Raw genomic sequence first — 56,171 nt, 5'->3', positions numbered from 1 at the left:
CCGTGAACTGCACACGAACGTCGAGTTCTACGCCGGCGTGGTCATGGAACTGTGCGGCCTGCCCCGGGAGATGTTCACGCCCACCTTCGCCGCGGGACGGGTGGTGGGCTGGAGTGCGAACGTCCTGGAACAGGCGGCCGACTCGAAGATCATCCGCCCGGTGGCGCGGTACGTGGGGCCCGAGCCGGTGGCCGCGGTGCCGGCAGCCGGGTAGTCGCCGGGCGAGCGACGACGCCGGCCGCCGGGTGAGGGGACGGACGGCCACCGGGTGAGCGTCCAGGCTGATCGCCGGGTGAGCGACCGGGCCGGCCGCCCGCCCCGGCGGGCCGACGTGCCTTTTCCCCGCGCTGCCCACCCGCTCGTATCCTGGACGCTCGGTCCATGCTCGTCCGTGCGCCGGACCCCGAGCCGGCGCGCGCCGGTGCGTCAGAGAGGTCGCCCGTTGGGGAACAGCTCAGGGAAAAGCCGCGGTGCGCGGCAGATCCCGGTCGTCGTGCTCGCCGGTTTCCTGGGCTCCGGGAAGACCACGCTCCTCAACCACCTGCTGCACCGCAGCGGAGGCACCCGGATCGGGGCGATCGTCAACGACTTCGGGGCCATCCAGATCGACGCGATGGCCGTCGCGGGCGCACTCGGCGACTCGACCGTCTCGCTCGGCAACGGCTGCCTGTGCTGTGCTGTCGACGCCGGTGAGCTCGACCTCTACCTGGACCGGCTCGCCGCGCCCGCCGCCGGTATCGACGTGATCGTCATCGAGGCCAGCGGACTCGCCGAACCGCAGGAACTCGTGCGGATGGTGTTGGCCAGCGAGCACCCGGGCATCGTCTACGGCGGCCTCGTCGAGGTCGTCGACGCCGCCGAGTTCGACGACACGCGCGCGAAGCACCCCGAGATCGACCGGCATCTCGCCCTGGCCGACCTGGTCGTCGTCAACAAGCTCGACCGCGCGGACGACGCCGGCCGGATCCTGGGCCTCGTCCGCTCGCTCACCGACCGCGCCGCCGTCGTCCCCGCCACCTACGGCCGCGTCGACCCGGAGTTCCTCTTCGACCGCAAGCCCGTCGGGGAACGCGTCGGGCAGCTGTCCTTCGACGACCTGCACGAACCCGGCGCGGACGACGAGCACGCCGGCGCCGGCCATCTGCACACCGGCTACGACAGCCTGTCCTTCACCTCCGGCGTGCCCCTGGAGCCCCGCCGGCTCATGGAGTTCCTGGACAGCCGTCCCGAGGGGCTGTACCGGATCAAGGGATACGTCGACTTCGGGCCGTACGACCCGCTCAACCGCTACGCCGTGCACGCCGTCGGCCGGTTCCTGCGCTTCTACCCCGAGCCATGGCCGGCCGGCGGCGACCGTCTCACCCAGCTCGTGCTGATCGGCTCCGGGATCGCCACCGACGCCCTCGACAAGGCGCTGGAGGCGTGCGGGAACGATGCCCCGCACGCCGACGAGCACGGCATGTGGGGCGTCCTGCGGTACGTGCCGGGCTCCGAGGAGGAGCCGGCCGCGGAGACGTACGACGACGCCGGGAGCACCGACCCGGCCACCGGAGCCTGGACGACCGCCCCCGCCCCCGAGGCCTGAACCCACCGGACCCGCCACCGGAGCGAGGGCCATCGGCTCCGGCCCCGGGGCCGGCAGCACCGCCCCCGTCCCCGAAGCCTGGGTCCCCGAGGCCTAGACCACCGGCCCCGCCACCACCGCCACCGTCTTCGGCAGCGACGTGCCCGAGCCGTCCCGGCGCGGGTCGGGTTCCGGCAGCTCCGCCGGGGTGCCGTTCCTCTGCGCCGCGCGCGCGGGAGCCGGGCCCGCCCAGGCCAGCGACAGGCAGTCCTCGCCCTTGAGGAACCGCTGACAGCGCACGCCGCCGGTGGCCCGGCCCTTGCGCGGGTACTGGTCGAACGGGGTCAGCTTGGCGGTCGTCTGCACCGAGTCGTCCAGCGTGCCGCGCGAGCCCGCCACCGTGATCACCACCGCGTCGACGGCCGGGTCGACCGCCGTGAAGGAGATCACCTTGGCGCCCTCGGTGAGCTTGATGCCGGTCATGCCGCCCGCCGGACGGCCCTGCGGGCGCACGATGGAGGCCTGGAAGCGCAGCAACTGGGCGTCGTCCGTGACGAAGACCAGATCCTCGTCACCGGTGCGCAGCTCCGCCCCGCCGACGATCCGGTCGCCGTCCTTCAGGGTGATGACCTCCAACTCGTCCTTGTTGGACGGGTAGTCGGGCACCACACGTTTGACGATGCCCTGCTCGGTGCCGAGCGCCAGCCCCGGGGACGACTCGTCCAGCGTGGTCAGGCAGACCACCGTCTCGTCACCCTCCAGGGAGACGAACTCCGCCAGCGGAGCGCCTCCGGAGAGGTTCGGCGCGGTCGCAGTCTCCGGCAACTGCGGCAGGTCGACGACGTTGATCCGCAGCAGCCGGCCCGCCGACGTCACCGCGCCGATCACCCCGCGCGCGGTCGTCCGCACCGCAGAGACGACCACGTCGTGCTTGACGCGCCTGGCGTCCTCCCCCTCGGGAGACGTGTCGACGCTCGCCGTACGTGCCAGCAGACCCGTCGAGGACAGCAGCACCCGGCACGGGTCGTCCGCCACCTGCAACGGCACGGTGGCCGCCGGGGAACCCGCGGACTCCAGCAGGACCGTGCGCCGGTCGGTACCGAACTTCTTCGACACGGCGGCCAGTTCGGCCGAGACCAGCTTGCGCAGCTCCGCGTCCGACTCCAGGATCCGGGTCAGCTCCGCGATCTCCGCGGTGAGCCTCTCCTGCTCCGACTCCAGCTCGATCCGGTCGTACCTGGTGAGCCGGCGCAGCGGCGTGTCGAGGATGTACTGCGTCTGCACGTCGCTCAGCGAGAACCGCTCCATGAGGCGGCCCTTGGCCTGCGCGGAGTTCTCGCTCGACCGGATGATCCGGATGACCTCGTCGATGTCGACCAGCGCGGTGAGCAGACCCTCGACCAGGTGGAGCCGGTCGCGCCGCTTGGCGCGGCGGAACTCGCTGCGGCGCCGGACCACCTCGAAGCGGTGGTCGAGGTAGACCTCCAGCAGCTCCTTCAGGCCCAGGGTGAGCGGCTGGCCGTCGACCAGGGCGACGTTGTTGATGCCGAAGGACTCCTCCATGGGCGTCAGCTTGTACAGCTGCTCCAGGACCGCCTCGGGCACGAAGCCGTTCTTGATCTCGATGACCAGACGCAGACCGTGCTCGCGGTCGGTGAGGTCCTTGACGTCGGCGATGCCCTGGATCTTCTTCGCGTTGACCAGGTCCTTGATCTTCGCGATGACCTTCTCGGGGCCGACGGTGAACGGCAGCTCGGTGACCACCAGGCCCTTGCGGCGGGCGGTGACGGTCTCGACGGTGACCGTCGCGCGCATCTTGAACGTGCCGCGGCCGGTCGCGTAGGCGTCCCGGACGCCGCCCAGTCCGACGATCCGGCCGCCGGTGGGCAGGTCCGGGCCCGGCACGTGCCGCATCAGCGCGTCGAGGTCGGCGTTCGGGTACCGGATCAGATGGCGGGCGGCGGCGACGACCTCGCGCAGGTTGTGCGGCGGCATGTTCGTCGCCATGCCGACCGCGATGCCCGAGGAGCCGTTGACCAGCAGGTTCGGGAACGCGGCCGGCAGCGCCACCGGCTCCTGCTCCTGGCCGTCGTAGTTCGGCGCGAAGTCGACCGTGTCCTCGTCGATCGACTCGGTCATCAGGCTCGACGCCTCGGCCATCCGGCACTCGGTGTACCGCATGGCGGCCGGCGGGTCGTCGTTGCCCAGCGAGCCGAAGTTGCCGTGGCCGTCGACCAGCGGCACGCGCATGGAGAACGGCTGTGCCATGCGCACCAGGGCGTCGTAGATCGAGGCGTCGCCGTGCGGGTGCAGCTTGCCCATGACCTCGCCGACGACACGGGCGCACTTGACGTAGCCGCGCTCGGGGCGCAGGCCCATCTCGTTCATCTGGTACACGATGCGGCGGTGCACCGGCTTGAGGCCGTCACGGGCGTCCGGCAGGGCACGCGAGTAGATGACCGAGTACGCGTACTCGAGGTAGGAGCCACGCATCTCGTCCACGACGTCGATGTCGAGGATCCGCTCCTCGTACGAATCGTCGGGCGGCGGGGTCTTCGTGCTGCGGCGGGCCATCGCTGCCGGCTCCTTGCTGAAGCGACTGACTGATCTGACGCGGACCATTGTGGACCGCCGCACTGACAGCCCGGGCCACGACCCGGTCTCCGTCGGCCCGGCCGGTGCCGGCAAGCCCTCCGGAGACGGGTCGCACGCAGGCTACGCGATCCGCTGTGGGCGTACGTCCCGCGGGAACTTCGCCAGGGCGCCGCACGCTTTGCATACAGTGGCAGGAACGGCAGGAAAACCGCGGTTTCTACGACCGCCTCCGCTCGCGAAGGGACGTACATGCCCATGGGTCACACGACCACAGCCGAGGCAGGCTCCGGGGGCCTGACAGCGACCGAGCACCGCCTGGCCAACGGTCTGCGCGTGGTGCTCTCCGAGGACCACCTGACCCCCGTGGCGGCGGTCTGCCTCTGGTACGACGTCGGTTCCCGCCACGAAGTCAAGGGGCGAACCGGCCTGGCTCACCTCTTCGAGCACCTGATGTTCCAGGGTTCCGGACAGGTGAAGGGCAACGGCCACTTCGAGCTGGTGCAGGGCGCCGGCGGCTCCCTCAACGGCACCACCAGCTTCGAGCGGACCAATTACTTCGAGACCATGCCCGCCCACCAGCTGGAGCTGGCGCTCTGGCTGGAGGCCGACCGTATGGGCTCCCTGCTGGCCGCCCTGGACGACGAGTCCATGGAGAACCAGCGGGACGTCGTCAAGAACGAGCGCCGCCAGCGGTACGACAACGTGCCCTACGGGACCGCCTTCGAGAAGCTGACCGCCCTGTCCTACCCGGAGGGCCACCCCTACCACCACACGCCGATCGGCTCGATGGCGGACCTGGACGCGGCCACCCTGGAGGACGCGCGCCGGTTCTTCCGCACCTACTACGCGCCGAACAACGCGGTGCTCTCCGTGGTCGGCGACATCGACCCCGAGCAGACCCTCGCCTGGGTCGAGAAGTACTTCGGTTCCATCGCCTCCCACGACGGCAAGCCCGAGCCCCGCGACGGTTCCCTGCCGGACGTCATCGGTGACCAGCTCCGCGAGGTCGTCGTGGAGGAGGTCCCCGCGCGCGCCCTGATGGCCGCCTACCGGCTGCCGCACGACGGCACGCGCGCGTGCGACGCGGCCGACCTCGCCCTGACCGTCCTCGGCGGCGGCGAGTCCTCCCGGCTGTACAACCGGCTGGTGCGCCGCGACCGTACGGCCGTCGCGGCCGGCTTCGGCCTGCTGCGCCTGGCCGGCGCGCCCTCGATGGGCTGGCTGGACGTGAAGACGTCCGGTGACGTCGAGGTGCCGGTCATCGAGGCCGCCATCGACGAGGAGCTGGCCCGGTTCGCCGAGGAGGGCCCCACGCCCGAGGAGATGGAGCGTGCCCAGGCCCAGCTCGAGCGCGAGTGGCTGGACCGGCTCGGCACGGTCGCGGGCCGCGCCGACGAACTGTGCCGGTACGCCGTCCTGTTCGGCGACCCGCAGCTCGCCCTCACCGCGGTGCGGCGCGTCCTGGAGGTGACCCCCGAGGAGGTGCGGGAGGTCGCCGAGGCACGCCTGCGCCCCGACAACCGCGCGGTCCTCGTCTACGAGCCGAAGTCCCCGCAGGCCGTCGAGGACACCGGGGTCCCCGAGGACCCGGAGCAGGAAGCGACCGTAGAGGCGGGCCGCGACGAGACCGAGAACGAGGAGACGGCCAAGTGACCGAGCTCGCCACCATGGAGTTCCACCCCCAGCCGCAGCCCGGTGAGGCCAGGCCCTGGGCCTTCCCGGCCCCCGAGCGCGGCACCCTCGGCAACGGCCTGACGGTGCTGCGCTGCCACCGCCCCGGCCAGCAGGTCGTCGCCGTGGAGGTGCTGCTGGACGCACCGCTGGACGCCGAGCCCGCCGGCCTGGACGGCGTCGCCACGATCATGGCGCGGGCCTTCTCGGAGGGTACCGACAGGCACTCGGCCGAGGAGTTCGCCGCCGAGCTGGAGCGCGCGGGCGCCACGCTCGACGCGCACGCCGACCACCCCGGCGTCCGGCTCGGCCTGGAGGTCCCGGCCTCCCGCCTGGCCAGGGGCCTCGGCCTGCTCGCCGACGCCCTGCGCGCGCCCGCCTTCGCCGAGAGCGAGGTCGAGCGGCTGGTCCGCAACCGCCTGGACGAGATCCCGCACGAGCTGGCCAGTCCGGCGCGCCGGGCCGCCAAGGAACTCTCCAGGGAGCTGTTCCCGGCGACCTCGCGCATGTCCCGCCCGCGCCAGGGCACCGAGGAGACGGTCGGGAAGATCGACGCGGCGGCCGTACGCGCCTTCTACGACCGCCATGTGCGGCCCGCCACGGCCACCGTGGTCGTCGTCGGCGACCTGACCGGCACCGACCTGGACGCGCTGCTCGCCGACACCCTGGGCGCCTGGACCGGCACCCCGGGCGAGCCCCGTCCCGTGCCGCCGGTGACCGCCGACGACGCCGGGCGCGTGATCGTCGTGGACCGGCCCGGTGCCGTCCAGACGCAGCTGCTCATCGGCCGCGTCGGGGCCGACCGGCACGACCGGGTCTGGCCCGCCCAGGTGCTCGGCACGTACTGCCTCGGCGGCACCCTCACCTCCCGCCTGGACCGCGTCCTGCGCGAGGAGAAGGGCTACACCTACGGCGTGCGCGCCTTCGGTCAGGTCCTGCGTTCGGCGCCGGACGGCACGGGCGCGGCGATGCTCGCCATCAGCGGCTCGGTGGACACGCCGAACACCGGCCCCGCGCTGGAGGACCTGTGCGAGGTCCTGCGCACGCTCGCGGCGGAGGGCCTGACCGACGCCGAGCGGGACGTCGCCGTGCAGAACCTCGTCGGCGTGGCGCCGCTGAAGTACGAGACCGCCGCGGCCGTCGCGAGCACGCTGGCCGACCAGGTCGAGCAGCACCTGCCCGACGACTTCCAGGCGACGCTGTATCAGCGGCTGGCCGCCACGGGCACGGTGGAGGCCACCGCGGCCGTCGTGAACGCCTTCCCGGTGGACCGCCTGGTGACGGTCCTCGTCGGTGACGCGTCCCGGATCAAGGCGCCGGTCGAGGCGCTCGGCATCGGCGAAGTCACCGTCGTCGCCGCGGAGTAGAGGCACCGGCGGACACGTCGGCGCTACGCGCGCGTGGGGCCCTGCCGACCTACGGGTCGTCAGGGCCCCTGCTGTTCCACTCGTTCACTCAGATGCCCGTTTTGGGGCGGAGGTTGCCTGTCTGCCGTGTGGGATGCGCTACAAAATCCCGGATCTGTTTGAGGAGTCGAAGGGGGCCGCCGTACCGTCATGCGGGCTGTTCGTCAGGCACTGCGCCGCACCCGCGGCACCGGACAGTCATCGCCGAGTCCCCGTAGGCGCGAGCCAGGGGAGCCGGGGACCCACCGTCCCTGGGGTGAATCGGGCGCCCGCGCGTGAGCGAGGGGGCCCGTAGGAGACCTTCCTGCTCCGAACCCGTCAGCTAACCCGGTAGGCGAGAGGGAAGGAAAGGACCAGCCACTTCATGGCGTTCATGTGCGCCCCCGGGAAGCACCGCAAGCCCGGTCGGGTCAAGCGCACCACCGCTCAGGCGGCCGGCGTCGCGGCCCTCACCACCACCGGTGTCATCGGCACCCTCGCCGCGTCCCCGGCGCTCGCCGCCGACAGCTCCGTGGAGCAGACCGGTCTCACGCCGGTCCTCACCGTGAACGACGACGTCGCCCAGCAGATCGACGCGCAGGCCGCCGCCCAGCAGCAGGCCGCCGAGCGGAAGGCGGCCGAGGCGGCCGCGGAGAAGGCGGCCGCCAAGAGGGCCGAGGAGGTCCGCGAGGCGCGGATCCGCGCCGCCCGCGAGGCCGAGCGCAAGCGGCTGAACGCCTTCGTCATCCCGATCGCGCAGTCGTATGTCTCCACTGGCTACCAGGCCAGCAGTTCCCTGTGGTCCTCCGGTTCGCACACCGGCGTCGACTTCCACGCGGCCAGCGGCACCTCGGTCCACGCGGTGGGTTCCGGCACGGTCGTCTCCACGGGCTGGGGCGGTGCGTACGGCAACCAGATCGTGATCCGGATGGCCGACGGCATGTACACCCAGTACGGCCACCTGTCGTCCATCGGTGTCACGGTGGGCCAGCAGGTCGTCCCGGGGCAGCAGATCGGCCTGTCGGGCGCGACCGGCAACGTCACCGGCCCGCACCTGCACTTCGAGGCCCGTACGACCCCCGACTACGGCTCGGACATCGACCCCGTCGCCTACCTGCGCAAGCACGGCGTGAACGTCTGACCGGACGGCCGCCCGCACGGCATCCGAAGCCCCGGCTCACCGAGCCGGGGCTTTCGCCTTTTTCGGTGGTTCTCTTCCGGTGTCCGCCGGACCCGCTGACCAAAAAATATTCATGGATGACGCCCTGCCGTCGGAAATTCGGGTCCCTTGGAATAGAGTCGCGGGAACACGCGTCCATCGTCGGCGTTTCACGGGAATTAAGGCGGAGGTCGGTCATGCGTATTCCGGCGCACTCGGTGTGCACCGCTGTCCGGGACGACATCGTCGCCGGTGTCCACGAGCGCGGCAGCCGCCTCACCGAGGAAGTTTTGGCCCGCCGCTACGGCGTCTCGCGCGTCCCCGTCCGCGAGGCCCTGCGCACCCTGGAGGCGGAGGGCTTCGTGGTGACGCGCCGGCACGCGGGCGCGTGCGTGGCCGAACCGACCGAGCAGGAGGCCGCCGACCTGCTGGAGATGCGGCTGCTGCTGGAGCCGCTGGGAGCCGCCCGGGCCGCGCAGCGGCGCACCGAGGCCCACCTGAAGGTGTTGCGCGGACTGGTCCGGCTGGGGCAGGAGCGGGCCAGGAGGGGTGGCAGCGAGGATCTGCGCGCGCTGGGCGGCTGGTTCCACGAGACGCTCGCCCAGGCGTCCGGCAGCCCCTCGCTGACCTCGGTGCTCACCCTGCTGCGGCACAAGATCGCCTGGATGTACGCGGTGGCGACGCCGCTCGGCCCGGTGGAGTCGTGGGCGGAGCACGGGGCGATCGTGGACGCGGTGGCGCGGGGGGACGGCGAACGTGCGCGGGCGCTCACCGCGCTGCACACCGAGCGCGCCACCGGTGGCCACCGGCTGCGTTTCTCCGCCGCCGCGGAGCGTGTGAGGTCTTCGCAACGGGCCGTAAACATGACGGGCCCGCGGAATTAACACGTACGCCGTATACAAAGGAGAGGTATTCGCGGACGGGTTTTCCGCTGCCCGAATTCCGTCGTGCGGGAATTCGCGGGAAGTGGGCACGGGCCGGCCGGGATCCGGGGGAATACCGTGCGGAGCGTGCGCGGACACGGCGGAGCCGCGCCGCCCCGAGAGGCGAACGCGGCTCCGGCGCTCTGCGCGGTGGCGCTCAGACGGTCTCGGGCAGTTCCTCCAGGCCCTCGGAGACCAGCTTGGCCAGACGGTCGAGGGCGGCGTCCGCGCCCTCGGCGTCGGTGGCGAGGACGATCTCCTCGCCACCCTGGGCGCCCAGGCCCAGGACGGCCAGCATGGAGGCCGCGTTGACGGGGTCGCCCCCGGCCTTGGCGATCGTCACCGGGACGCCTGTGGCCGTGGCGGCTCGGACGAAGATGGAAGCGGGGCGGGCGTGGAGGCCCTCGGCCCAGCCGACGTTGACGCGGCGCTCAGCCATGTGTTGCTGCCCTTCAGTACTCAGGGTTGTCTAGACCAGTTTCCCATATCGTGAAGCGTGCCCGGAGCGGACCTTCGTCCCCTCCGGTGTGCCGTCGGACCGCGGCCTCGGCCCGGCGTGTCGTCCTCCACAGACTGCCTCGCGCCGTTGTCGTGAGCGAGCCGTACTCTGGGGCCCATGCAGACCCCGGCGGACCGGCAGGACCGGCACGAGTACCCCGCCCACTGGGAGGCGGACGTGGTGCTGCGCGACGGGGGTACCGCGCGCATCCGGCCCATCACCGTCGATGACGCCGACCGGTTGGTCAGCTTCTACGAGCAGGTCTCGGACGAGTCGAAGTACTACCGCTTCTTCGCGCCCTACCCACGGCTCTCCGCCAAGGACGTCCACCGCTTCACGCACCACGACTTTGTGGACCGGGTGGGACTCGCGGCCACCATCGGCGGCGAGTTCATCGCCACCGTACGCTACGACCGCATCGGCACCGACGGCATGCCCGCCTCCGGACCCGCCGACGAGGCCGAGGTCGCCTTTCTCGTCCAGGACGCCCACCAGGGGCGCGGGGTCGCCTCCGCCCTGCTGGAGCACATCGCGGCCGTCGCGCGCGAGCGGGGCATCCGCCGCTTCGCCGCCGAGGTGCTGCCCGCCAACAGCAGGATGATCAAGGTGTTCACGGACGCCGGCTACACCCAGAAGCGCAGCTTCGAGGACGGCGTCGTCCGCCTGGAGTTCGGCCTCGAACCCACCGACCGCTCGCTGGCCGTGCAGCGCGCCCGGGAGCAGCGCGCCGAGGCCCGCTCGGTACGGCGGCTCCTCGCGCCCGGGTCCGTGGCGGTCGTCGGCGTCGGCCGCACCCCGGGCGGGGGTGGGCCGCAGCATCCTCGGCAACATCCGCGACGCCGGTTACCCGGGCCGGCTGCACGCCGTGAACCGGGCCTTCCCCGTCGACCTCGACGAGGTCGACGGGGTGCCCGCGTACCGGTCGGTGCGCGATGTCGGGGGACCCGTGGACCTCGCCGTCGTCGCCGTACCGGCCGAGCAGGTGCCCGCCGTGGTCGCCGAGTGCGGGGAACACGGCGTCCAGGGGCTGGTGGTGCTCTCCGCCGGGTACGCCGAGAGCGGTCCCGCGGGACGGGAGCGGCAGCGGGCCCTGGTCCGGGCGGCGCGCGCGTACGGCATGCGGATCATCGGCCCCAACGCCTTCGGGATCATCAACACCGCCGCCGGCGTCCGGCTGAACGCCTCCCTCGCCCCGGAGATGCCCCGCCCCGGCCGCATCGGGATGTTCGCCCAGTCCGGGGCCATCGGCATCGCCCTGCTGTCCCGGCTGCACCCGGCGTGGGGGAGGGGTCACCGGGGTCACCGGCGTGTCCACCTTCGTCTCCGCCGGCAACCGCGCGGACGTCTCCGGCAACGACGTCCTCCAGTACTGGTACGACGACCCCGAGACCGACGTCGTCCTCATGTACCTGGAGTCCATCGGCAACCCCCGCAAGTTCACCCGCCTCGCCCGGCGGACGGCGGCGGCCAAGCCGCTGGTGGTGGTGCAGGGCACCGGGACGGCCCCGCCGGGGCACGCGGTACGGGCCACGCGGCTGCCGTACGCGACCGTCTCCGCGCTGCTCCGGCAGGCCGGGGTGATCCGGGTCGACACGATCACCGAGCTGGTCGACGCGGGCCTGCTGCTCGCCAGGCAGCCGCTGCCCGCCGGGCCGCGCGTGGCCATCCTCGGCAACTCCGAGTCGCTGGGCGTGCTGACCTACGACCGGTGTCTGGCCGAGGGGCTGCGGCCGGCGCGGCCGGTGGACCTGACGACCGGGGCGACCGCGGAGGACTTCCACCGGGCCCTGTCGGCGGCGCTCGCGGACGACACCTGCGACTGTGTGGTGGTCACCGCCATCCCCGCCATCGGGGAGGCGTCGCCGGGGGACGCCGAGCTGGCGGCGGCACTGCGGTCCGCGTCGGCCGCGGTGCCGGGGAAGCCGGTGCTGGTGGTGCACGTGGAACTCGGAGGGCTGGCCGAAGCGCTGTCGGCCGCGGCGAGCACCGCGCCGGGGGCCGCGGACAGGACGCCCGGCCCCGAGGGCGGTGCGCATCCCGTCCACCGTCCCGCGCAACGACCGCCCACCGCGACCGCCGGCGCGGCGGCCGGCGCGGTGCCGACGGCCGCGGGGACGGGCGGGGCCACCCCGCTAGCCCCGCCGGCCCCGCCCGACCCGCCAGCCCCGGTCGCCCCGCCGGAGGGCACCCGTCTCATCCCCGCCTACCCCGCCGCCGAGCGCGCCGTCCGCGCTCTCGCCGAAGCCGTGAAGTACGCGCAGTGGCGCCGGGAGGCGACCGACCCCGGGAAGGTGCCGGAGCACGAGGACATCGACGAGAAGGGCGCCGCCCGCCTGATCGGCGAGCTGCTCGCGCGCGGGGAGGGACTGACGATCCCGGCCGCCGAGACCTGCGAGCTGCTCGAGAAGTACGGCGTCCACGTCCGCCGGGCGTTCCCCGCGCCCACGCCGGACGACGCCGCCGAAGCCGCCCGCTCACTCGGCTACCCGGTGGCCCTCAAGGCCACCGCCCCGCACCTCAGGCACCGCGCCGACCTGGGCGGCGTACGCCTGGACCTCGCGGACGAGGAGCAACTGCGCCGGGCGTACGCCGAGTTGACCGAACTGTTCGGGCAGCCGGAGGAGCTGCGGCCGGTGGTGCAGGGGATGGCGCCGCGCGGGGTCGACACGGTCGTACGCGCCGTGATCGATCCGGCGGCCGGGGCCGTGCTGTCCTTCGGGCTCGCCGGGGCCGCCTCGCAACTGCTCGGGGACATGGCCCACCGGCTGGTCCCCGTCACGGACCGGGAGGCGTCCTCGCTGGTGCGGGCGATCCGCACGGCACCGCTGCTGTTCGGCTGGCGCGGCTCCACGCCCGTCGACACCCCCGCGCTGGAGGAGCTGCTGCTGCGGGTGTCCCGGCTGGTCGACGACCACCCGGAGGTGGTCGCGGTCACCCTGGAGCCCGCCGTCGTCGCCCCGCACGGCGTGAGCGTCCTCGGCGCGACCGTACGGCTCGCGCCCCCGCCCGCCCGCGACGACCTCGGCCCGCGCACGCTGCCGGCCTACTGAGAGCGAGGGGGCACGTGGAGATCACCGGCCGGCAACTGCCCGAGGGCAGCTCGTGGGACCGGGAGGTCGTCGCCCGGGACGCGGGGCAGTCGCGCCTGGCGGCCGGGTACGACCTCACCTACCGCCACGGCCCGGAGCTCATCTTCGCCGGGCCCGTCTTCCTCCCCTGCCCGCAGAGCTTCCGGGACCCCGGCCTCCGCCCGCCCACTGCCGGAACGGCGCGGCTCGCGCGGGCACTGGGCGAAGAGGTGCCCCTGATCGTCGCGTTCGAGGCGGATGCCGGCGGACCGGAAGCCGTCTCCTGTGTGATCGCCGCCGAGCGGCTGGAGGTCCGGCCGGGGATCGTGCCGAGGCGCCTCGCGTGGGGCGCCGCCCGTCCGCACGACTGGCCCGGACCGCCTCCGCCCACGGATTAGGATGGACGTCATGGCCAAGACCAGTACGACGACCCAGGGGCTGCGCGCGGCGATCGAGCGCAGCGGCTACTACCCGGCCCTCGTGGCCGACGCGGTGGAGGCCGCCGTGGGCGGCGAACCCATCCGGTCGTACCTGGTCCACCAGGAGACGACGTTCGACCAGAACGAGGTGCGCCGGCATGTGACGGTGCTCGTCCTCACCGGCAACCGCTTCATCGTCAGCCACACCGACGAGCAGGCCGCCGACACCACCTCCCCGACGCCGTACGCCACCACCTCCACCGAGTCCGTCAAGCTCGGCCGGATCTCCTCGGTCGTGGTCAGCCGGGTGGTGGCCAACCCCGAGCAGTACACGCCGGGCACGCTGCCCCGCGAGGTCGTGCTGACCATCGGCTGGGGCGCGGTCAGCCGCATCGACCTGGAGCCCGCCGCCTGCGGCGACCCCAACTGCGACGCGGATCACGGCTACACGGGCAACTCCACGGCGGACGACCTCAGCCTGCGCGTCAGCGAGGCCGGGGACGGACCGGAGACGGTGCGCCAGGCGCTCGCCTTCGCGCAGGCCATCTCGGAGGCGACCGCGGACTTCACCCGCTGATGCCCCAGTTCTCCACCTGGGACGAGCCGGAACCCCTCGCCCTGGACACCGCGCCGCTGCCCGAGTACGGCACCGGCTCGCTCGCCGACCTGCTGCCCACCGTGGCCGCCGGCATGGGTGTCCCCGGCCTGACCGCGACGATCACGGAACTGACCGCGGCCGACCGGGTCTGTGTCTTCCTGATCGACGGGCTCGGCTGGGAACAGCTCAGGTCCCACCCGGACGAGGCCCCGTACCTGACCTCCCTGCTCGGCAGCTCGCGCGGTGGCACCGGCCGCCCGCTCACCGCCGGCTACCCCGCCACCACGGCGACCTCCCTCGCCTCGGTCGGCACCGGCCTGCCGCCCGGCGTCCACGGCCTGCCCGGGTACGCCGTACGGAATCCGGCCACCGGCGAGCTGATGAACCAGCTCCGCTGGCACCCGTACACCCCACCGCACCCCTGGCAGCCGTACCCCACCGTCTTCGAGCTGGCCCACCAGGCCGGGGTGCACGCCGCCCAGGTGTCCTCGCCCGCCTTCCAGCACACCCCGCTCACCAAGGTGGCGCTGAGCGGCGGCACTTTCCACGGACGGCTCACCGGCGAGGAGCGCATGGACCTCGCCGCCGCGGAGCTGGCCGCCGGGGACCGCTCCCTGGTGTACACGTACTACGCCGAACTGGACGGCGCCGGACACCGCTACGGCATCGCCTCCGACACCTGGCGCGGTCAGCTCATGTACGTCGACCGGCTCGTCCAGCGCCTCGCCGAGCAACTCCCGCCGCGCAGCGCCCTGTACGTGACCGCCGACCACGGCATGGTCGACATCCCCTTCGACGAGCGGCACCGCATCGACTTCGACGAGGACTGGGAGCTGAGCGCCGGGGTCGCCCTGCTGGGCGGCGAGGGCCGGGCCCGGCACGTGTACGCGGTGCCGGGTGCCGAGAACGACGTGCTGACCTGCTGGCGCGAGGTGCTCGGCGAGCAGTTCTGGGTGGCCTCGCGTGACGAGGCCGTCGCGGCCGGGTGGTTCGGGCCGCAGGTGGACGAGCGCGTGTACCCGCGGATCGGGGACGTGGTCGCCGCCGCGCACGACGACGTCCTGCTGATCGCCTCCGAGCGGGAGCCCAAGGAGTCGGCGCTGGTCGGCAACCACGGTTCGATGACCCCCGCCGAGCAGTTGGTCCCGCTTCTCGAAGTACGCTCCTGACGGCCCCGCCCCCCTCCTCACCGAAAGGTGCTCCACCCCTCATGCCCGAGCTGGTCTTCTTCTCCGGAACGATGGACTGCGGGAAGTCGACGCTTGCTCTCCAGATCGAGCACAACCGTTCCGCGCGCGGCCTCGCCGGGATGATCTTCACCCGGGACGACCGCGCGGGCGAGGGCAAGCTGTCCTCCCGGCTCGGCCTGGTCACCGACGCGGTGGAGGTCGAGGACGGCCAGGACCTGTACGCGTACCTCGTGGACCACCTCTCCCAGGGCGGCCGGGCCGACTATGTGATCGCGGACGAGGCACAGTTCCTCGCGCCCGGGCAGATCGACCAGCTCGCGCGCGTGGTGGACGACCTCGGCCTGGACGTGTTCGCCTTCGGCATCACCACCGACTTCCGCTCCAAGCTCTTCCCCGGCTCGCAGCGGCTCGTGGAGCTGGCCGACCGGATCGAGGTGCTCCAGGTGGAGGCGTTGTGCTGGTGCGGCGCCCGCGCCACGCACAACGCCCGCACGGTCGGGGGCGCGATGGTGGTCGAGGGCGCCCAGGTGGTCGTGGGCGATGTGAACCAGTCCGCGGGCGAGGTCGGCTACGAGGTCCTGTGCCGCCGCCACCACCGGCGCCGGATGACCGCCGCGTCGGCCCACGCGGCGGCCCTGTCCCCGGACGTCCTGCCGGTCGCGTCCGCCTGAGGGATCAGCCCGGGTCGCGGACCACCGAGAACTCGGCGCCCTCCGGGTCCGCGACCGTCGCCACCCGCCCGTGCGGGCCGTCGTGGGCCGCCCTGAGGATCCGGCCGCCCAGACCGGTCACCCGCCGCAGCGTCTCGTCGACGTCGGCGACCTCGAAGTACGTCCGCCAGTGCGGCCCCCGGTCCCGGGGCAGGGCGTGGCCCACCCCGTGCAGCCCGGCCACCGGTCGCTCGCCCAGACGCAGGGTCACGTAGTCGAAGTCGGGGGAGACCACCGGCTCCTCCTCGTAGCCGAACACGCTCGCGTAGAACTTGGCGACACTCTCCGTCTCGAAGGTGAGCAGCTCGTTCCAGACGGGGGTGCCGGGCTCACCGGTGATCGCCGTGCCGAGGTGCGCGGAGCCCTGCCAGATCCCGAACACCGCCCCGGAGGGATCGGAGGCGATCGCCATCCGGCCCGCTTCGGCGGCGTCCAGCGGGCCGACGGCCACCGTCCCGCCGCACAGCCGTACCGTGTCGGCCGTCCGGTCCACGTCGTCCGAGGCGAAGTACGGCGTCCAGGCAACCGGAAGCCGGCGGTCCGGCGGCAGATGGCCCATGCCCGCCACCTCGCGTCCGCCGAGCAGCGCCCGCACGTACGGGCCGAGCTGCTGCGGGCCCGGCAGGAACTCCCAGCCGAACAGCTCACCGTAGAACTCCTCGGTGGCGTCCAGCCCGTGCGCCATCAGGCTCACCCAGCAGGGTGTGCCGGGCGCGCGCCGCGCGTACGGACCGGCCGGTTCCCGTGCCTCGGTCATCGATCACTCTCTCCCCGGCCCCTTCACGGTGGCCGTGTCGCTTCCGCTCCCCGGAAGGGGTGTCCGCGCCGCCGGCGCGCACGCCCGTGCCGGTACCCGCATCCTCCGCGGTGCCGCGGGGCCGTACCGCGCCGCCCGGCGTTTTCTGCGGAAGGATGCCCGATTGTCGTCTTTCGTTGCTTCCTGACGATGGCCGACGGGTGTCCGTCGGCTGTACAGGCAGTGCCCGATCGCATACGCCATGTGATCGAGCCTGTCCGGCGGAGCAGAGTAGCCGGACCTGGACGCCGCGGCCACCCTTGGCGTAAGGATGGACGCCATGACAGCCATCATCACCGCAACCCGACTCGCGGACGAGCTGACCGGGGCGCACCCGCCCGCGCTGCTGGACGTCCGCTGGCAGCCAAGCCTGGCGAAGGCGCCGGGCGCGCCGTCCTTCGACGGCCGGGCCGCGTACGCGGCCCGGCACATCCCTGGCGCGGTCTTCGTCGACCTGGACAGGGAACTGGCCGCCGCGCCCGGCGCGAACGGCCGCCATCCGCTGCCCGACCTCGCGGAGTTCGGTGCCGCGATGCGCCGCGCGGGCGTGTCGTCGGACCGGCCGGTGGTCGTGTACGACGGTGGGCAGGGCTGGGCCGCCGCGCGCGCCTGGTGGCTGCTGCGCTGGACGGGTCACCCGGACGTGCGGGTGCTCGACGGCGGGTTGCCGTCCTGGGAGGGCGAGCTGTCCACCGATTCGCCGGCCCCCGCCGAGGGCGACTACCGGCCCGCGCCCGCCACCGCGGGCCTGCTGGACGCGGACGGGGCCGCGGAGCTGGCCCGCACGGGCGTGCTCCTGGACGCGCGCGCGGGGGAGCGGTACCGCGGCGAGGTGGAGCCGGTCGACCGGGTCGGCGGGCACATCCCGGGCGCGGTGTCGGCGCCCACGACGGAGAACGTGGGTCCCGACGGCCGCTTCCTGCCCGCGGCCGAACTCAAGGACCGTTTCAAGGCCCTGGGCGTGTCGGAGGACACCGAGGTGGGGGTGTACTGCGGTTCGGGCGTCTCGGGCGCCCACGAGGTGCTCGCCCTCGCGGTGGCCGGCGTCCCGGCGGCCCTGTACGTCGGCTCCTGGTCCGAGTGGTCCTCGGACCCGTCCCGCCCGGTGGCGGTGGGTGCGGACCCGCAGTAGGGCAGCCGGGTGAGCGGGCACGCGCGCGTGCCCGCTCACCCGTACGGAAACCTACTCCTGCTTCTTGCGGCGCGTGCCGAACACGATCTCGTCCCAGCTCGGCACGGCGGCGCGACGGCCGGGGCGGACACCGTCGGCCTCGGCCTGCCGGTCGGTCGCGCCGACGAGCCGGTCGCGGTGACTGCCGACGGAGCGCGGCATGAGGACGTCCGCGTAGGCGGAGCCGGCCGACGCGGCGGGCGCCGGGGGTTCCTCGACGGCGGGTTCGTCGTCGTTCTCCTCGACGGCCTCCGCGGGGCCCTCCGGGACCACCAGGTCGCCCCGGAAACTCGGCACGGCCTCCAGCAGGCTGGTCAGCGAGTCGCGTTCACCCACGCTCTCCTCGGCCGGCTCGGACGCCTGCGAGGGCAGGCTGAGCCGCTCCCGGTCGACCCGCTCGAGCGCGCGGTCCATCGACCGCTCGCGCGGCAGCCGGGCGATGCGCGGGACGAACGGGAAGCTCGGCTCGGGTACGGCGAGGTCGTCCGACTCGCCGATCAGCGAGCGCGCCTCGTCGTCCACGGCCTGGACGAGCCGCCGGGGCGGGTCGTACGTCCAGCTAGCCGAGTGCGGTTCGCCCGCGACCAGGTAGACGAGCAGCACCTCCCAGGTGCCGTCGTCGCGGCGCCAGGAGTCCCACTGCACGCTGTCCTTCTCGGCGCCGCGCAGCAGCAGCCGCTCCTGGACGCTCTCGCCGAGCAGCGGGCCGGAGTTCTCGCCGGGGCGGCGGACCGGGGTCTTGCGGGCACGTTCGGCCATGAAGGCGCGCTCGGCCAGCACGGGTCCCTCGAAGCGCCGTACCCGGTCGACGGGGATGCCGGCGAGCTGCGCGACCTCCTCCGCGGTGGCACCGGCACGTATCCGCGCCTGGATGTCACGCGGGCGCAGATGGCTCTCGACCTCGATCTCGATCTGCCCGAGGCGCGGCCGGTCGCCGCGCACGGCGGCACGCAGCCGCTCGTCGATCGGAAGCGTGTATTCCGTGGAATCGGCAGCCTTCAGCACCAGTCGTGTGCCGTCATTCGAGACGGCCACGACACGCAGTTCGGGCATGGGGACCTCCCGGGTGGTGCCTGCCGACGTCACGTGCGTCGCTGCTTCCGCTAGTCGAGTGTGGCCTGCCCGGGTTCAGCCTGCCACAACCTTGCCGAGTTGCCCGGCGTGTCGGGCACGGGCCCGGCGCCGCCGTTATGGCACGGTTACCTGTTCGCAACGCTAAGTGACCAACTGCGTCACCCTGTGCAACCAGCCTCCTCCCGGCGGTCCTGCAAGCCCGCGGGCACCCTGGTGGGAGGCCGGACCCAGGGCTCGCCACAGTACTCCATTCGGGCCATCTGCGTGGATCGGCGCGCCGCCCAACTTCTGGCAAGGGCTGCGACTTGGCGGCGCGCAACCGGTTTTCACGATCTCGTACGTGGCGAACGTCACGCGGCCGCCCCGAAGGCGATCCGGCGGTTTCGCCCGTGGCCCCGGGGGCAGGTAAGTGCCAGGGCCGCCGGGCGAGTTCGGGGCCTACGCGCCGAGAACCCGGCGCACGTAGTCGTTCTGGAAGAGCCGCTCCGGGTCGAGGCGGTCCCGCAGCGCGGTGAACTCGCCGAAACGCGGGTACACCCGGGCGAGGTACTCCGCGTCCCGCGTGTGGACCTTGCCCCAGTGCGGACGTCCCTCGTGCGCGGTGAAGACGCGCTCGGCCGCGGTGAAGTACGCCTGATAGGGCGTGCCCCGGAACATGTGTACGGCGATGTAGGCGCTGTCCCGGCCCGAGGCGGTCGACAGGGTGATGTCGTCGGCCGGCGCGGTGCGCACCTCCACCGGGAAACTCACCCGCAGGCCCGAGCGGTCGACCACGGCCTTGAGTTCGCGCAGCGTCTCCGTCAGCGCCGTGCGCGGCACGGCGTACTCCATCTCCACGAACCGGACCCGGCGCGGCGAGGTGAAGACCTTGTACGGGATGTCCGTGTACGTCCGTGCGGACAGCGCCCTGCTGGAGATGCGGGCGATAGCCGGGACGGTGGCGGGAACGGCGCGGCCGGCCCACTGGGCCACCTGGAAGACGCCGTTGGAGAGGAACTCGTCCTCGAACCAGCCGGCCAGCCGCCCCACCGGCTGCTCGGGGCCCGCGCTGCGGTTGTTGCGCTTGGTGTTGGTGCTGCCGGTGTGCGGGAACCAGTAGAACTCGAAGTGCTCGTTCTCGGCCCACAACTGGTCGAACTCGGCGAGAACGCGGTCGAGGGGCATCGGTTCCTCGCGCGCGGTGAGCAGGAAGAGCGGTTCCACAGCGAAGGTGAGGGCGGTGACGATGCCGAGGGCGCCCAGGCCGACGCGGGCAGCGGCGAAGACGTCCGGGTTCTCCCGCTCGGAGCAGGTGAGGACCGAGCCGTCCGCCGTGACGAGTTCCAGTGCCCTGATCTGCGCGGCGATCGAGCCCGACTCGCGGCCCGTGCCGTGCGTGCCGGTGCTGGTGGCCCCGGAGGCGGTCTGCTCCATGATGTCGCCCATGTTGGTGAGCGACAGGCCCTCGCGCGCGAGGGCGGCGTTGAGCCTCTTGAGCGGGGTGCCCGCCTCCACCGTGACCGTCATGGACGTACGGTCGATGTCGCGTATCCCGGTCAGCAGTTGAGGGCGTATCAGCACACCGTCGGTGGCGGCTATCGACGTGAAGGAGTGGCCGGTTCCCACCGCCTTCACCTTCAGTCCGTCCTCGCGGGCCCGGCGCACCGCCGCGGCCAGCTCCTCCACCGAGGCAGGCGTGACCTGCCGGGCGGGCCGGGCGGAGACGTTGCCGCCCCAGTTACGCCAGGTGCCGTTCTTCCCGCTCGCTGTGCTGCCCAACGGTGCCTCCCCGACCTGAGGCCGGCCTGCGCAGCCGGCGGTACCCCAGGAAACCCACCACGACCGCGACGGCCCCGGAGACCACCGGGACCCCGTACCCGGCCCGCGCCCCGGCTGCGTCGATCACCCAGCCGGCCAGGGAGGAGCCGAGCGCGACACCGACCGCGAGACCGGTGCTCACCCAGGTCATGCCCTCGGTGAGCTTCGCGCGAGGTACGTGCTCTTCGATGAGGGACATCGTCGTGATCATCGTCGGTGCGATGGACAGGCCCGAAACGAACAGCGCCACGGCCAGAAGCGGCAGGTTCCCGACCAGTAGGAGGGGGATCATACTCACGGCCATGGCCGTGACGCCCAGCAGCCAGCGGCGTTCCGGCGCCCCGGTGAAGCGCAGCAGCCCGAAGACGGCGGCCGCCGTACCGGAACCGGCCGCGTACAGCGCGAGGACCATGCTCGCCGCGGCCTTGTGGCCGCGCTCGTCGGCGAAGGCGACGGTGACCACGTCCACCGCTCCGAAGATCGCGCCGGTGGCCACGAAGGTCGCCACGAGCACCCGCAGCCCCGCCGAGCGCAGGGCGCTGCCGTCGGCGTGCCGCTCGCGTGGATGCGGCTCGGGCTCGGTGGCGCGCTGGGCGGTGAGCCAGAAGACGCCGACCGCCAGGAAGCACGCGGCCAGCAGGGGGCCCGCCTCCGGGAACCACGCCGTGCACAGGCCGATGGAGAGGATCGGTCCGAAAACGAAGCAGATCTCGTCCACGACCGACTCGAACGAGTAGGCGGTGTGCAGCTTCGGGGTGCCCCGGTACAGCGCCGCCCACCGGGCCCGGATCATCGCGCCGAGGCTGGGCACCGAGCCGATCCCGGCGGCGCAGGCGAACAGCACCCAGTCCGGCCACCCCAGATGCGCGGCGAGCAGCAGCCCGGCCGCCGTGGCCAGTGCCACCAGGGTCGCCGGGCGCAGTACCCGGCGCTGCCCGTGCCGGTCCACCAGCCGGGAGATCCGCGGCCCGAGCAGGGCGGCGGAGAGCGCGATGGTGGCCGACAGGGCGCCCGCGAGGCCGTACCGCCCGGTGAGCTGGGAGACCATCGTGACCACGCCGATGCCCATCATCGACAGCGGCATCCGGCCGAGGAACCCCGCGGCGGAGAAGGCCTTGGTGCCGGGCTCGGCGAACAGGGCGCTGTAGGGGCTGGGCACGTGGTCTCCGGAGCGGTTCGGTAAGGTGCCAGACGGCTGATACAGCTTACAAGTTAGGTGACCCTAATCGCACCGTGCGGCAGCCCGGGAAAAACGGCTCAAAACACCCGCGACACGACTCTACGTCCTGCCGTTTCCCCGCTGTCGGTGCCGGGTGGCAGGATCGAGACATGCCAGACGCGCTCGATGCCAGCCCCTACGACGCCCTGCTCCTGCTGTCCTTCGGCGGCCCCGAAGGCCCCGACGACGTGGTCCCCTTCCTGGAGAACGTCACGCGCGGACGCGGCATCCCGAAGGAACGCCTCAAGGAAGTCGGACAGCACTACTTCCTCTTCGGCGGGGTCAGCCCCATCAACGACCAGAACCGCGCCCTGCTGGACGCCCTGCGCGAGGACTTCGCCGAACACGGCCTGAACCTGCCGGTGTACTGGGGGAACCGCAACTGGGCGCCGTACCTGACGGACACCCTGCGCGAGATGGCCGCCGACGGCCGCCGCCGCGTCCTGGTCCTCGCCACCAGTGCCTACGCCTCCTACTCGGGCTGCCGCCAGTACCGCGAGAACCTCGCCGACGCGCTGGCCGCCCTGGAGGCGGAGGGCCTTCGGCCGCCGGCGGTCGACAAGCTGCGGCACTACTTCAACCACCCCGGTTTCGTCGAGCCCATGACCGACGGCGTGCTGCGCTCCCTCGCCGACCTCCCCGAGGACGTCCGCGCGGACGCCCACATCGCCTTCACCACCCACTCCGTCCCGACCGCCGCCGCCGACACCTCCGGTCCGGCCGAGGCCCACGGCGAGGGCGGCGCCTACGTCGAGCAGCACCTGGACGTGGCCCGGCTGATCGCCGATGCCGTCCGCGAGCGCACCGGCGTCGACCACCCCTGGCGGCTCGTCTACCAGTCCCGCTCCGGCGCCCCGCACATCCCCTGGCTGGAACCCGACATCTGCGACCACCTGGAGGAGCGGCACGCGGCGGGCGTCCCCGCCGTCGTCATGGCCCCCATCGGCTTCGTCTCCGACCACATGGAGGTCCTCTACGACCTCGACACCGAGGCGAAGGCCAAGGCCGAGGAGCTGGGCCTGCCGGTCCGCCGCTCGGCCACCGTGGGCGCCGACCCGCGGTTCGCGGCGGCGGTCCGCGAACTGGTCCTGGAGCGGGTCACCGTGGAACGCGGTGGCCGGGCCACCCCCTGCGCCCTGGGCGCCCTCGGCCCGAGCCACCACGTCTGCCCGGTCGGCTGCTGCCCGGCCCGGGCCCCCCGCCCGGCCGCCGCGGGCGCCGACAGCCCCTACGCGTGAGGAGACCCGTGACCGACGCCCTGCACCGGGACCTGCTCGCCCTCGCCCAGGAGGCCGCCCGCCGCGCCGGCGAGCTGCTGCGCGACGGCCGCCCCGCCGACCTGGCCGTGGCCCGGACCAAGTCCAGCCCCATCGACGTCGTCACCGAGATGGACATCGCGGCGGAGAAGCTGATCACCGATCTGATCTCCGGGCGGCGCCCCGACGACGGCTTCCTCGGCGAGGAGGGCGCCTCCGCCGAGGGCACGAGCGGCGTCCGCTGGGTGATCGACCCGCTCGACGGCACCGTCAACTACCTGTACGGCCTGCCGACCTGGGCGGTGTCCATCGCCGCCGAACAGGACGGCGAGACCGTCGCCGGTGTCGTCGCGGCGCCGATGCGCGGCGAGACGTACCACGCCGTGCGCGGCGGCGGCGCGTGGGCCACCGGCGCGTGGGAGGGCGAGCGGGCGCTCGCCTGCCGCCCCGCGCCCCCGCTGGACCAGGCACTGGTCTCCACCGGCTTCAACTACGTCACCGAGGTCCGCGCCCACCAGGCCGAGGTGGCCGGCCGGCTGGTCCCGCTGCTGCGCGACATCCGGCGCAGCGGCTCGGCGGCCGTGGACCTGTGCGACGTGGCCTGCGGCCGGCTCGACGGGTACTACGAACGCGGACTCCATCCGTGGGACGTCGCGGCGGGGGACCTGATCGCCCGGGAGGCGGGCGCCCTGACCGGTGGACGGCCCGGAGAGCGCCCCTCGGGTGACCTCACGGTGGCAGGAACGCCAGGGGTCTTCGAGCCCCTCCAGCGGCTGCTGGAGGACTTCGGGGCCTGGCACGACTGACGCCCGTCCCGAACAGGGTCCGGGCAGCGCGAGGGCCCCCGGCGCTGGATCTGGATTCGCCGGGGGCCCCGCTGTCGCGCTCTCGGGCAGGTCAGACGCGTGACGCGCCGACCTCCACGCCGTGTTCGGCGGCGAGGCGTCGCAGGTCGTCCAGTTCTGCCTGCTCCACCTCGACGAGGAAGTCGTCGCCCTCGTCACGAGCCCGGGACAGATCGGACTCCGTCGCCCTTATGCGCTGGAGAAGTCCCGCGGTGAAAGCGTCCATGCTGCGCCCCCTCGTCATGGGTCGTGGGTGGGTGGCACGGGGGTGTGCCGTGTGGAAGGGGTGATCACTCTCTCGCCGGTGCCCAGCGCTGCCCGGCCGGGCGGCGACGGTGCCGGACACCCGCGCCCGCTCTGCGAAGCGGACCGTGAAGTACCACATGGTGCTGTGGCACATGCAGAGCGTGATCGCGGGGTGTAAAGCCGTCCTCCCCTCACGCCGTTCACCGGAAACCTCGGACGGAGCAGAAAATCTCGCGTTTCTCGGCCGACACCCGGATTCCTGCGGCCCGGACCTCGTCTTACAGCCGACTTACGGCCGAAAAGGGCAGGATGGGGGCCACATTCCACGAACACCCCTGCCCGCGGGGCGCCCACGGCGCGCCGCGCGGGTGGACACAGGAAGGACTAGCGACGTGCGCGTACTCGTCGTCGAGGACGAGCAGCTGCTCGCCGATGCGGTGGCCACCGGACTGCGCCGGGAGGCCATGGCCGTCGACGTCGTGTACGACGGCGCGGCCGCCCTGGAACGCATCGGCGTGAACGACTACGACGTGGTCGTCCTCGACCGCGACCTCCCGCTCGTGCACGGCGACGACGTCTGCCGCAAGATCGTGGAGCTGGGCATACCCACGCGCGTGCTCATGCTCACCGCCTCCGGTGACGTCAGCGACCGGGTGGAGGGCCTGGAGATCGGCGCCGACGACTATCTGCCGAAGCCGTTCGCGTTCAGCGAGCTGATCGCGCGCGTGCGCGCCCTCGGCCGCCGGACCAGCGTGCCGCTGCCGCCGGTCCTGGAGCGGGCCGGCATCAAGCTCGACCCCAACCGCCGCGAGGTGTTCCGCGACGGCAAGGAGATCCAGCTCGCGCCCAAGGAGTTCGCGGTCCTGGAGGTGCTGATGCGCAGCGAGGGCGCGGTGGTCTCCGCCGAGCAGCTACTGGAGAAGGCGTGGGACGAGAACACCGATCCGTTCACCAACGTGGTGCGGGTGACGGTGATGACCCTGCGCCGCAAACTGGGCGAGCCGCCCGTCATCGTCACGGTCCCCGGCTCCGGCTACCGGATCTGACCGGCCGTGGCCGCCACCCCCGCGCCCCCGCAGGCGCCGCCGAAACCCACCTGGGACCCCAGCAGGGCACAGCCGCCCTTCCCGTGGCTGCGCCCGACCATCCGCATACGGCTCACGCTGTTGTACGGCGGCATGTTCCTGATCGCCGGCATCCTGCTGCTGTCGATCATCTACCTGCTGGCCGCCCAGGCGATCAGCAGCGGTAACCAGCCGCTTTTCAAGATCGTCAGTTTCCAGAAGCTCCAGGTCTCCAGCGACAACTGCCCCGCGATCAACACCACGAGCCTGCCCCTGGAGGATTTCAAGGACGCGATCAGCCGGTGCGTTGACCACCAGCGCCAGGGGGCCCTGGACAACCTGCTCAGCCGCTCGCTGCTGGCCCTGCTGGGGCTCGCCGTCATCGCCTTCGCGTTCGGCTACGCGATGGCCGGCCGCGTGCTCTCCCCGCTCGGCCGGATCACCCGGACCGCCCGTCAGGTGGCCGGTTCGGACCTGTCCCGCCGGATCGAGCTGGACGGCCCGGACGACGAGCTGAAGGAGCTGGCGGACACCTTCGACGACATGCTGGAGCGGCTGCAACGGGCCTTCACCGCCCAGCAGCGCTTCGTCGGCAACGCCTCGCACGAACTGCGCACCCCGCTCGCCATCAACCGCACGCTCCTCGAGGTGCACCTGTCGGACCCGGACGCGCCGGTCGAGCTCCAGCAGCTCGGCAGGACCCTGCTGGCCACCAACGAGCGCAGCGAGCAGCTGGTCGAGGGGCTGCTGCTGCTCGCCCGCAGCGACAACCAGATCGTCGAGCGCAAGCCCGTGGACCTGGCCGAGGTCGCGACGCAGGCCGTCGACCAGGTGCACGCCGAGGCGGAGGCCAAGGGTGTCGAGATCCGCGGTGAGCGCAAACCGGCCGTCGTGCGGGGCAACGGCGTGCTGCTGGAGCGGATCGCCCTGAATCTCGTGCAGAATGCGGTGCGCTACAACGTGGCCGAGCACGGCTGGGTCGAGGTGCATACCGAGGTCGAGCACGGGCAGGCTGTGCTCACCGTTTCGAACACCGGACCCGTGGTGCCCGCGTACGAGATCGACAACCTCTTCGAGCCCTTCCGGCGGCTGCGCACGGAGCGCACGGGCAGCGACAAGGGCGTGGGTCTCGGCCTGTCGATCGTCAGATCGGTGACGCGCGCGCACGGCGGGCACATCCTGGCAAGGCCCCGGGAAGGCGGTGGCCTGGTGATGCGTGTCACCCTGCCGGTGTGACGGGAGGCCGACATGCGCGGAGGTTGTTCGCTTTGCGCGGAATTTTCTGACCCTCGCACAGGGTTCTCCTTGTGTGATCGATCACATGGACGGATTTCCGGCCATGTACGCAGAGTGATCATGACCGTAGGTGGAAAGCCGGGAAAGTCCTGGTTTTCAGGGCACTTGATCACGGGAAGTACACGGGGAGGCGCCTTTGAGGTGCGGCATCCGAACCGTGTACGGTCCTCACCGCCAACCAAGTCGATCACCCTCGAGGGGTCGGGTTGGGTGTCGATTGAGTAACAGACCTTGATGTGAGGCAAAATCTCCGCCTCAGGTCGGGCACAAGTCCGGCCTCTCACGCGTTACGTGCGCTGGAGACACCGCAGACCACCCAGAGGGGGAGAGCGATATGGCAACCGATTACGACACTCCACGCAAGACCGACGACGACGTCGACTCGGACAGCCTTGAAGAGCTGAAGGCCAGGCGGAACGACAAGTCCACCTCGTCGGTGGACGTCGACGAATTCGAGGCCGCCGAAGGTCTCGAACTGCCCGGAGCGGACCTCTCGAACGAGGAGCTGGCCGTCCGGGTGCTGCCCAAGCAGCAGGACGAGTTCACCTGCATGAGCTGCTTCCTGGTGCACCACCGCAGCCAGCTGGCCCGGGAGAAGAACGGTCAGCCGATCTGCCGCGACTGCGACTGAGGACGGGTCGGCCATGTCCGGCTCGACCCCTCCGCGGAAGCGCCGCTTCTCCTTGCGGAAAGCGGACCGAGGGCCGTCCGACGGCTCGCACGGCGCACGTGACGACGAGCGGGGCTCACCGGCAGCGGGAGCCTCGCCCGGACCGGCGGCCGACAGGGACGACCTGCCGGTGCCGGTGCGGCAGCCCGCGCCCGTCGCACGGCGCCGGGCTGTGGTCATGCGCCACAGGGCCCGGGATCTCGCCCGGGAAGGGGCCCGCAAGGGCGGCGGCCACGCCCGCGCGGGGCTGGCGTACGTCGCGGACCGCATCATCGACATCGCGCCCCGGGTGCCCGTACGCGACCTCGCGGCCCTGCGCGGACAGTTTCCCGGACTCGGACCCGAGGAACTGGCCGACAGGCTGGTGGCGGGCGCGGCGGCCGGCACCTCGACGGTCGGAGCCGGGATCGGGGCCGCGGCGATGCTGCCCGTGCCGCCGGCGATGCCGACCGAGCTCGCCGCGGAGATCACCGGGGTCGCCGCGATCGAGCTGAAACTCATCGCGGAACTGCACGAGGTCTACGGCGTCCGCGCGCCGGGCGGGCTCAGAGCCCGCAGCACCGCGTATCTGTCCTCCTGGTCGGAGGAGCGCGGCATCGACGTGACGAAGCCGTCGACGTACGACACGGCCCTCGGCGGCCGGATGAAACGCGAACTGCGCCGGCAGATCATGAAGCGGATGGTCCGCAACCTGCCCAACCTCACGCCGTTCATGGTGGGAGCCGCGGTCGGAGCGGTCATGAACCGCCGGGACACCAGAAAGCTCGCGGCACAGATCCGGGCCGACCTGCGCCGGATCCAGGTGCCCTGGGACGAGCTGCCGGAGCTGCCGCCGCTGGAGAAGCCGGCGGACCCGCTGTCGCCGCGCGAGCTTTCCGAGGAGCTGTAGAGCCACCGCCGGGGAACCTCGGGCGCCAGGGTCCCGAGCGCCCCGGCCTTCTCGCACGCGCCGCGGCCCCCGCGAATCGCGCCCCGGCCTCCTCGAACGCGCTCCGGTCTGTCGAACCGCGCCCCTGACCCTCTCAGGCGCCCGGGCCGGCTCAGGCGTTCGCCGTGCGGGCCGCCTCGATGGCCGCCGCCAGCTTCTCCGGCTCACGCGTAGACAGGTACAGGTACGGCGTCGGGTCCTGCGGATCCGTGACCTCCACGCGCAACGCCGTCGGGATGTACGCGCGCAGCAGCAGGAAGGCGCGGGTGTCGGCCTTGTACGTACGCCAGGCGCGTGCCTCCTGCGCGTCCAGCACCTGCGTCGCGCCCAGCGCCGACACGGGGATCCTCGCCTCGCCCGCGACCAGGGAGTCGCCCACGACCCGGATGCGCGGCGAGCCGTAGGCACTGGCCACCACCGCCGCGGCGGCCGTACCCCCGACCAGGCCGCCGAGCAGCGGCAGGGTGCCGAAGGGCAGCAGGATCAGGGCGAAGGAGACGCCCACCAGGAAGCTGATCAGCCACCACGACCGGGGGGCGGTGAGGCGTTCTTCGTAGGGGGTGGCGGAGAGCTGCATGAGGCCAAGCTTGGCACGGGATCCGCACAGGGCCGACGCACGGGTAAGGTCTGCGGCTGTGAGTGGTAGTTCCGCAGCTCTTCAGCCTCCCGCAGACGCGGTGAAACCGGTACGGCATCCCGACGCGCCCGCGCCCGGGGAGCTTCTCGGTGCCCATTACGAGCACTGCTTCGGGTGTGGTCCGGGGCAGCCGCACGGACTGAACCTGGAGGCCCGCGCCGGCGAGGGCGTCACGCTGACCGCCGAGTTCACCGTCCAGCCCGCCCACCAGGGAGCCCCCGGCCTCGCGCACGGCGGAGTACTGGCCACGGCGCTGGACGAGACCCTCGGCTCGCTGAACTGGCTGCTGCGCACCATCGCCGTGACGGGACGGCTGGAGACGGACTTCGTGCGACCCGTCCCGGTCGGCACCACGCTGCACCTGGCGGCCGAGGTGACCGCCGTCGCCGGGCGGAAGATCTACTGCACCGCCACCGGACGCATCGGCGGCCCCGACGGACCGGTCGCCGTCCGCGCCGACGCCCTCTTCGTGGAGGTCGAGGTCGGCCACTTCATCGACCACGGCCGCGGCGAGGAGATCCGGGCGGCCATGGAGGATCCCGATCAGATCCGCCGTGCCCGTGCCTTCGAGGTGAACCCGTGACCGCGGCGGGCCCCGCCGGCCGCGCTCCCCTGGATGTGCAGATCCGGCGGGTCGATCCGGACGTACCGCTTCCGGCGTACGAGCACCCCGGGGACGCCGGAGCCGATCTGCGCACCACCGAGGCGTGCGCGCTGGGGCCCGGTGAACGGGCCGTCCTGCCCACGGGGGTGTCGATCGCCCTGCCCGACGGGTACGCGGCCTTCGTGCATCCGCGATCCGGCCTCGCCGCCCGCTGCGGTGTCGCCCTCGTGAATGCCCCGGGGACGGTCGATGCCGGGTACCGTGGAGAGATCAAGGTGATCGTGGTGAATCTCGACCCGCGCGAGAGCGTGCGGTTCGAGCGCTTCGACCGGATTGCCCAACTGGTCGTCCAGCAGGTCGAGAGGGTCCGCTTCCAGGAGGTCGCGGAACTTCCCGGCTCCGCGCGGGCCGAAGGGGGCTTCGGGTCCACCGGTGGCCATGCCGCGGTGGGCGGCGAGAGCGGCACAAGCGGTCAGGCCGCCGAGGGCGGTCCGACGGGTGGGAATCGATACGCTTCGGTCGTATCCGACCGGGAAGGACAGTGACGTGTTCGGACGTCGCAACAAGAAGGGTGCCGCCGAGGAAGCGGCCGGCGAGGCCGAGCAGGTCGTCGACAGCGTCGGGACCGAGGCGGACGAAGAGGAGGCCGGGCGCGAGCGACAGCGTCTCCGGCTGGAGCCCGGGCCCCGGCCCGACGGGCCGTGGGACAGCGGCGAGGTGCGCGACCCGGCCGAGGGCCGCGTCGACCTCGGCGGTCTGTTCGTACCGGGCGTCGACGGCATGGAGCTGCGGGTCGAGGTCGCCGGTGACGCGATCGTCGCCGCGACTGTAGTACTGCGCGACAGCGCCATCCAGCTCCAGGCGTTCGCCGCACCCAAGCGCGAGGGTATCTGGGGCGAGGTCCGCGAGGAGATCGGCAGCGGCATCACCCAGCAGGGTGGCATCGTCGACGAGGTCGAGGGCCCGCTCGGCTGGGAGCTGCGCGCCCAGGTCCCGGTGCAGCTACCCGACGGCACCGGCGGTTTCCAGGTCGTCCGGTTCGTCGGTGTGGACGGCCCGCGCTGGTTCCTGCGCGGTGTGATCTCCGGCCAGGGCGCCGTGCAGCCGCAGGCCGCCGGGCTCCTGGAGCAGATCTTCCGCGACACGGTCGTGGTCCGCGGCGAGGGCCCGATGGCCCCGCGCGACCCCATCGTCCTCAAGCTGCCGAACGACGCCCAGATGGTTCCCGAGGGTGTCCAGCAGGAGGAGGGCTCACGCTTCTCCGGCGGGATGGGACACCTCCAGCGCGGACCGGAGATCACCGAGGTCCGCTAGCCGCTCGACCGCCTTCAGCCGTGACACACGGGCCGTGCCCCCGAGGGGGTACGGCCCGCTGTGCGCGCTGTGTTCGGTGCGCCGTCGAGGACAGCCCGCGCGGTCTCCGCGGCCTCCCGGGGACCGCCCGTCGTCCGCCTGCCTCCGGGGACGTGCCCCGACGTGCTCATCAGGGTTGCGTCAAAGTTGCCCGTCGTCGCCCCATTCCGTGCGGTCCGCCCTGATGGCGGGCCATAGGGTCGACGCTGCGTAGGCGACGGGCACGGGAAGACAATGAGGCCATGGCACGCGGCAAGCTACGGATCTACCTGGGTGCGGCACCCGGCGTGGGCAAGACCTACGCGATGCTCGCCGAGGCGCACCGCCGGATCGAGCGGGGCACCGACTGCGTCGTCGCGTTCGTCGAGCACCACGGCCGGCCGCGTACCGAGACGCTGCTGCACGGCCTGGAGCAGGTGCCGCTGCGGCGGCTGGAGTACCGGGGCGCCGCCTTCGACGAGATGGACGTCGAGGCCGTGCTGCGCCGCCGGCCCGCCGTCGCCCTCGTGGACGAACTCGCCCACACCAACGTCCCCGGCTCCCGCAACGCCGGGCGCCGCCAGGACGTGGAGGAGCTGCTCGCCGCCGGCATCGACGTCGTCTCCACCGTCAACATCCAGCATCTGGAGTCACTCGGCGACGTCGTCGAGTCGATCACCGGCGTACGGCAGCGCGAGACAGTCCCCGACGAGGTGGTACGCCGGGCCGACCAGATCGAGCTGGTCGACATGTCCCCGCAGGCCCTGCGCCGCCGCATGGCCCACGGCAACATCTACCAGCCGGACAAGGTCGACGCGGCCCTCTCCAACTACTTCCGCCCCGGCAACCTCACCGCCCTGCGCGAGCTGGCGCTGCTGTGGGTGGCCGACCGGGTCGACGAGAGCCTCACCGCGTACCGCAGCGAGCACCGGGTGTCGGCGATATGGGGCTCGCGGGAGCGGATCGTGGTGGGCCTGACCGGTGGCCCCGAGGGACGCACCCTCATCCGCCGGGCGGTCCGGCTCGCCGAGAAGGGCGCCGGCGGCGAGGTCCTCGCCGTCTACATCGCCCGCAGTGACGGCCTGACCTCCGCCTCCCCCAAGGAGCTGGCCGTCCAGCGCACCCTCGTGGAGGACCTCGGCGGCACCTTCCACCACGTGGTCGGCGACGACATACCGGCCGCCCTGCTCGACTTCGCGCGCGGTGTCAACGCCACCCAGATCGTGCTGGGCTCCTCGCGCCGCAAGCCCTGGCAGTACGTCTTCGGACCCGGCGTCGGCGCGACCGTCGCCCGGGACTCCGGCGCCGACCTGGACGTGCACATCGTCACCCACGAGGAGGTCGCCAAGGGCCGGGGACTGCCCGTCACACGCGGCGGGCAGCTCGGGCGGACCCGGGTCGTCCAGGGCTGGGCCGTCGGTCTGGCCGGCCCGGCCGTCCTCGCGGTGCTGCTGAACACCGTCGACCTCGGCCTCGCCAACGACATGCTGCTGTTCCTGGCCGTCACCGTCGCCGCGGCCCTGCTCGGCGGCCTGCTGCCCGCCCTCGCCGCGGCGGCCCTCGGCTCGCTGCTGCTGAACTACTTCTACACGCCGCCGCTGCACCGGCTGACCGTCGCCGACCCCAAGAACATCGTCGCCATCGCCATCTTCTTCGGCGTCGGCATGTCGGTCGCCTCGGTGGTCGACCTCGCCGCCCGGCGCACCCATCAGGCAGCCCGGCTGCGCGCCGAGTCCGAGATCCTCTCCTTCCTCGCCGGGAACGTGCTGCGCGGCGAGACCGGCCTGGAGGAGTTGCTGGAGCGGGTCCGCGAGACCTTCGCCATGGAGTCGGCCGCCCTGCTGGAGCGCGAGGGCGATGTCGCTCCCTGGACCTGTGCGGGCCGCGCCGGCTTCGGGCCGCCGCTGGAACGCCCCGAGGACGCCGACGTCGACATGCCCGTCGGCGACCACATGGCACTCGCGCTCACCGGCCGGGTGCTGCCCGCCGAGGACCGCCGGGTACTGGCCGCCTTCGCCGCCCAGGCGGCCGTCGTGCTGGACCGCCGGCGCCTGCGGGAGGAGGCCGACCGGGCCCGCACGCTCGCCGAGGGCAACCGCATCCGCACCGCCCTGCTGGCGGCCGTCAGCCACGACCTGCGCACCCCGCTGGCCGGCATCAAGGCCGCCGTGTCCTCCCTGCGCTCGGACGACGTGGCCTGGTCCGAGGAGGACGAGGCGGAGCTGCTCGCGGGCATCGAGGAGGGCGCGGACCGCCTCGACCACCTCGTCGGCAACCTGCTCGACATGTCCCGGCTCCAGACCGGTACGGTCACCCCGCTGATCCGGGAGATCGACGTCGACGAGGTCGTGCCGATGGCGCTCGGGGGCGTACCCGAGGGCAGCGTCGGACTGGACGTGCCGGAGACGCTGCCCATGGTCGCCGTCGACCCCGGACTGCTGGAGCGGTCGGTGGCCAACCTCGTGGAGAACGCCGTCAAGTACAGCCCGCCCGGGCGGCGCGTCCTGGTCGCCGCCAGTGCCCTCGCCGACCGCGTGGAGGTGCGGGTGGTGGACCGGGGGCCGGGTGTGCCGGACGAGGCCAAGGACCGTATCTTCGAGCCGTTCCAACGCTACGGCGACGCCCCGCGCGGCGCCGGCGTCGGGCTCGGCCTCGCCGTCGCCCGGGGCTTCGCCGAGGCCATGGGCGGCACCCTCGACGCCGAGGACACGCCGGGCGGCGGCCTCACCATGGTGCTGACCCTGCGCGCGGCGGGCCCGCGCCCCCGCTCCTGCGACGCGAGCCCGGACGGCAAGGATCCGGGCACCGCGGACGACGGGGGTCCGCGGCCCGCGGCGGACGCGGACATCGCTGAACCGGAAAGGCAGGTCCTATGACGACCCGGGTGCTCGTGGTCGACGACGAGCCGCAGATCGTGCGCGCCCTCGTGATCAACCTCAAGGCGCGCAGGTACGAGGTCGACGCCGCCTCCGACGGCAGGGCCGCCCTCGAACTCGCCGCCTCCCGCCACCCCGACGTCGTCGTCCTCGACCTCGGCCTGCCCGACATGGACGGCGTCGAGGTGATCCGGGGCCTGCGCGGCTGGACCCGCGTGCCGATCCTGGTGCTCTCCGCGCGGCACTCCTCCGACGAGAAGGTGGAGGCGCTGGACGCCGGCGCCGACGACTACGTCACCAAGCCCTTCGGCATGGACGAGCTGCTGGCCCGGCTGCGCGCCGCCGTCCGCCGGGCCGAGCCGGCCGGCCCCGGCGAGGACGACCTGACGACCGTGGAGACCGAGGGCTTCACCGTCGACCTGGCCGCCAAGAAGGTCGACCGCGGCGGCCGGGACGTCCGGCTCACCCCCACCGAGTGGCACCTGCTGGAGGTGCTGGTCCGCAACACCGGCCGCCTGGTCGGCCAGAAACAACTGCTCCAGGAGGTGTGGGGGCCGTCGTACGGCACCGAGACCAACTATCTGCGGGTGTACATGGCCCAACTGCGCAGGAAGCTGGAGGCGGACCCCTCGCACCCGAAGCACTTCATCACTGAGCCGGGCATGGGCTACCGGTTCGAGAAGTGAGGCTGCGGAGGAACCAGGCGTCGGTGGTCCGCCGTGCGGGACGGTCGCGGGGAAGCGAGCTGCGCTACGGTCCTGCCGTCACACCCCGGTACGCTTCAGGTATGAGTGCTGTTCCTCGTTCCGAAAAGCCGGCCGGCCGGTTCCGGCGCATGCTCGACCGGCTCTCCTCGTCGCAGGAGGACCTGGAGTCCGAGGAGCTGCGCGAGGACGCCGAGACGGCGGGCTGCACGAAGATCGGCGACTGCCGTGACCGGCAGATCGTCACCGTAACTGGTACCTTGCGCACGGTCACCCTGCGCCCGCGTGCCGGCGTCCCGGCCCTGGAGGCCGAGCTGTTCGACGGCTCGGCCGCGCTGGACGTGGTGTGGCTCGGCAGGCGTTCCATCGTGGGCATAGAACCGGGGCGCAAGCTGATCGCATCGGGCCGGATCTCGATGAGCCGGGGCCGCCGGGTGCTGTTCAACCCGAAATACGAACTGCGACCCCTCGGACGGGAGTAGCCGGTGACGTCCCTCGACAAGCCGACCGAAGACACCGACCAGCCCCCGTCGGACGTGCACGAGCCGGGCGGCCCCCGCCCGGACGACGCCCGCGCGGTGACCGAGGCCGCGCTGTTCGAGGCGTTCGGCGGTGTGCGCGGCATGGTCGAGACGGTCGTGCCGGGCCTGCTCTTCGTCACGATCTTCACGATCAACAAGGACCTGCACCTCTCGGCGATCGCCGCGCTGGTCGTGTCACTGGTGCTGGTCGTGGTCCGGCTGGCCATGAGGGACACCGTCAAGCACGCCTTCAGCGGTGTCTTCGGTGTGGCCTTCGGCGTCGTGTTCGCGATGTTCACCGGCAACGCCAAGGACTTCTACCTCCCGGGCATGATCTACACCCTGGGCCTGGCGGTGGCGTACATCGTCACGACCCTCGCCGGTGTGCCCCTGATCGGCCTGATCCTCGGCCCGGTCTTCAAGGAGAACCTCTCCTGGCGCACCCGCAACCCGGGCCGCAAGAAGGCGTACGCCAAGGCCAGTTGGGCCTGGGGCCTGATCCTGCTCGCCAAGTGCGCGGTCCTCTTCCCGCTGTACTGGTGGGCCGACACCACCCAGCTCGGCTGGATCCTGATCGCCCTGAAGATCCCGCCGTTCCTCCTGGCGGTCTGGCTGACCTGGGTCTTCCTCGCCAAGGCGCCGGCTCCCATCGACGTCTTCGCGGAGATGGAGGCCGAGGAGCAGGCCGAGAAGGCGCGGAAGGAGCGCGAGACCGCTCTGGCCGCGGAGAGCGGCGAGCCCACGGGCGGGCGGCACCGCCGGGAGGCGTGAGCGAGGTCCTACGACGGCGGAGGGCGCCCCTGACATCAGGGGCGCCCTCCGCCGTACCATCGCCTGCCGCCGGACCGGCCACCGGCTGTGCCGGCCGCCTGCCGTGGGAGAGGCTCAGGCCTCTTCCCGGCGTACCGACAGCAGTTCCTCCAGCTGCTCCTCCCGGGCCTGCGCGGCCACGAAGAGAAGTTCGTCGCCCGGTTCCAGGGAGTCCTCCCCGGAGGGGGTCAGCACGCGGGTGCCGCGGATGATCGTGACGAGGGAGGTGTCCTGCGGCCACTCCACGTCGCCGACCTGGGTGCCGGCCAGGGCCGACTCCTCCGGCAGGGTCAGCTCCACCAGGTTGGCGTCACCGTGGCTGAAGCGCAGCAGGCGGACCAGGTCGCCGACGCTCACCGCCTCCTCGACCAGGGCGGACATCAGGCGCGGGGTGGAGACGGCGACGTCGACGCCCCAGGCCTCGTTGAACAGCCACTCGTTCTTGGGGTTGTTCACGCGGGCCACGACGCGCGGAACGCCGTACTCCGTCTTGGCGAGCAGCGAGACGACCAGGTTCACCTTGTCGTCGCCGGTCGCGGCGATCACGACGTTGCAGCGCTGCAACGCCGCCTCGTCCAGGGAGGTGATCTCACAGGCGTCGGCCAGCAGCCACTCCGCCTGCGGGACGCGCTCGACCGAGATGGCGGTCGGCGCCTTGTCGATCAGCAGGACCTCGTGGCCGTTCTCGAGCAGTTCGCCCGCGATCGAGCGGCCGACGGCACCGGCCCCGGCAATGGCGACCCTCATCAGTGACCGCTCTCCTCTTCCGGGCCACCGGCGAACGCCGCCTCGACCTTCTCCACGTCGTCCGTCCACATCATCACGTGCACGAGGTCGCCCTCCTGGAGCACCGTCTGCGAGGTGGGCAGGATCGCCTCGCCCAGGCGGGTCAGGAACGCCACCCGGACGCCCGTCTCCTCCTGGAGCCTGCTGATCTTGTGACCGACCCACTTCGGGGAGGCGTGCACCTCGGCGAGCTGCACCCCGCCGGTGGGGTCGCGCCACAGCGGCTCGGCCCCGGAGGGCAGCAGGCGGCGCAGCATCTGGTCGGCGGTCCAGCGGACCGTGGCCACGGTGGGGATGCCCAGGCGCTGGTAGACCTCGGCGCGGCGAGGGTCGTAGATGCGGGCGGCGACGTTCTGCACGCCGAACATCTCGCGGGCCACGCGCGCGGAGATGATGTTGGAGTTGTCACCGCTGGAGACGGCGGCGAAGGCACCGGCCTCCTCGATGCCCGCCTCGCGCAGGGTGTCCTGGTCGAAGCCGACGCCGGTGACCCGGCGGCCCCCGAATCCCGGGCCCAGCCGGCGGAAGGCGGTGGGATCCTGGTCGATCACGGCGACCGTGTGTCCCTGTTGCTCCAGGGTCTGGGCAAGAGCGGAACCCACTCTTCCGCAACCCATGATGACGATGTGCACGACCGTCCTTCCGGTGTCCAAAAGTTACTGCTGAGCATCAGGGTCTCAGACCGACGCCCAAAGCTACACACGGGCGCCGCCCGGACGGCACCCCTGTGCCGGGACCGGGAGCATCCGCCGCCGAGTGATGCTGCGCACGCTGCACAGGGTCAGGATTCCGAGGCCGGCGACGGCGAGCGCCGCCCCGATCAGCTCCGCGGTCGCGGGCATGGCACCTCCGGAGCGCGATGACAGGCGGGGTTTGCCATCCAGACGCGGAGGGCACCCTGACCACGGAATCCGCAGTTCCGTGCGCCCCCGATTTCACTCGTGAGGCAGATCGAGCATGCCGGGTGGGCGGGTGCCAGTTCGAAGGCTTACGATCCTCTCTCGTGTCCAAACTGACCGACGTGCCCAAACGGATCCTGATCGGGCGCGCACTGCGCAGTGACCGGCTGGGCGAGACGCTCCTGCCGAAGCGCATCGCACTCCCCGTCTTCGCCTCCGACCCGCTGTCCTCCGTCGCCTACGCGCCGGGGGAGGTCCTGCTGGTCCTGTCCATCGCGGGCGTGTCGGCGTACCACTTCAGCCCCTGGATCGCCGTCGCGGTCGTGGTGCTGATGTTCACCGTGGTCGCCTCATACCGGCAGAACGTGCACGCCTACCCGAGCGGCGGCGGCGACTACGAGGTCGCCACCACCAACCTCGGCCCCAAGGCCGGCCTGACCGTGGCCAGCGCCCTGCTCGTCGACTACGTGCTGACCGTCGCCGTCTCCATCGCCTCCGGCATCGAGAACCTCGGCTCCGCGATCCCCTACGTGGTCCAGCACAAGGTGCTCTGCGCCGCCGCCGTGATCATCCTGCTGACGCTGATGAACCTGCGCGGCGTGAAGGAGTCGGGCAAGCTCTTCGCGATCCCGACGTACGTCTTCGTCGGCGGCGTGTTCGTCATGATCGCCTGGGGCGCCTTCCGCGGCCTGTTCCTGGGCGACACCATGCGCGCCCCGACCGCCGACTACCACATCAGGGCCGAGCACCAGGGACTCGCCGGCTTCGCCCTCGTCTTCCTGCTGCTGCGCGCCTTCTCCTCCGGCTGTGCGGCCCTCACCGGCGTCGAGGCGATCTCCAACGGCGTCCCCGCCTTCCGCAAGCCCAAGTCGAAGAACGCCGCCACCACGCTCGCGATGATGGGCCTGCTGGCCGTCACCATGTTCTGCGGCATCATCGCGCTCGCCATGACCACCAAGGTCCGCATGGCCGAGAACCCCGCGACCGACCTGCTGCACCACGGTGTCCCGCTCGGCGGGGACTACGTGCAGAACCCGGTGATCTCCCAGGTCGCCGAGGCGGTCTTCGGCAAGGGCAGCTTCCTGTTCGTCGTCCTGGCCGCCGCCACCGCGCTGGTGCTGTTCCTGGCCGCCAACACGGCCTACAACGGCTTCCCGCTGCTCGGCTCGATCCTCGCCCAGGACCGCTACCTGCCGCGCCAGCTCCACACCCGCGGCGACCGCCTCGCCTTCTCCAACGGCATCGTGCTGCTCTCCGGAGCGGCGATGCTGCTGGTGTTCATCTACGGCGCCGACTCAACCCGCCTGATCCAGCTCTACATCGTCGGCGTGTTCGTGTCCTTCACGCTCAGCCAGACCGGCATGGTCCGCCACTGGAACCGCCACCTCGCGGTCGAGAAGGACCCGGCCAAGCGCAGCCACATGATCCGCTCCCGCGCGATCAACACGTTCGGCGCGTTCTTCACCGGCCTGGTGCTCGTCGTTGTCCTGGTCACCAAGTTCACCCACGGCGCCTGGGTGGCCCTGCTCGGCATGTGCATCTTCTACGCGACGATGACCGCGATCCGGAAGCACTACGACCGGGTCGCCGAGGAGATCGCCGCCCCCGAGGGCCCGAGCGACGACATGGTGCGCCCCTCCCGCGTCCACTCGGTCGTCCTGATCTCCAAGATCCACCGCCCCACGCTCCGTGCCCTGGCCTACGCGAAGCTGATGCGCTCCGACACCCTGGAGGCGCTCACCGTCAACGTGGACCCGGCCGAGACCAAGGCGCTGCGCGAGGAGTGGGAGCGGCGTGGGATCGACGTACCGCTGAAGGTCCTGGACTCGCCGTACCGCGAGGTCACCCGCCCGGTGATCGAGTACGTCAAGAGCCTGCGCAAGGAGTCCCCGCGCGACGCGGTCTCCGTGATCATCCCCGAGTACGTGGTCGGCCACTGGTACGAACACCTGCTGCACAACCAGAGCGCCCTGCGCCTGAAGGGCCGCCTGCTGTTCACGGCCGGCGTGATGGTCACCTCCGTCCCCTACCAGTTGGCCTCCTCCGAAGCCGCCCGGACCCGCGCCCGCAAGCGGCAGGAGTGGAACGCGCCGGGCGCGGTCCGGCGCGGGCCGGCCGTCATGCGGGCCAAGGAGCCGTCGGGCAAGGACTGAGGCCGGGCGGGGAGGCCGTAGACTGGTGGGCTGTTGTCCGGCACACCGGTGTGCGGCCGCCCCCGCGCCGCATTTCCGCTTCCCGATCTGGAGTCACCCCACCATGCAGGCAGAACCGAGCACGTCCCTGGTGGGTGAGGAGTACGAGGTCGAGATCGGCCCCGTCGCCCACGGCGGCCACTGCATCGCCCGTACGTCCGAGGGACAGGTGCTGTTCGTCCGGCACACGCTGCCCGGCGAGCGGGTCGTGGCCCGGGTGACGGAGGGCGAGCAGGGCGCCCGCTTCCTCCGCGCCGACGCGGTGCGCATCGTCGAGGCGTCCAAGGACCGCATCGAGGCCCCCTGTCCCTTCGCCGGGCCCGGCCGCTGCGGCGGCTGCGACTGGCAGCACGCCAAGCCGGGCGCCCAGCGCCGCCTCAAGGCCGACGTGATCGCCGAACAGCTCCAGCGGCTCGCCGGCCTCACTCCCGAGGAGGCGGGCTGGGACGGCACGGTCCTCCCGGCCGAGGGCGACAAGCTCCCGGCGGGTCAGGTGCCGCAGTGGCGGACGCGCGTGCAGTACGCGGTGGACGCCGACGGCAACGCCGGACTGCGCCGCCACCGCTCGCACGAGGTCGAACCGATCGACCACTGCATGATCGCGGCGGCCGGCGTCAGCGAACTCGGCATCGAGGAGCGGGACTGGTCCGGCATGGCCTCCGTGGAGGCGATCGCCGCGACGGGGTCCCAGGACCGCATGGTGATCCTGGAGCCGCGGCCCGGGGCCCGGCTGCCGCTCGTCGAGCTGGACAAGCCCGTCTCCGTCATGCGCGTCGAGGAGAACGACGGCGGCATCCACCGCGTCCACGGCCGTGCGTTCGTGCGCGAGCGCGCCGACGACCACACCTACCGCGTCGGCAGCGGCGGCTTCTGGCAGGTCCACCCGAAGGCTGCCGACACCCTGGTCACGGCCGTCATGCAGGGCCTGATGCCGCGCAAGGGCGAGATGGCCCTGGACCTGTACTGCGGCGTGGGCCTGTTCGCCGGCGCCCTCGCCGACCGCCTCGGCGAGAAGGGCGCGGTCCTCGGCATCGAGTCCGGCAAGCGGGCGGTGGAGGACGCGCGCCACAACCTGGCCGGCTTCCCCCGGGTCCGCATCGAGCAGGGCAAGGTCGAGTCGGTCCTGCCCCGCACCGGCATCACCGAGGCCGACCTCATCGTCCTGGACCCGCCCCGCGCCGGCGCCGGCCGCAACACGGTCGCCCACCTCGCCACCCTGGGCGCCCGCCGCATCGCCTACGTCGCCTGCGACCCCGCCGCGCTCGCCCGTGACCTGGGCTACTTCCGCGAGGGCGGATACCGGGTGCGGACGCTCCGGGCGTTCGATCTGTTTCCGATGACGTCGCACGTGGAGTGCGTGGCGATTTTGGAGCCCGCGACAAAGGGCGTCTGACCTGCGGCTTTCTTGTGTTTTCCAGATGTGGTCGGTGGTGCCCGACCTGTTTCCCGAAGTTCACCGCGTGGAGCCTGTTTTAGGTAGCCGCCACGTGGTTCACCTGCGGTTTAGCAGCGCGAGTGTGAGTCCAGAACGCTCTGCTCAACTCCGTCAGAGACGGATTTGGGAAATGTCTTGACGCTCGTTCGACGCTGTTTCTGACGGAGTGTGAGGTGGTCGTCCTGGGGCCAGATGGCGCGGGTCAATCGACTTGTCGGGCTCAATCCGTCGGGTAGCGCGTTAGGTCTTTTCTTTGGGCCTTGGACTATACGGCGACAGGTCGGGGTAATTTTCAATACTGGTGGGTGAGTCGAGGTTCAGGCGGCTTCGGGTCGTTCGGTGAGGTGGCCGTTTTCGAAGCGGGCGCCGGACCGGACGAGGGCGACGAGGTGGGGTGCGGTGACCGCCCGCCAGCGGGCCTGGGCGGCTTCGGCCAGCTTGAACACCATCGCCAGAGCGGCGGCGAGCATCCGGCGGGCGCCTTCCCGCACGATCTCGTCGATCAGCGAACCGGTTGCGGTGGTGCCGTCTTCGTTGACTACGCTGAGCACGGGCATGCCTTCCCGACCCGTGCTGCGAACACGGGCCTACTCGATGACCATCAATCGATCCCTCGGGAAGGTACGCCCTTCACGCGCCGCCCGGGGGCTGATCCACAAGTCATGAGCATTGCTCCGCATGGAGCACTTCGTAGGCTTCCGCTACGCGTCTTCACCTGCGGCTTAAACGCAGACGGTGCGGGGGTGAAGAGCGCTTTGCCGCGACCTGTTGTCGCCGGAGCCCTGCGGCAGAGCTGCCTCGCGTGACTTCCTCATGCTCATCGACCTCTGTGTGAGGGCCGTCTGGGCCTCGATGTCTTCGTCAGCGAGACCATCCCCCTGGACGAGGTGGTGACGCCGTCGCCCGCATGCGCACGGGCGACGTCCTGCGCTCGGTGGTGGTTCTCCGACGACCGGTGTGCGCATCGAGCGAGTCGCCACCTCGGACCTCCGAGGGTCCCTGCATCCGGCCGGCTCCGCCGTTCCCTTGAGGACGGCAGAGCCGGGACCGGAAGGGTGGTCAGGCCGCGTACAAGTCGAACGTGGAGCCTCGGCGTTCATCGGTGAGGAGATCGAGGCGGCTGTCGACGGTGAGGATGGCCTGGTGGAGCCGTTGCAGCTGTGGTGAGGGTTCCACGCCCAGTTCCTCGATCAGCCGGGTGCGCAGATCGCGGTAGACGCTCAGGGCGGACGCCTGGCGGCCGGAGCGGTAGAGGGCGACCATCACCTGGGAGTGCAGGCCCTCGTGTTGCGGATGACGGGAGATCAGGTCGAACAGCTCGGCGATCAGCCGGGAGTGCTTGCCCAGCCGTAGATCGGCGTCGATCCGGCGCTCCGTGGCGACCAGGCGGGACTCCTCCAGTCGCATGACCTCGATCTCCAGGACCGGCCCGACGGGTACGTCGACGAGCGCCGGGCCTTCCCACAGGGACAGTGCCTTGGAGAAGGTCGCGGAAGCCTCCTCGTCCCGGTTCTGCTCGAAAGCGCTCTGCGCGGAGGCCACCAGGCGCTCGTACTGGCGCACATCGGTGCACGCCGGCTCCATCTGGAGGACATAACCGCCGTGCCGGGTGGCGAGCACGTCCTTCGCCGTGCTCAACGCGTCCGGCCCCAGGGCGGTGCCCAGGCGGCGGCGGAGCTGGAGTATGTACGTCTGGAGCGTGGTCAGTGCGCTCGCAGGCGGTTCCGTACCCCACAGCTCGTCCATGAGGGTGGACACCGGTAGTATCCTGCCCGGGTGCAGTGCCAGAAGGGCAAGGATCTGCCGCGGCTTCCCAGCCGTGGGAACGATGGATTCACCTCGTATGGTCGCCCCGAAGGGACCCAGAAGCTGGATCTCCATGAATTCTCCCCGTCTCTCCGCGCTGTGGCGCCGAGTCAAAAAGATGAGTCAAGAACTCATCACGGTGTGACGATACTCCACTCACGCCCTCGATACTCGGGTTCGCCGTCAGCTCGGGCGTTGCTGCCGCTGAAATCGGCCAGACTTCTTCGGAATCCTTAGTTGAGCTTTATTTGGGAAATTTCACTCCTGGTCGCGCCCTCTGTGTATTTCTCGGCATATTCCTTCGCGAGGTTGAGAGTCGCGGTGCTGTTGCGGCCGAGCGCCTCGCGCACGTACGAGCGCGCCTCGGCGACGCCGGCGCCCTCGCCGAGCACCCGAGGGATGTTCTCCTCGCGCAGGACCACACCGTGATGCGAGGTGACCGTCACGCCCGACACGTCGGGGACGACCTGCCACTCGCCGATGTGGGCCGACATCAGCGCGGGCGTCACCGTCTGCTTGTAGACGATGCGCCCTGCATGCGGGAAGCAGACGCGCACCGATTCGGTGGTGTGTGTGGAGCCGTCCGCGGTGCGGGTGTCCATCGACATCACCTGGACCCCGGATTCGTCCTCCACCACGTCCAGCCGGGACACGTGCGGCACGAGGTCCGGCCAGTCGCGCACCCGGTAGAGGAACTCGTAGACCGGCTCGGCCGGTCCGTCGACCCGGACGGAGTCCTCGAAGGACAGCGCGAGGTCGCCCAGACGCGTCCAGCGCTCGGCGAGCTTCTTCAGACTGCCCAGCTCGGCACGGCTGTTGGTGTCGGTCGCACGCTCCACCCACGCCACGTCGTCCGCCGAATCGCCCGCCACGGTGAAGTCGTGCAGCAGGACCAGTCGCGACGCCGCGGCGCCGCGCGGCTCGACGATCCAGGTCCCGCCCATGGACTTCACCGGTGCCGCCGACTGCTCCTGCCGGAACTCGATCCGCCGTGCCTCGGGGTCGAGCTCCCGGCGTGAGGTCCATGACGTGGTCCGGCCGTTGGCCGTGGCCCACATGCGCAGCCGTTCCCGCTGCCCGTCGGACTCCAGCTGCTCTACGTGAACGTTCGGCGGGAAGTACAGCGGCCAGGTGACCGCGTCGGAGACGATCCCGTAGACCACGCTCGCCGGCGCGGCCACGTTGATCTCGTGCCTGGCGTGGTGCACTCGCTCGGCAGACATCCAAAAGCCCCTTTCGGATCAGAAGTTGCCCAGACCGCCACAGACATTGAGCGCCTGTGCCGTGATGGAGGCGGCATGTTCGGTGGTCAGGTAGCCGATGAGGCCCGCCACCTCCTCGGGAGTCGAGTAGCGCCCGAGCGGGATCTTCGCCTCGAACCGTTGCCGTACGTCGTCCTGCGTGGTGCCCCAGGCGGCCGCGTAGCCCTGGCGGACCCGTTCGGCCATGGGGGTCTCCACATAGCCGGGACACACGGCGTTGACGGTGATGCCGGCCGGGGCCAGTTCCTTGCCCAGCGCCTTGGTGAAGCCAACGACACCGTGCTTCGACGCGGAGTAGGGGGCTCCCAGCAGTACGCCCTGCTTCCCGGCGGTCGAGGCGATGTTGATGATCCTGCCGTAACCGGCGTCCGCCAGGCCGCCGGTGGTGAGCGCGGCGCGGGTCACCAGGAAGACGCTGTTGAGGTTGGTGTCGATGACGTCGTACCAGAGCTCGTCCGTGATACCGGCCGTCGGGCCGCCCCCGCTGCGCCCCGCGTTGTTGACCAGGACGTTGACCGGGCCGAAGGTGTCGATCACGGAGCGGACCAGGAGCGCGACGGAGTCGGCGGAGCGCACGTCGGCCTGTGCGCCCGCCACCTCCAGGCCCTCCTCGCGCAGTTCCTTGACGGTCCGCTCGACCTTGTCCCCGTCGCGGGCGCAGAGGAAGACACGGTTCCCCCGGCGCCCCAGGTCCCGGGCCACGGCCAGGCCGATGCCACTCGTGCCCCCGGTGACCAGGGCTACCGGGTTCGTCACTGTCGTCATTCGTCTGCCTCCCGAGCGGCGATGGTGGCTTCGACCGTGTCCCGGTCAGCTCGAAGGCCGCACGAACATCACTTGAGACGCGGTCTTCGAGGTGTCCTCGAAGCCCGCTCGACCCGGGTCCCGGACCGTGGCGGAGAACGCGGGACACGAGGGAACGGAGAAGTCCATGACCACGCAGTCGACAACCGCCCGAGCCGCCGTCCGGCCGCGGGACGCGGAAGCGTTCGGCGCCCTGTACGCGCAGGTGCAGCAGTTCTACGCCCACCAGATGCAGTTGCTGGACTTCGGCGAGTGCGAGCGGTGGGCCGCCACCTTCACCGAGGACGCCACCTTCGAGGTGCCCACGCTGCCCGAGCCGGTGGTCGGGCGGCCCGCCCTGGCCGCGGCCACCGGACGCACCGCGGCCCAACTGGCGGCGAGCGGCACGCGGCACCGCCACTTCATCGGCATGTTCGACGTCTCGGAGCAGCCGGACGACACGGTCCGCGTGCGTTCGTACGCCATCGTGTACACGTCCCCGGCCGGCGGCGAGTCGCAGGTGCACCGCGTCTGTGTCTGTGACGACGTGCTGGTCCGCGTCGTCGGCGAACTCCGGGTCGCCTCACGCGTGGTGACCCGCGACGACCTCGCCTGAGCGGGGTTCGAGCGACTCGCGTCCGGGCCTCCATCGCGGGCCGCCAGGCTTCTGTGGAGGGAAGCAACCAACCGCCATACGACATTGGGGTGTGCCTACATGCCGCAGACGACCATCGCTACTCCGCAGGTCTCGGCCCACAGGGAGGCGGTCCAGCACGCGGCCGACCGTCTCGTCGAACTGGGCGCCGCCGGTGTCCAGTTCCGCGTCACCCGGGGGGAGCACACGTTCGTCGTCACCTCCGGCGTCGCCGAACTGGGCACCGACCGGCCGGTGCCCGAGGACGGCCGGTTCCGGATCTCCTGCATCACCAAGCCGTTCGTCTCCGTGGTGGTGCTGCAACTGGTCGCCGAGGGCCGGATCGAGCTGGACCGCACCGTGGAGAGCTACCTCCCCGGGCTGCTGCCGCAGGGCGGGCGGATCACCGTCCGAAATCTGCTCCAGCACACCAGTGGCCTGTACAACTACGCCGATTCCTTCCAGAAGCCGGGCGACCGCTTCCTGCGCGACCGCTACAACCACTACGAGCCCGAGGAGCTGATCGCCATCGCGGCCGGCAAGCCGCTGGAGTTCGAGCCGGGGGAGGAGTTCGCCTACTGCAACACCAACTACTTCGTCATCGGCCTGCTCATCGGGAAGGTGACCGGCCGCTCGTACCGGGACGAGATCCGCGAGCGGGTCCTGGAGCCGCTCGGGCTGAAGGACACCACGCTGCCGGGTGACGCCCCGGAGATCCCCGGGCCGCACGCCCACGGCTACATGCGGATCGCGGGCCGTACCGAGGACGTCACCCTGATGAACCCCTCCGAGGCCGGCTGCGCGGGCGAGATCATCTCGACCACGGCGGACCTGGACCGGTTCCTGGTCGGTCTGTTCGGCGGAGAACTGCTCGCTGAGCCGGAGTTCAAGGAGATGACCACTCCGCTGCCCGCCGAGATGATCAAAGACCTGCCGATGGGCATCGGCTACGGCCTCGGGCTGATGAAGCTCCAGAACGATGACGACCTCGATCTGTGGGGGCACGGCGCGGGCATCCCCGGGTACGCCACGTTCGCGGCGACCACCCGTGACCTCGGGATCCGGGTCCAGTTGTCGATCACCCTCGGCGCGGACTTCACCAAGGAGGCGGAGCAGGCCGTCATCCGGGGTGTCAACACCGCGGTCTGCTTCCGATGACCGGCGTGATCTCCCCGTTCCGGGCCAGGGGCCCGGCGCTGGAAAGGACTCCGGCCCATGGCGAAGCGTGAGACCGTGGCCGGCGGCGAGGAGCGGGCCGTCGTCGTCACCGGCGGCGGCACCGGGATCGGCCGCGCCACCGCGCGCGCGTTCCACGAGGACGGGGCGCGTGTGCTGGTCGTCGGCCGCTCGGCGGAGACGCTCCGGGAGACCGCCGACGGGTACGCCGGGATCCGCTGCCTCACCGCCGACGTGCGGGCCCCCGAGGCCGCCGAGGAGATCGTCTCGGCGGCCCTGCGGGAGTTCGGCCGGATCGACATCCTGGTCAACAACGCGGCCGTCACCGGGTTCGCGTCGCTGGACGCCCTCGACCGGGCATCTGTCGAGGCGCAGTTGTGCACGAACCTTGTCGGCCCCCTGTTCCTGACCCAGTGTGCGCTGGACGCACTGGAGGCGACCAGGGGCACCGTGGTGAACGTCAGCTCGGCGGGCTCGCTCGGCCGCCGGGCCTGGCCGGAGAACTCCGTCTACGGCATGGCCAAGGCCGCCCTCGACTTCCTCACCCGCACCTGGGCCGTGGAACTCGCCCCGCGTGGCATCCGCTGCGTGGGCATCGCCCCCGGTGTGGTCGACACCGGCGTCGGTGTGCGGGCGGGTATGCCCGCCGAGGCGTACGAGGGGTTCCTGACGCAGATGGCCGGGCGGATCCCGGCGGGCCGGGTGGGGCGTCCCGAGGACATCGCCTGGTGGATCGTACGGCTGACCCGGCCAGCGGGTGCGTACGCCAATGGCACCGTGCTGGCCGTGGACGGCGCGCTCTCGGTGACCTGAAGCGGGCGCGGGCGGCGGCGCCGGTTCCCTCCGTGGGCCCCGGCGCCGCCGTCCGTCGCGCGCACCGGAGCGGCCGGGCACGCACGAGAGCGGAGGGCCGGGGCTATCCCGGCCCTCCGCTCTCGTGCGTGCCCGGGTCAGCGGGCGACCGTCGCGGTGACGTACCGGACCGGCACTTCGATCCGTACCGGACCGTCGCCCTCGCGCAGCGCGTCGAGCGCGGTGACCAGGCGGGTCCGCAGCGCCGCGGCCTCCTCGCCGGGCAGGTGCTGCCACAGCAGGCGCATGCCCTGGGTGTGCGACCAGTCGACCCACGCCGTGCCGGAGGCCGCGGTCATCGGCACCGGCTCGTCGGCGATCCGCACGTCGGTGAACCCGGCCCGCCGCAGGGCCGCCGTCAGGTCGGCGGGGTGCTCCAACCAGGAGTGCAACTGCCGGTGCAGCTGCTCCGGGTGCCAGGACTCGGGCAGGTGCCGGAGCAGGTCCAGCGGAATCAGCTCGGTGAACATCGGTGGCAGGAAGGGGAAGGTGTCCCGGGCGAACACCGGGCTGGTGAAGGCGATCCGGCCGCCGTCGGCCAGCAGCCGGGCGAAACGGGCGAGCGCGGCCCGCGCGTCCGGCAGGAAGATCACGCTGTAGCTGCCGAGGATCAGGTCGAACGAGCGGGCCGGCAGGTCCGGGTGCTCACCGTCCATCACCCGCACCTCGACGTTGCCGATGCCCTGCCGCCCGGCCTCGCGTCGGGCCTCCTCGACCATCGCCGGGGCGATGTCGACACCGAGGGCGCGGCCCGCCGGACCGATCAGCCGGGCGGCGGGCAGCAGGGTCGCGCCGAGGCCGCACCCGATGTCGAGCACTCGCTCGCCGGGGCGCGGTGCCGCTCGCTCGACGAGCCGGCGGCCCATGGGCGTGAAGAATTCCACGCCCATCCGGTCGTAGATGGCCGCGGCCTCGTTGAAGGCGTCGGTGACTTTCGCTTTGTAAGCGGCGGTGTCCCTCGTCACTCGTTCACTCCGTCTCGTGCGGAAGAAAGTGTCTTTGTTTCATCGTCCTGGCCCGGAAACGAGGACCGCCGGACGGGGCGTGGAGAATTGCTCGACGCTCGCTCGAACTGTTTTGGATCCGCGGTGGGGCAAGGCATCTGGGCCTTGTTCGCGGCAATGTGCTGCCGCAGGATTGCAGGAAAGCCCATGCGGTCCGAAAGGAGTGAGATGAGCGGTCAGATTGATGCCGTGCGTCGAATGATAAGGGCGTACAACACCGGAGTCACCGATGATGTCGCCGAATACATACACCCGGAATACCTGAACCCGGCGGCGTTGGAACACATGGATGTGCGAGGGCCCGAGTCCTTCGCGATGGCCGTCACATGGCTCCGGATGACGTTCTCCGAGGAGGCCCGCCTCGAAGAGGTACGGATCGAGGAGCGCGGCGACTGGGTCCGCGCCCACCTCGTGCTCTACGGCCGGCATGTCGGCGATCTCGTGGGCATGGCTCCCACCGGGCGGGTCTTCTCGGGTGAGCAGATCCATCTGATCCGGTTCGTCGACGGCCGGATCCGCGACCACCGTGACTGGCCCGACTACCAGGGCACCTACCGGCAGCTCGGCTCGCCGTGGCCCGAGCCCAGCGGCTGGAGGGCCTGACGGATGATCCTGGTCACCGGAGCCACCGGCAAGGTCGGCCGTGAGGCCATCCGGCAGCTCCTCGGACTCGGCCACGGCGTCCGCGCGCTGAGCCGCAGGCCCGAGGACGCCGAACTGCCCGGTGGAGTCGACATGGTCGGAGGCAGCCCGGCCGACCCCGCCTCGCTCGACGAGGCGTTCACCGGCGTCTCGGTGGCGCTGGTGGTACTCGCCGGGGACGTGGCGCGCGAGGCGGCCAACATCGCGGAGGCCGCCAGGAGGGCGGGCACGGACCGGATCGTGCTGCTGTCGTCGGCGAGCGTCCTGCATCCGCTGCCGCACGGCATCGCGGACGAGCATCGGGCCGCCGAGGAGGCGGTACGGCGGTCCGGCGCGTCCTGGACCTTCCTGCGCCCCGGCCCGTTCCACGCCAACACCTCCTGGTGGACCCGGACCGTGCGCGAGCGGGGCGCGGTGCGCTGCTGGATCGGGAACAACCCCGGGGCGCCCGTCGACGAGTACGACATCGCCTCGGCCGCCGTCGCGGCGCTCACCCGGGACGGGCACGAGGGCCGGTCGTACCTGCTCACCGGCCCGGAGACGCTCACCTCGCGCGAGCAGGCGCGGATCCTCGGCGACGTGCTGGGCCGGGAGCTGGACTTCTCGGTGGCGCCCGCCGAGGAGGTGGTGGAGGTCTTCGCCGGGATCACCGGCGACCGCGCAGCCGCGGTGACCAACGTGGCCGCGCTGCACAGCCCCGGGGTGCCCTGGTCGAGGCCGACGACCGCGGTGCGCGACCTCACGGGACGCGAGCCGCGCCCCTACCGGCGATGGGCCGTGGAGAACGCGGTGCTGTTCGCGCCGGACCGACCGGAGGGACGTGCGGTATGAGCGAGAGTGCGAGGACGGCCGGACCGGTCCTGGTCACCGGGGCCACCGGTCTCCAGGGCGGCGCCGTGGCGCGCGAACTCGTGCGCCGGGGAAGGGACACGGTGGCGCTGGTGCGGGACCCGGACGCGCCGCCGGCCCGCGGGCTCGCGGCGCTCGGCGTGACCCTGCGCCGCGGTGACCTGAACGACGAGGCGTCGCTGCGGGCCGCGATGGACGGCGTGCGCGGGGTCTTTTCGGTGCAGACCTTCATGACGCCGGCCGGGCTGGGCGGCGAGGTCCGCCAGGGGCGTGCCGTGGCCAGGGCGGCCCTGGCCGCCGGCGTGGCCCACGTGGTCTACAGCTCGGTCGGCGGCGCCGAACGGCACAGCGGCGTGCCCCACTTCGACTCCAAGCGGGGCATCGAGCGGTATCTCGCCGAACTCGGGGTGCCGCACACCGTGCTGCGCCCGGCGTTCTTCATGGACAACTTCGCCGCCCACGGCGTGCCCCGGGAGGACGGCACGCTGGTGGTGCGGCTCGCCCTGAAGCCGCACACCCGAGTGCAGTTCGTCGCCGTCGCGGACATCGCGCACTTCGCCGCGGAGGCGTTCGAGCGGCCGCAGGACTATCTGGGGCGGTCGCTGGAGCTGGCCGGGGACGAGCTGACGGCGACCGAGGTGGCCGAGGCGTTCGCCGGGCGCACCGGTCTGCCGGCCCGCTTCGAGGAACTCCCGCTGGACAAGGTGGCGGCCAGCCCGTACATCCCCAACGCGCCGGAGATCGCCCTGATGTTCGAGTGGTTCCAGCGGCACGGCTACAGCGCGGACATTCCCGCGCTGCGCGCCGAGCACCCGGGGCTGATGGACTTCGCGACGTACCTGAAGGGCATCGAGATCGGGTAGCGGCAAGCGACGGCGTTGCCCCGGACCGGCCGACCGCCTGTCCGGGGCAACGCCGTGGGTGCGGGGAGCCCGGCGCACGGGGTGCGGCCCGGGCTCCCCGCCGGTCATGCGTGGCAGTCGGGGAGTCCGCCGTGGAACACGGACATCTCCTTGAACAGCGCCCCGACGTCGAGGGGGCTGCCGGGCGCCGCTCCGCGCACCTCCGCATAGCCCCGGTGCAGATTCGGCACCAGGCGTTCGGAGTCGAGCAGGTGGTCGAACGGCCCGCGTCGGCACTCACGGGCGAGCCGAAGGGGGGTCAGACCGTCGGCCACGCCCCGCCGGGCCTGCTCGTGGAGCCAGCGGAAGTACGCCTCGTTCGCGTCGATCAGCTCGGGGCCGCCGACCGGGCCGTGGCCCGGCACGACCGTTTCGGCGCCCAGGGCGCGCAGCCGCCGCATGGCCCGCAGCGACCCGGAGACCGACCCCATCAGACAGAACGGCGTGACGCCGGACATCACGAGGTCACCGGTGAACAGCACGCGCCGGTCGGGCAGCCAGACGGCCGTGTCGGCGGTGGTGTGCGCCGGCCCCAGCTGGATCAGCTCGACGCGCACCCCGCCGACGTGCAGCGTCAGCGAGTCCCGGTAGGTGAGCTGGGGCAGGGTCAGTTCCAGGTCGCCCCAGCGCACGTCGGGCCACAGGCCGGTGAGGTGCAGCCCGGCCGCCGCCATCTCGGTGCGGGTGTGCTCGTGGGCGACGATCAGCGCCTCGGGGAAGTGCGCGTTGCCGAAGGTGTGGTCGCCGTGGAAGTGGGTGTTCACCAGAGTGCGAGGCGGGGCGCCCGACCGCCGCAGCACCCGGGTGCGCAGCAGTCGGGCGCGCAGCTCGGTGGCCGCGGTGTCCACCAGCAGGCTCTCGCCGCCGTCGCCGACCACGAGCCCGGCGTTGTTGAGGCACCAGCCGCCGTCGGGCTGCACATAGGCGTGCACCCCGTCGGCGACCTCGGCCATGTGCGGTACGGCGGCCCGGACGGACCGGCTCACAGCACGTCTGCCGGGGCCAGCCCCAGCTTCTTGAGCATGGGGAGGTAGTTGAAGACGTCGTGGTGTTCGATCACCTGGCCCGCGTCGTTGAAGCGGAGCTCCTCCAGCATGTACCAGGTCACCTTGGTGCCGCTGGGGGCCTTGCCGAGGAACTCGCCCCCGTGGCTGGCCGTCACGGTGATGCGCAGGCAGACCCGGTCCGCCTCGGCGACGATGCTCTTGACGTCCAGGTGCAGGTCGGGGAAGGCGGCGAGGCCGCCCTCCATCGCCCGCACCATGGCCTTCGAGGACACCGGGCGGTCCTCGGAGAAGTGCTGGATGTCCGGGGCCCAGTGCTTGGTGATCCCCTGGAGGTCCCAGCGGTTCCAGCTGGCGACCATGGAGAGGGCGAGTTCCTTGTTGCGTTCCTGGGCGGACTTCTCGGTCAGAGTGGCGGACATGCCGGGTTCCTTTCCGAACGGGGGGAGTCGAGCCGGTCGGGGTCCGACCGGCGGTTCAGGGCAGCAGGACGTGCTTGCCGACGGTGCGGCCGTCCAGCAGGGCGCGCACCGCGGCCGGGGCCGCGTCCAGCGCATGGCGGGCGGCGATCTCCGGCCGCAGCACGCCCTCGGCGGCCAGCCGGAAGAGCGTGGTGAGGTCGGCGCCGAAGTCCTTGCCGGGCTTGACGTAGTACATGGACATGCGTCGGCCGCCGGTGAGCCCGAGGTGCCGGGCGACCCAGCGGCGCACGGTGCGCCGCAGCGCCGGGACGTGGGGGCGGAACCACTGGCCGGGCTCGTAGCCGGCGACGGAGGAGTCGTAGGAGACCAGGGTCCCGCCGGGGGCGAGCATGGCCCAGCTCTCGTCCAGGCCGCGCCCGCCGATGTGGTCGAAAACGGCTCGTACGCCACCGGGGGCACGCTCCCGGACGACGCCGGGGAGTCCGGGTGTGCGGTAGTCGAGGGGTTCCGCGCCCAGCGCGCGCACCGCGTCGTGCTTGCCCGGCGAGGCGGTGCCGAGGACGCGCAGCCCGTGGTGCACGGCGAGCTGGGTGAGCAGGCTGCCGACGCCGCCCCCGGCGCCGTGCACCAGCACGGTGTCACCGGGTTGTACCCGGGCCAGCCGGTGCAGCATCTGCCAGGCGGTCACTCCGTTGGTGATCAGGGCCACGGCGGAGGCCGCGTCCAGTTCCTCCGGAACGGGGACGAGCGTCTTCGCCGGCGCCTGCACGTACCGCGCCCAGGCGCCGTGGCGGGGCATGGCGGCGACACGCTCGCCGACGCGTCTGTCGGTGACGCCCGGGCCGGTCTCGACGACGCGCCCGACCAGGTCGTAGCCGGGGACGAAGGGGAAGGCCGGCGGGAAGGGGTGCAGATGCCCGAGCATCTGCACCTCCGCGTAGGAGACGCCGGCGGCCTCGACCCGGACGACGACGTTGCCGCGGCCGGCGGTGGGGCGGGCGCCCTCGCCGAGGACGATGTGCTGTTCGGGATCGCCGCTGCCGGTCATCCGGACGAACGCGTTCGTGTCGTCCACCGCCACGGGTGGCTTGACGGGCTCGGGGACGCCGGCGGTCATGCGGCCGGCTCCTCGTCCCGGGCAGCGCGCCGCGCGAGGGGTTCCGCGGCGGGCCGCGGAGCGAAGTCGGCGGCATGGTCGGCCACCCACCGGGCGAACGTCCTGGCCGGGCGGCCGGTGACACGCTCGACGGTGTCCACGGGGACCGGCGGGTGGACGACGGCGTCGGCGAGATACCGCAGCACCATCTCCACGACCGGCGCGGGCATGGCCGCCGCCATGTCCTTCCGTGCCTGGTCCGGGGTGATTTCCTCGAACGCGATCGGGCGGCCGACGGCCCGCGCGATCGCCCGCACCTGACCGGACTGGGTGATCGCCTCGGGACCGGTCAGCAGGTACGCCTGCCCGGCGTGCCCGTCCTCCAGCAGTGCGGCCGCGGCCACGGCGGCCACGTCGGCCTCGTGCACCGGCACCCGCGGCGCGGCGCCGTAGGGAGCGCGCACCACACCCTCGGTGCGGATGGACTCGGCCCACTTCCACAGGACGTTGGACGCGAACTCGTCGGGGCGTACGAAGGTCCACTCCACGCCGGACTCCGCCACGGCGCGCTCCACGGCGCGATGGTGCTCCCCGCTGTGGTTGTCGCCCGACGTGTCCAGCACGGAGGACGAGGAGAGGACGACGATCCGGCGTACGCCGGCCTCCTCCGCGGCCGCGACCACCGCACGGGCGGTCTCGGGGACCGGGAAGAGGTAGAGGCGCTCCACGCCGTGCAGTGCCGCCGTCAGGGTGTGCGGCCGCAGCAGGTCGCCCGCCCACACCTCCGCCCCGTCCGGCAGTGCGGCCGCCGCCGGGTCGCGGGTCAGCGCCCGCACCGCTACGCCCGCGGCGAGCAGGTGATCGGTCACCAGCCGGCCCACGGATCCTGTCGCTCCTGTCACCAGAACTGTCACGCCTGCTCCGCCCTGTCGGCCTCAGCCCTGCGAGGCTGTTTCGTCCCTTGCGCAACCAGGGTGGAAAACCGGACTGGAGGGCCCCCGGAGAGTCGCTGGAGCACGGGGCGGGCCGGGAGCGGGTCAGCCCGCGGAGCGGCCCTCGATGCGCTGTTCGATGCCGTCGAGAATCCGCTGGAGCCCGAACTCGAATCCCCTGTCGGGCCCGAGCCCCTCGCCGGGCTCCTCGAAGATCCCCGACTGCCAGACCCGGGTGAGGGCCGGGTAGCGGTCGGCGGAGATCCTCTCCTCCAGCAGGGGCGCGGTCTGCTCGTACCACTCGTCGTAGCTGAGCCCGGAGCGCCGCGCGTCGTGCTCGGCGTCCGCCGACTGTTGGGCCGCGCCGCGGACATAGCCGTTGAGCAGGTGGACCACGGCGAGCATTTCCCGCTCCGGCAGGCCCACCCCGGACAGGGCGCCGAGCACGCCGTTCCACAGCGCGGTCTCGTTGGGGCCCATGAGCATCCGGGAGGAGACGAGGGGCGGCACCCAGGGATGGCGGCGGGCGATGTCCATGCTGCCCCGCGCGTAGCGCTCCAGCGCCTGCCGCCAGCCGTCGGCGGCCTCCAGCGAGGGCGCTTCGCCGAGCACCTCGTCGAGCATGCAGTTGACCAGCTCGGCGCGGCCCGGCACGTAGGTGTAGAGCGACATCGCGGAGACGCCGAGCGGTTCGGCGACCTTGCGCATCGACAGGGCGGCCAGCCCCTCGGCGTCGGCGACGGTGATGGCGGTCCGCACGATGCGGTCGACCGTCAGTCCCTGGCGGGGACCGCGGGCCGGGCGCACGGGCTCCTGTCCCGCGCGCCACAGCAGAGCCAGGGTACGGGCCGGATCTATCCGGCCATTTCCGCTCGTGCTGCTGGTTCCTGACGTCACATCGGCATGGTAGTGCTGTACGCTTCCCAGCATTCTCCTTACACCGTAAAGAGTTTGGTGTCCGCGGCGGCGTGCTCCGGACCCGGCAGAAAGCGAGGCGCAGTTTTGGCCGCTTCCACCCCCGCAGCGACCACCAGGCCCGGCGCCCCCCGGCAGCATCCCGCGAGGAAGAGGTTCGAACTCAGCCGCAGAGCACGGAAGTCGACCCTGGCCGTCCACGTCGTGACCTCGGTCGGCTGGGTGGGACTCTCGCTCTCCATGGCGGTCCTGGCCGTCCTGGGGTGTACCACGGAGGACGCCGCCGTCGCCAAGGGCGTCTACTACGCCATGTACGTCTTCGACGACACCAGCGTGACGGTCTTCAGCCTCACCGCCGCCGTCACCGGCATCCTCCTGTCCTGCGGCACCAAGTGGGGGCTGCTGCTGCACTGGTGGATCGTCGTCAAGTGGGCCATCACCCTCTTCACGACGGTCTTCGCGTGGTTCGTGATCCACCCGGTCGTCGTGACGGCCAGCGAGCGGACGGCCGAGGCGGGCGGCAGCCCGCCGAAGCCGGGCGCGGCCGCGGACTTCCTGCTGTGGAGTGTGCCCCTGCTGTTCGTCCTGCTCACCGTCGCCGCCGTCGTCTCGGTCTACAAACCCTGGGGGCGAACGGCCCGCGGGCGCCGGGCCCGGCCCGCGAACGGACGCGGCTGACGGGCAGTCAGCGCGGGGCACCCCGGGTGCTCCGCGCGGCGTCGAACTCGGCGCACCAGGCCGTCAGGCTGGGGGTCCGCAGCAGTTCGGTGCCGATCAGCAGGCCGGCGAAACCCGCGCCCAGCAGGCGGGCCGCCGTGACCGGGCCGGTGATGCCGCTCGCGCTCACCGGGTGGCGGGTGCCGGTGGCCCGCACCGCCGGCAGCAGCGACAGGCTGCGGCCCAGATCGGCCGAAAGACGCTCCCGGGTGGCGATGTCCTTGTTGTTGACCGCG

54 protein-coding genes, 2 pseudogenes and 1 riboswitch (2 of these 57 running past the window's edge) are annotated in these 56,171 nt (G+C 72.0%); of the genes and pseudogenes, 34 read left to right on the top strand and 22 right to left on the bottom strand.

Going from position 1 to position 56,171, the window contains the following annotated elements:
• Together D9753_RS08885 and D9753_RS08880 are read left to right on the top strand one after the other, a co-directional pair.
• On the top strand, positions 1-214 hold the final stretch of the coding sequence (locus D9753_RS08885; protein ID WP_121786511.1) for a citrate synthase/methylcitrate synthase. Its footprint begins 953 nt before the window's first position; 214 of the gene's 1,167 nt are visible here — the last part of the coding sequence; its start codon lies beyond the left edge, outside the window; it ends in the stop codon at positions 212-214.
• Between the two features lie 228 nt (positions 215-442).
• Entirely contained in the window at positions 443-1,585 is a 1,143-nt protein-coding gene (locus tag D9753_RS08880; protein WP_121786510.1) for a CobW family GTP-binding protein, read from the top strand.
• A gap of 93 nt (positions 1,586-1,678) precedes the next feature.
• Here D9753_RS08880 and D9753_RS08875 read toward each other — a convergent pair whose 3' ends face one another.
• Entirely contained in the window at positions 1,679-4,138 is a 2,460-nt protein-coding gene (locus D9753_RS08875; RefSeq protein WP_121786509.1) for a DNA gyrase/topoisomerase IV subunit A, read from the bottom strand.
• A 270-nt stretch (positions 4,139-4,408) separates the two neighbouring features.
• Here D9753_RS08875 and D9753_RS08870 point away from each other — a divergent pair, with 270 nt between their 5' ends.
• The 4 genes from D9753_RS08870 to D9753_RS08855 all read left to right on the top strand — a co-directional run bounded on the left by D9753_RS08870 (position 4,409) and on the right by D9753_RS08855 (position 9,258).
• On the top strand, positions 4,409-5,812 hold the full coding sequence (locus D9753_RS08870; RefSeq protein ID WP_121786508.1) for a M16 family metallopeptidase: 1,404 nt from the start codon (positions 4,409-4,411) through the stop codon (positions 5,810-5,812).
• The gene (locus D9753_RS08865) at positions 5,809-7,197 is read left to right on the top strand and encodes a M16 family metallopeptidase (protein ID WP_121786507.1); all 1,389 of its coding nucleotides are present in this window, start codon (positions 5,809-5,811) and stop codon (positions 7,195-7,197) included. The genes D9753_RS08870 and D9753_RS08865 overlap by 4 nt, the downstream gene beginning before the upstream one ends.
• Positions 7,198-7,428: 231 nt before the next feature.
• A riboswitch (cyclic di-AMP (ydaO/yuaA leader) is annotated at positions 7,429-7,588 on the top strand.
• Positions 7,589-7,600: 12 nt separating this feature from the next.
• On the top strand, positions 7,601-8,356 hold the full coding sequence (locus tag D9753_RS08860) for a M23 family metallopeptidase (protein ID WP_121786506.1): 756 nt from the start codon (positions 7,601-7,603) through the stop codon (positions 8,354-8,356).
• A 215-nt stretch (positions 8,357-8,571) separates the two neighbouring features.
• Entirely contained in the window at positions 8,572-9,258 is a 687-nt protein-coding gene (locus D9753_RS08855; protein WP_121786505.1) for a GntR family transcriptional regulator, read from the top strand.
• Positions 9,259-9,454: 196 nt separating this feature from the next.
• Here D9753_RS08855 and D9753_RS08850 read toward each other — a convergent pair whose 3' ends face one another.
• Complete coding sequence (locus D9753_RS08850; protein ID WP_121786504.1) at positions 9,455-9,736, bottom strand: HPr family phosphocarrier protein; 282 nt, start codon at positions 9,734-9,736, stop codon at positions 9,455-9,457.
• A gap of 177 nt (positions 9,737-9,913) precedes the next feature.
• Between D9753_RS08850 and D9753_RS08840 the strand changes: the two are divergent.
• The 5 genes and pseudogenes from D9753_RS08840 (at position 9,914) to D9753_RS08820 (ending at position 15,742) form a co-directional block, all read left to right on the top strand.
• Positions 9,914-12,846: pseudogene (locus D9753_RS08840) on the top strand (bifunctional acetate--CoA ligase family protein/GNAT family N-acetyltransferase).
• 14 nt (positions 12,847-12,860) lie between these two features.
• Positions 12,861-13,262 (top strand): hypothetical protein, encoded by a 402-nt coding sequence (locus tag D9753_RS08835; RefSeq protein WP_121786503.1) that lies wholly within the window; start codon positions 12,861-12,863, stop codon positions 13,260-13,262.
• Position 13,263: 1 nt separating this feature from the next.
• On the top strand, positions 13,264-13,860 hold the full coding sequence (locus tag D9753_RS08830; RefSeq protein ID WP_121786502.1) for a DUF5998 family protein: 597 nt from the start codon (positions 13,264-13,266) through the stop codon (positions 13,858-13,860).
• Positions 13,860-15,050, top strand: a complete 1,191-nt coding sequence (locus D9753_RS08825; protein ID WP_121786501.1) for an alkaline phosphatase family protein — start codon at positions 13,860-13,862, stop codon at positions 15,048-15,050. Before D9753_RS08830 ends, D9753_RS08825 begins: the two co-directional genes overlap by 1 nt.
• 41 nt (positions 15,051-15,091) lie before the next feature.
• Positions 15,092-15,742 (top strand): thymidine kinase, encoded by a 651-nt coding sequence (locus tag D9753_RS08820; protein WP_121786500.1) that lies wholly within the window; start codon positions 15,092-15,094, stop codon positions 15,740-15,742.
• Between the two features lie 4 nt (positions 15,743-15,746).
• On the opposite strand, the gene D9753_RS08815 is transcribed toward D9753_RS08820, so the two are convergent.
• The gene (locus D9753_RS08815; RefSeq protein ID WP_121786499.1) at positions 15,747-16,538 is read right to left on the bottom strand and encodes a VOC family protein; all 792 of its coding nucleotides are present in this window, start codon (positions 16,536-16,538) and stop codon (positions 15,747-15,749) included.
• Between the two features lie 319 nt (positions 16,539-16,857).
• On the opposite strand from D9753_RS08815, the gene D9753_RS08805 reads away from it, so the two are divergent.
• Positions 16,858-17,709 carry a sulfurtransferase gene (locus D9753_RS08805; RefSeq protein ID WP_121786497.1) on the top strand — a complete coding sequence of 284 codons (852 nt, stop codon included), beginning with the start codon at positions 16,858-16,860 and terminating at the stop codon, positions 17,707-17,709.
• Positions 17,710-17,760: 51 nt separating this feature from the next.
• Here the strand turns inward: D9753_RS08805 and sepH are convergent, their stop codons facing one another.
• The 3 genes from sepH to D9753_RS08790 all read right to left on the bottom strand — a co-directional run bounded on the left by sepH (position 17,761) and on the right by D9753_RS08790 (position 21,778).
• Complete coding sequence (sepH, locus tag D9753_RS08800; RefSeq protein WP_121786496.1) at positions 17,761-18,801, bottom strand: septation protein SepH; 1,041 nt, start codon at positions 18,799-18,801, stop codon at positions 17,761-17,763.
• Positions 18,802-19,260: 459 nt separating this feature from the next.
• Positions 19,261-20,580 carry a D-arabinono-1,4-lactone oxidase gene (locus D9753_RS08795; protein WP_121786495.1) on the bottom strand — a complete coding sequence of 440 codons (1,320 nt, stop codon included), beginning with the start codon at positions 20,578-20,580 and terminating at the stop codon, positions 19,261-19,263.
• Entirely contained in the window at positions 20,540-21,778 is a 1,239-nt protein-coding gene (locus D9753_RS08790) for an MFS transporter (protein WP_121786494.1), read from the bottom strand. The genes D9753_RS08795 and D9753_RS08790 overlap by 41 nt, the downstream gene beginning before the upstream one ends.
• Before the next feature lie 170 nt (positions 21,779-21,948).
• Here D9753_RS08790 and D9753_RS08785 point away from each other — a divergent pair, with 170 nt between their 5' ends.
• Together D9753_RS08785 and D9753_RS08780 are read left to right on the top strand one after the other, a co-directional pair.
• Entirely contained in the window at positions 21,949-23,076 is a 1,128-nt protein-coding gene (locus tag D9753_RS08785; protein ID WP_121786493.1) for a ferrochelatase, read from the top strand.
• Positions 23,077-23,084: 8 nt separating this feature from the next.
• Positions 23,085-23,900: an inositol monophosphatase family protein gene (locus D9753_RS08780; RefSeq protein ID WP_121786492.1), complete on the top strand. Its 816-nt coding sequence runs from the start codon at positions 23,085-23,087 to the stop codon at positions 23,898-23,900.
• Between the two features lie 91 nt (positions 23,901-23,991).
• On the opposite strand, the gene D9753_RS36460 is transcribed toward D9753_RS08780, so the two are convergent.
• Positions 23,992-24,165: a hypothetical protein gene (locus tag D9753_RS36460; RefSeq protein WP_023546087.1), complete on the bottom strand. Its 174-nt coding sequence runs from the start codon at positions 24,163-24,165 to the stop codon at positions 23,992-23,994.
• 412 nt (positions 24,166-24,577) lie between these two features.
• Here D9753_RS36460 and D9753_RS08770 point away from each other — a divergent pair, with 412 nt between their 5' ends.
• The 4 genes from D9753_RS08770 (at position 24,578) to D9753_RS08755 (ending at position 28,104) form a co-directional block, all read left to right on the top strand.
• A complete protein-coding gene (locus tag D9753_RS08770) occupies positions 24,578-25,231 on the top strand; it encodes a response regulator transcription factor (RefSeq protein WP_121786490.1) in 654 nt (217 codons plus the stop codon).
• A 6-nt stretch (positions 25,232-25,237) separates the two neighbouring features.
• Positions 25,238-26,485, top strand: coding sequence for a sensor histidine kinase (locus D9753_RS08765; RefSeq protein WP_121786489.1), 1,248 nt, complete (start codon positions 25,238-25,240; stop codon positions 26,483-26,485).
• 394 nt (positions 26,486-26,879) lie between these two features.
• Positions 26,880-27,176, top strand: a complete 297-nt coding sequence (locus D9753_RS08760) for a DUF4193 domain-containing protein (RefSeq protein WP_003997302.1) — start codon at positions 26,880-26,882, stop codon at positions 27,174-27,176.
• A gap of 13 nt (positions 27,177-27,189) precedes the next feature.
• Complete coding sequence (locus D9753_RS08755; RefSeq protein ID WP_205614093.1) at positions 27,190-28,104, top strand: hypothetical protein; 915 nt, start codon at positions 27,190-27,192, stop codon at positions 28,102-28,104.
• Between the two features lie 151 nt (positions 28,105-28,255).
• On the opposite strand, the gene D9753_RS08750 is transcribed toward D9753_RS08755, so the two are convergent.
• Entirely contained in the window at positions 28,256-28,720 is a 465-nt protein-coding gene (locus D9753_RS08750; RefSeq protein WP_121786488.1) for a DUF3093 domain-containing protein, read from the bottom strand.
• 58 nt (positions 28,721-28,778) lie between these two features.
• Between D9753_RS08750 and D9753_RS08745 the strand changes: the two genes are divergently transcribed.
• The 7 genes from D9753_RS08745 (at position 28,779) to D9753_RS08715 (ending at position 35,588) form a co-directional block, all read left to right on the top strand.
• Complete coding sequence (locus D9753_RS08745; RefSeq protein WP_121786487.1) at positions 28,779-29,363, top strand: PaaI family thioesterase; 585 nt, start codon at positions 28,779-28,781, stop codon at positions 29,361-29,363.
• The gene (gene dut, locus D9753_RS08740) at positions 29,360-29,929 is read left to right on the top strand and encodes a dUTP diphosphatase (protein WP_121786486.1); all 570 of its coding nucleotides are present in this window, start codon (positions 29,360-29,362) and stop codon (positions 29,927-29,929) included. The genes D9753_RS08745 and dut overlap by 4 nt, the downstream gene beginning before the upstream one ends.
• A 1-nt stretch (position 29,930) precedes the next feature.
• The gene (locus D9753_RS08735; protein ID WP_121786485.1) at positions 29,931-30,698 is read left to right on the top strand and encodes a DUF3710 domain-containing protein; all 768 of its coding nucleotides are present in this window, start codon (positions 29,931-29,933) and stop codon (positions 30,696-30,698) included.
• 281 nt (positions 30,699-30,979) lie between these two features.
• Positions 30,980-33,592: a sensor histidine kinase gene (locus tag D9753_RS08730; RefSeq protein WP_121786484.1), complete on the top strand. Its 2,613-nt coding sequence runs from the start codon at positions 30,980-30,982 to the stop codon at positions 33,590-33,592.
• Positions 33,589-34,278 (top strand): response regulator, encoded by a 690-nt coding sequence (locus tag D9753_RS08725; protein WP_121786483.1) that lies wholly within the window; start codon positions 33,589-33,591, stop codon positions 34,276-34,278. The genes D9753_RS08730 and D9753_RS08725 overlap by 4 nt, the downstream gene beginning before the upstream one ends.
• A 101-nt stretch (positions 34,279-34,379) precedes the next feature.
• Entirely contained in the window at positions 34,380-34,778 is a 399-nt protein-coding gene (locus D9753_RS08720; RefSeq protein WP_093474051.1) for an OB-fold nucleic acid binding domain-containing protein, read from the top strand.
• Positions 34,779-34,781: 3 nt separating this feature from the next.
• Complete coding sequence (locus tag D9753_RS08715) at positions 34,782-35,588, top strand: DUF3159 domain-containing protein (protein WP_394346695.1); 807 nt, start codon at positions 34,782-34,784, stop codon at positions 35,586-35,588.
• Between the two features lie 114 nt (positions 35,589-35,702).
• Here the strand turns inward: D9753_RS08715 and D9753_RS08710 are convergent, their stop codons facing one another.
• The 3 genes from D9753_RS08710 to D9753_RS36455 form a co-directional block, all read right to left on the bottom strand.
• Positions 35,703-36,374 carry a potassium channel family protein gene (locus D9753_RS08710; protein WP_121786482.1) on the bottom strand — a complete coding sequence of 224 codons (672 nt, stop codon included), beginning with the start codon at positions 36,372-36,374 and terminating at the stop codon, positions 35,703-35,705.
• Positions 36,374-37,045 carry a potassium channel family protein gene (locus D9753_RS08705; protein ID WP_121786481.1) on the bottom strand — a complete coding sequence of 224 codons (672 nt, stop codon included), beginning with the start codon at positions 37,043-37,045 and terminating at the stop codon, positions 36,374-36,376. Before D9753_RS08705 ends, D9753_RS08710 begins: the two co-directional genes overlap by 1 nt.
• Positions 37,046-37,108: 63 nt before the next feature.
• Entirely contained in the window at positions 37,109-37,255 is a 147-nt protein-coding gene (locus D9753_RS36455) for a hypothetical protein (RefSeq protein WP_163010659.1), read from the bottom strand.
• A gap of 161 nt (positions 37,256-37,416) precedes the next feature.
• Between D9753_RS36455 and D9753_RS08700 the strand changes: the two genes are divergently transcribed.
• A complete protein-coding gene (locus D9753_RS08700) occupies positions 37,417-39,465 on the top strand; it encodes an APC family permease (protein ID WP_121786480.1) in 2,049 nt (682 codons plus the stop codon).
• A 103-nt stretch (positions 39,466-39,568) separates the two neighbouring features.
• Positions 39,569-40,897: a class I SAM-dependent RNA methyltransferase gene (locus tag D9753_RS08695; protein WP_121786479.1), complete on the top strand. Its 1,329-nt coding sequence runs from the start codon at positions 39,569-39,571 to the stop codon at positions 40,895-40,897.
• A 359-nt stretch (positions 40,898-41,256) separates the two neighbouring features.
• On the opposite strand, the pseudogene D9753_RS39675 reads toward D9753_RS08695, so the two are convergent.
• From D9753_RS39675 to fabG, 4 genes and pseudogenes are all read right to left on the bottom strand, one after another.
• A pseudogene (locus D9753_RS39675) lies at positions 41,257-41,403 on the bottom strand (IS256 family transposase); the annotation flags it as partial.
• Positions 41,404-41,998: 595 nt separating this feature from the next.
• The gene (locus tag D9753_RS08685; RefSeq protein ID WP_121786478.1) at positions 41,999-42,820 is read right to left on the bottom strand and encodes an AfsR/SARP family transcriptional regulator; all 822 of its coding nucleotides are present in this window, start codon (positions 42,818-42,820) and stop codon (positions 41,999-42,001) included.
• Between the two features lie 158 nt (positions 42,821-42,978).
• Positions 42,979-43,968, bottom strand: coding sequence for an aromatase/cyclase (locus tag D9753_RS08680; protein WP_121786477.1), 990 nt, complete (start codon positions 43,966-43,968; stop codon positions 42,979-42,981).
• An 18-nt stretch (positions 43,969-43,986) separates the two neighbouring features.
• Entirely contained in the window at positions 43,987-44,772 is a 786-nt protein-coding gene (gene fabG, locus D9753_RS08675; RefSeq protein WP_121786476.1) for a 3-oxoacyl-ACP reductase FabG, read from the bottom strand.
• Positions 44,773-44,938: 166 nt separating this feature from the next.
• Here fabG and D9753_RS08670 point away from each other — a divergent pair, with 166 nt between their 5' ends.
• The 3 genes from D9753_RS08670 (at position 44,939) to D9753_RS08660 (ending at position 47,413) form a co-directional block, all read left to right on the top strand.
• Positions 44,939-45,406 (top strand): aromatic-ring-hydroxylating dioxygenase subunit beta, encoded by a 468-nt coding sequence (locus D9753_RS08670; RefSeq protein ID WP_121786475.1) that lies wholly within the window; start codon positions 44,939-44,941, stop codon positions 45,404-45,406.
• 99 nt (positions 45,407-45,505) lie between these two features.
• Entirely contained in the window at positions 45,506-46,582 is a 1,077-nt protein-coding gene (locus tag D9753_RS08665) for a serine hydrolase domain-containing protein (protein ID WP_121786474.1), read from the top strand.
• A gap of 57 nt (positions 46,583-46,639) precedes the next feature.
• Positions 46,640-47,413 carry an SDR family NAD(P)-dependent oxidoreductase gene (locus D9753_RS08660; protein WP_121786473.1) on the top strand — a complete coding sequence of 258 codons (774 nt, stop codon included), beginning with the start codon at positions 46,640-46,642 and terminating at the stop codon, positions 47,411-47,413.
• A gap of 137 nt (positions 47,414-47,550) precedes the next feature.
• On the opposite strand, the gene D9753_RS08655 is transcribed toward D9753_RS08660, so the two are convergent.
• Entirely contained in the window at positions 47,551-48,417 is an 867-nt protein-coding gene (locus D9753_RS08655) for a class I SAM-dependent methyltransferase (protein ID WP_121786472.1), read from the bottom strand.
• Positions 48,418-48,573: 156 nt separating this feature from the next.
• Here D9753_RS08655 and D9753_RS08650 point away from each other — a divergent pair, with 156 nt between their 5' ends.
• From D9753_RS08650 to D9753_RS08640, 3 genes are read left to right on the top strand one after another with little or no spacing between them, the layout of a single operon-like run.
• Positions 48,574-49,059, top strand: coding sequence for an ester cyclase (locus D9753_RS08650; protein ID WP_338058008.1), 486 nt, complete (start codon positions 48,574-48,576; stop codon positions 49,057-49,059).
• Positions 49,060-49,062: 3 nt separating this feature from the next.
• On the top strand, positions 49,063-49,929 hold the full coding sequence (locus D9753_RS08645; RefSeq protein WP_121786471.1) for an SDR family oxidoreductase: 867 nt from the start codon (positions 49,063-49,065) through the stop codon (positions 49,927-49,929).
• Complete coding sequence (locus D9753_RS08640; protein ID WP_121786470.1) at positions 49,926-50,810, top strand: NmrA/HSCARG family protein; 885 nt, start codon at positions 49,926-49,928, stop codon at positions 50,808-50,810. Before D9753_RS08645 ends, D9753_RS08640 begins: the two co-directional genes overlap by 4 nt.
• A gap of 104 nt (positions 50,811-50,914) precedes the next feature.
• Here D9753_RS08640 and D9753_RS08635 read toward each other — a convergent pair whose 3' ends face one another.
• The 5 genes from D9753_RS08635 to D9753_RS08615 all read right to left on the bottom strand — a co-directional run bounded on the left by D9753_RS08635 (position 50,915) and on the right by D9753_RS08615 (position 55,200).
• On the bottom strand, positions 50,915-51,802 hold the full coding sequence (locus D9753_RS08635) for an MBL fold metallo-hydrolase (RefSeq protein ID WP_121790979.1): 888 nt from the start codon (positions 51,800-51,802) through the stop codon (positions 50,915-50,917).
• Between the two features lie 29 nt (positions 51,803-51,831).
• The gene (locus D9753_RS08630; protein ID WP_121786469.1) at positions 51,832-52,275 is read right to left on the bottom strand and encodes an ester cyclase; all 444 of its coding nucleotides are present in this window, start codon (positions 52,273-52,275) and stop codon (positions 51,832-51,834) included.
• Between the two features lie 55 nt (positions 52,276-52,330).
• Entirely contained in the window at positions 52,331-53,392 is a 1,062-nt protein-coding gene (locus D9753_RS08625; RefSeq protein WP_121786468.1) for a zinc-binding dehydrogenase, read from the bottom strand.
• Complete coding sequence (locus D9753_RS08620; protein ID WP_121786467.1) at positions 53,389-54,285, bottom strand: NAD(P)H-binding protein; 897 nt, start codon at positions 54,283-54,285, stop codon at positions 53,389-53,391. Before D9753_RS08620 ends, D9753_RS08625 begins: the two co-directional genes overlap by 4 nt.
• Positions 54,286-54,408: 123 nt before the next feature.
• Entirely contained in the window at positions 54,409-55,200 is a 792-nt protein-coding gene (locus tag D9753_RS08615) for a TetR/AcrR family transcriptional regulator (RefSeq protein WP_205614092.1), read from the bottom strand.
• Between the two features lie 222 nt (positions 55,201-55,422).
• On the opposite strand from D9753_RS08615, the gene D9753_RS08605 reads away from it, so the two are divergent.
• The gene (locus D9753_RS08605) at positions 55,423-55,896 is read left to right on the top strand and encodes a DUF2269 domain-containing protein (protein ID WP_163010658.1); all 474 of its coding nucleotides are present in this window, start codon (positions 55,423-55,425) and stop codon (positions 55,894-55,896) included.
• 7 nt (positions 55,897-55,903) lie between these two features.
• On the opposite strand, the gene D9753_RS08600 is transcribed toward D9753_RS08605, so the two are convergent.
• A protein-coding gene (locus D9753_RS08600; RefSeq protein WP_121786463.1) for a beta/alpha barrel domain-containing protein crosses the window boundary here: on the bottom strand, positions 55,904-56,171 show its final stretch. 440 nt of this gene lie beyond the right edge of the window; 268 of the gene's 708 nt are visible here — the last part of the coding sequence; its start codon lies off the right edge, out of view; its stop codon occupies positions 55,904-55,906.

Source organism: Streptomyces dangxiongensis (genome assembly GCF_003675325.1).
GTDB classification, from domain to species: domain Bacteria; phylum Actinomycetota; class Actinomycetes; order Streptomycetales; family Streptomycetaceae; genus Streptomyces; species Streptomyces dangxiongensis.
The sequence above is the reverse complement of the archived record's forward strand: the minus strand, read 5'-3'. Positions and strand labels throughout refer to the sequence as shown.

Excerpts from the sequence above, each read along its gene's own strand:
- D9753_RS08875 (WP_121786509.1), bottom strand. The coding sequence starts at position 4,138 with ATGGCCCGCCGCAGCACGAAGACCCCGCCGCCCGACGATTCGTACGAG.
- D9753_RS08870 (WP_121786508.1), top strand. The coding sequence starts at position 4,409 with ATGCCCATGGGTCACACGACCACAGCCGAGGCAGGCTCCGGGGGCCTG.
- D9753_RS08860 (WP_121786506.1), top strand. The coding sequence starts at position 7,601 with ATGGCGTTCATGTGCGCCCCCGGGAAGCACCGCAAGCCCGGTCGGGTC.
- D9753_RS08855 (WP_121786505.1), top strand. The coding sequence starts at position 8,572 with ATGCGTATTCCGGCGCACTCGGTGTGCACCGCTGTCCGGGACGACATC.
- D9753_RS08850 (WP_121786504.1), bottom strand. The coding sequence starts at position 9,736 with ATGGCTGAGCGCCGCGTCAACGTCGGCTGGGCCGAGGGCCTCCACGCC.
- D9753_RS08830 (WP_121786502.1), top strand. The coding sequence starts at position 13,264 with ATGGACGTCATGGCCAAGACCAGTACGACGACCCAGGGGCTGCGCGCG.
- D9753_RS08825 (WP_121786501.1), top strand. The coding sequence starts at position 13,860 with ATGCCCCAGTTCTCCACCTGGGACGAGCCGGAACCCCTCGCCCTGGAC.
- D9753_RS08820 (WP_121786500.1), top strand. The coding sequence starts at position 15,092 with ATGCCCGAGCTGGTCTTCTTCTCCGGAACGATGGACTGCGGGAAGTCG.
- D9753_RS08815 (WP_121786499.1), bottom strand. The coding sequence starts at position 16,538 with ATGACCGAGGCACGGGAACCGGCCGGTCCGTACGCGCGGCGCGCGCCC.
- D9753_RS08805 (WP_121786497.1), top strand. The coding sequence starts at position 16,858 with ATGACAGCCATCATCACCGCAACCCGACTCGCGGACGAGCTGACCGGG.
- sepH (WP_121786496.1), bottom strand. The coding sequence starts at position 18,801 with ATGCCCGAACTGCGTGTCGTGGCCGTCTCGAATGACGGCACACGACTG.
- D9753_RS08785 (WP_121786493.1), top strand. The coding sequence starts at position 21,949 with ATGCCAGACGCGCTCGATGCCAGCCCCTACGACGCCCTGCTCCTGCTG.
- D9753_RS36460 (WP_023546087.1), bottom strand. The coding sequence starts at position 24,165 with ATGGACGCTTTCACCGCGGGACTTCTCCAGCGCATAAGGGCGACGGAG.
- D9753_RS08760 (WP_003997302.1), top strand. The coding sequence starts at position 26,880 with ATGGCAACCGATTACGACACTCCACGCAAGACCGACGACGACGTCGAC.
- D9753_RS08755 (WP_205614093.1), top strand. The coding sequence starts at position 27,190 with ATGTCCGGCTCGACCCCTCCGCGGAAGCGCCGCTTCTCCTTGCGGAAA.
- D9753_RS08750 (WP_121786488.1), bottom strand. The coding sequence starts at position 28,720 with ATGCAGCTCTCCGCCACCCCCTACGAAGAACGCCTCACCGCCCCCCGG.
- D9753_RS08730 (WP_121786484.1), top strand. The coding sequence starts at position 30,980 with ATGGCACGCGGCAAGCTACGGATCTACCTGGGTGCGGCACCCGGCGTG.
- D9753_RS08725 (WP_121786483.1), top strand. The coding sequence starts at position 33,589 with ATGACGACCCGGGTGCTCGTGGTCGACGACGAGCCGCAGATCGTGCGC.
- D9753_RS08720 (WP_093474051.1), top strand. The coding sequence starts at position 34,380 with ATGAGTGCTGTTCCTCGTTCCGAAAAGCCGGCCGGCCGGTTCCGGCGC.
- D9753_RS08710 (WP_121786482.1), bottom strand. The coding sequence starts at position 36,374 with ATGAGGGTCGCCATTGCCGGGGCCGGTGCCGTCGGCCGCTCGATCGCG.
- D9753_RS36455 (WP_163010659.1), bottom strand. The coding sequence starts at position 37,255 with ATGCCCGCGACCGCGGAGCTGATCGGGGCGGCGCTCGCCGTCGCCGGC.
- D9753_RS08695 (WP_121786479.1), top strand. The coding sequence starts at position 39,569 with ATGCAGGCAGAACCGAGCACGTCCCTGGTGGGTGAGGAGTACGAGGTC.
- D9753_RS08685 (WP_121786478.1), bottom strand. The coding sequence starts at position 42,820 with ATGGAGATCCAGCTTCTGGGTCCCTTCGGGGCGACCATACGAGGTGAA.
- D9753_RS08680 (WP_121786477.1), bottom strand. The coding sequence starts at position 43,968 with ATGTCTGCCGAGCGAGTGCACCACGCCAGGCACGAGATCAACGTGGCC.
- fabG (WP_121786476.1), bottom strand. The coding sequence starts at position 44,772 with ATGACGACAGTGACGAACCCGGTAGCCCTGGTCACCGGGGGCACGAGT.
- D9753_RS08670 (WP_121786475.1), top strand. The coding sequence starts at position 44,939 with ATGACCACGCAGTCGACAACCGCCCGAGCCGCCGTCCGGCCGCGGGAC.
- D9753_RS08665 (WP_121786474.1), top strand. The coding sequence starts at position 45,506 with ATGCCGCAGACGACCATCGCTACTCCGCAGGTCTCGGCCCACAGGGAG.
- D9753_RS08660 (WP_121786473.1), top strand. The coding sequence starts at position 46,640 with ATGGCGAAGCGTGAGACCGTGGCCGGCGGCGAGGAGCGGGCCGTCGTC.
- D9753_RS08650 (WP_338058008.1), top strand. The coding sequence starts at position 48,574 with ATGTGCTGCCGCAGGATTGCAGGAAAGCCCATGCGGTCCGAAAGGAGT.
- D9753_RS08645 (WP_121786471.1), top strand. The coding sequence starts at position 49,063 with ATGATCCTGGTCACCGGAGCCACCGGCAAGGTCGGCCGTGAGGCCATC.
- D9753_RS08640 (WP_121786470.1), top strand. The coding sequence starts at position 49,926 with ATGAGCGAGAGTGCGAGGACGGCCGGACCGGTCCTGGTCACCGGGGCC.
- D9753_RS08635 (WP_121790979.1), bottom strand. The coding sequence starts at position 51,802 with ATGGCCGAGGTCGCCGACGGGGTGCACGCCTATGTGCAGCCCGACGGC.
- D9753_RS08630 (WP_121786469.1), bottom strand. The coding sequence starts at position 52,275 with ATGTCCGCCACTCTGACCGAGAAGTCCGCCCAGGAACGCAACAAGGAA.
- D9753_RS08625 (WP_121786468.1), bottom strand. The coding sequence starts at position 53,392 with ATGACCGCCGGCGTCCCCGAGCCCGTCAAGCCACCCGTGGCGGTGGAC.